Below are 57,650 nucleotides of genomic sequence, written 5' to 3'. Positions count from 1 at the left end.
GCCGAAATCCAAGGCCTGCCCGGCGCGTACCTGTCGTGTGAATGCGGGCGGGGTGACTGCTCGCGGGCGATCCCGTTGCCGGAAGAACCCAGTGGCCTGACCGACCGCGACATCGACCCCGACGCGGCTGATCTGTCTGTCGATGTCGATGCGGACGCCAATGCGGACGCCGACGTGACCGACGATCCCCAGTCGGACGTTGACGTCGCAGCCGCCGTGACCGATGATCCCGAGAGGATCACCGACGGCGACGCTGATTGTGCGGCAGCGGATACCGTCGAGGCGCAACCCAACACCGAATCTGACACCGACACCGAAAGTGATTCGCAGTTGTCGCTGTCGTTGATCACCGACCCGTCCGGACAGCGGGAAGCCCGGTTGGAGTACTTCGGCGTGGTGGACGACTCCCACGCCCGAACGCTGATCAATTCAGGACAGTTGGTCACCGTCAGCGAGTTTCCCACCCTGGACATACCCACCGTCAACACCGCCACCTCACTGGATCGGATACCGGCGGCGTGGCGTCGTCTCAACGATCCGTTCCCCGCAGCACCGATCGACCCGACCGGGCACGGCGGCTATCTGCTCCCGCCACCGGGTGCGTTGACATATCGGATACCGGCCTGGTTACGGGAGAAGATCATCGAATTGGATGGCACGTGCCGGTACCCGCAGTGCGGTCGGCCGGCCAGTGACTGCCAGATCGATCACGTGGTGAAGTTCGTGCACCAGGATCCGATCACCGGTGGCTGGACGGTGGAGTTCAACCTGATGCCGCTGTGCTCGCCGGACCACCAGCGAAAACACATGGGGCTGTTGATCCCCACCATGCTCGCCGATCGGGCGGTCATCTGGCGCGACCCTGTCACCGGGGAAACCATCACCACCTATCCGCGGTAGGTCTCGCGATCCCGGAGGTCGCGCAGTTCGCGTGCCTTGACCAATGCCGCGGACCGGCCATGCCGTCCGGCGATCGCGTCGAGTCCTGGCCACGTCACCGCCTCGATCGGTGCCAGGCCGCGTCGGTGAGCCTCGGCGAGAAGTGATGCGACGCCGAGAGATACGTCCAGAATCCCGTTCAGCCATCGTGGCGTCGGACCATCCATGGCGCCGGCGGCGCGCACCGATTCGGTGAGAACCGGCCACAGCGCATGCAACGTATCCGGCGACTTGTCGATGACCTTGGCGATCTTCGCCGGGCTCACGTCGGCTGAGGTGAGCATCGAGCGCATGGCCAACCGAACCGAATCCGCGCCAAAACGACCGAAGTTGATCATCCACCACACCGCGTAGGTGTCGGCGTAGGAATTGCACAGGTGGCTCAGGGCGATCGCCACCATCGACACCGTCAGCGGCGGTGCTGGATTCGGCATCATCGGCGGTGAGTCGGTCTCTGAGTCACGATTACGCCAGCGCGACAGCTCGATCCGATCGGAATCGGCATCCCAGTGCAGCCACGCCGGGCGAGACGTTGCCTCAGCGATCGGGTGCTCCACACCGGATGCCTGTCCCTCGTGCTCCAGCGGGTACAGCCAGGTGGTCGGCATCCGGAAGGTGCTGCCGGGAAACTGCGGATACGTGAGGAGCACCTTCATGGCCCGCCGGGTAGTGGTGGCGCCTTCCTCTCACACCACCGTGATGGTCGGCCGTCGTCGATGGCGGCCGGTGGCGCGATGTCGGGCGACCACACGTCGTCGACGGTATAACTGCCGAATCGATGCGGGTGCCGCAGGCTCTGGCGTTCGTGGCGAGGTGGTCACCTCCGGAAGCGTCCCGACGAGCGTTCGAGCCGCGGTCACCGCGACACCGGAACCTTTGCGAGCAGCCAACTTCCGCAATCCCGGCAGTGTGAGAGAACCGGCGGGGGCAGCACCGCCCTCGACAGCGACGCGCACCGACGGCAGCAGCGCGGCGAGGGTGTCGACGACGGCGTCGGTTCCGCTGAACACGCGTGTCGCCTCGGCGGCCACTGCGGCGAGATCGTCGAGGATCGGCCACACGACGCTGAGGACGCCGTCGTCGGCGAGATCCTTCAGGGCTCGTGCGAATGCGGCCACGTTCCGCGGCGTCTCGAACGAATCCAGGAATCGAACCTCGGCCACACCGGGCCGGAGGAGTCCCCGCGCGAACGCATCGAGAACCGCCTGGTGGGCTTCGGCTGCAGCGCGCGGATGCGGATCACGTTGTGCGCCGAGCATATTGATGGATGCGCCCGGTGGTAGAGGCGAACCACGACGGGCAAGCTGGCGCAGGATCTCACCTTGACCGGGGTCGGCCTCGTAGTCCCACCCGACCGAACCCATCGCCGCGTCGCCCCACGTCGGAAACTCCCAGAAGTTCCGTGAATAGCTGTATCGATCGCCGAAGCGCCCATAAAGATCGGTCAACGCGGCCGGTACATGTACATTGCCCGGATGCCAGCGGCCCTGCTGCATCACCATCGCGGGCTCGGGGATCGGCTCGTCGACGTACGCACCGACGATGTCGCCGGCAGACCGCGAGTTGCGTTTCCCGCGATGATCGACGACAGCAATGCCGCACCCCCGCAGGTCCGCCGCGAGCTCCGAGGTCACCGTCGCAAGATCCAGGCGAGTCAGCGCCAACGCCAGGTCTTCCTCGGACGCCGGAACACCATGCTGCGCATAGCTGTGCATTCGGTTCTGCCGCATCGATGCGGAGGTCATCCCAACTCGGTTGCGACAGGACGCATGAAATCTCGCCGAGCCGGCACACCACCGCATAGTCGCGGGCCTGGGTGAAGCCGTAGGGCTGGTAGGCCTTTCGCGGCAGTTGCCCCTGTCGCCACTCGCTGATCCACGCGAGACCGGAGCGTTCGGAATCCCGTACCCCGCGAACGGCGGTGCGTGTGGCAGCGATGTCGTCGCGTGCGCAGGAAACCGCCAACGAGAGGAACCGTTCCAGGTCGACACAGGCGAAATCATGCTCGGCCGAATCCATCAGTGGACGTATCGATTCGGTCAGATGATCCGGCGTCGCAGGTCCCGCATCGAAACGGGGGACCGCCCACACCTCGGGTGTCGGGGTCCACGCAACGATGTCGGCCGGAGCGTCGGCGACGCCGACCGACATCTCCCACGCCTGTGTTAGCGCCGCAAGGGATTTCACGTCGGCCGGCGAGGTGGCGACCTCGGCCAGTGTCGCGGATACCTCCGTGACCGTCGCGTCGGCGGGTCGGCTCCGGCACGCAAGGGCGTCGAAGATCCGGGTGCGAAGACGACGGGCCTTCACGCCGGGCACGGTGGCGGCCACGAGGTCGGCGAGTAGTTCGTCAGGCCCACCGGTGAACAGCGGCAGTCCGAGTCGCTCGATGACCTCCGGTGTTCCGGTCGCCAAGGCCGGTATCCACTGCTCGGCGCGGTCGGTGATCTCGTCGACGCTCATCGCAAGCTCGGTGGTGAGGAACTGTGCCCACGCCGCGCGATCACCGGGGCGACGCGCGGCATCGAGGCCGACGACGGCCAGATCGAGCATCTCGTCCCGGTCGACGAGACCGCGCGAGACTCCGGCGTGCAGGGCCGGACGCAACGGTCCCGTCATCGGTGCGCCGACCGCCACCGCCGCGCGGGCGTGTTCGGCGAAGCGGGTGACGATGTGATCGGCGGTGACGAGAGTCGCACCCGATCGGGTGAACCCCGCGGTGCCGCAGTCCAGCGCCGCGTCGGCGTAGGCCGCCCAATCGATGAGGTAATCGACGTTGTCCGGCACCGGAAGTTCGAGATCGAGGACCAGCCGCAGGGCGACGTCCGCGAACACGGTCGGCTGATGCGTCATGGCGCGCCGTGAGCTCGTGCAGACCCGGGCGATGAATTGTGTTGCGTAGGCCGTCCCACGTTCGGAGATCACCTGGAGCAGTGCGGCGCGCGGCGCCTCGATCGGCACGATGGACGCCGCCCGCCGGGCGTCGACCCCCACCCGGATGGCGAAGATCGAGAGGCGATTCAGGTCGGCATGGTCCACCTTGCTGATCCAGGTCCACACGCCGGAGTCGTCCTGGGCATACACCTGCAACGGCCCGGTCGCCAATCCGGTACGGGCACGGCGTCTCTGGTCGTCGGTACCGATATCGGCGGTGGCCAACCGGTCATACGGCAGGTCGGGCCAACCGAGTTCGGTGAAGATCGACACCGCGTCCTCACGGGATTGCGCGGTCACGGCCGGCCTCCTTGTGTCGGGTCATCGGGGCTCATTCCGGCGGCGATCCGCGCAGCAACCACATGTTTGCACGGACCTCGATCACCGCCGTGGCGCAGATACCAGGTACAGGTGCACCGAGATTGCGCGACAGCTGGGTTCAGGTGGACCCGGTACTCGGACACCGTCCACACATCGTCGTGTTCGTGGGTGACCGCATGCTCGGCGACGAGCTTCCGCGCCGCCCGCAACCGCGGATTGTCGCGCTCGATTCGGTTCGGATCGTCGGGCAGTTCACGATGAAACCACCTGTCTTCGTGGGCATCCCAACCGACACGCCCCGAAGCAGCAAGAACGGCGAGCGCGCCGGCTGTGCGATCGGCACCGATGTCGGCCTCACGTGCCAGGCGGGCGACGTCGATGACCGGGTCGAACGCCAGCAGAACCGAGAGCATTGCGGCATCGTCGAGTACCTGATCGCCGGACAATGCCGCCAGCAACGATCCCTCACCGGAGAACCCGCGCCACGGCTCACTGGTCAGCCCGAGCGTGAGCCGCGCACCGGGCAACGCCACCTCGAACACCGAGGGTGCACCGTCGCCACCGTCACTGACGATCGCTCGATAAGCCGTCAGTCCATCGACGTGAATCATCAAGCGCCGCAACACATCGAGCCGATTGATTCCATGGACGGAGACACCGTCGGACACCTCCCGGCGACTTAGACGGGCGCCGGTACGGTCGGCGACCACCCATCCCCGTTCGGCTCTTGCCGTCGCATGCGGCAGCGTTGCGATGAATCGTCGTGCCCGGGTGCGGTCGAGTGTGAACACCGGCTGCGCGCCGTGATGGAGGTGAGCGGCGTTGCCCAGGGCGCGGACCCACCGATCGGGCATGTCCACCGGACGTTCGACGGCCATGGCCGCCATCGTCGACGCGCGCAGCCCGCCCGCACCGACGTCGAGGTGCAGGAGGTCGGTGCGCCGTACACGGCCCAGGGCGGTGCGGGTCGGCAGGTTGATGTCGACGTTGGTGGTGCCGGTTCCGATCTCGCCGCCGTCGAGCCCCGAGCCCAGGACGTCGAGTCGGGCGTACACGCCGTTGCATGCGGAGAACACCTCGGCGCGCAGCCGGTCGCGATTCGCGGTGAGGACCGGATCGCGCTGACTGGCCGGGGTGAACTGGAAGTAGCGGGTGCCGGTGACGTCGGCGAGGGCCAGCAGTCCCTGGGCGACGACGACCGGATGGGTGGCGAATCCGTGGAAGAAGCTCGGGTCGGTGTCGAGGCCGCCGGGAACCCGGGCCGGTGCGAGGGCCAGCGCCAGCCGGTCCGCCTCGAGCGTGGACGCCCCCACGAACATGCGCTCACTCATCGCCCCGCACCATATCGGACCGGCGAGGGACCACCGCGCGGCGTCATTCACGGGAACGCCGAGCGACAGCTCCCCGCCGCGACTTTCACCCACCCCGAGCAAGAAACCCCATCGCCTCTGGTCCCGACGCCGCAACTGTGGCACACTTGTCGCCGTGATCAAGAGCTGTCAGGAGTGTTGTCAGGGCTGAGCCCGCGTCGTCGTTTCTTCACGACACAGCGGTGGCCCCTCGCCAACCCTCCCGCTCGTTTCGATCACTTTCGAGGTTTCCTCCCATGACCGCATCGGTCCAGCTTCTCGCACCGGTTTCTGCTCCCACCCCCAGCGCTCCGCTGTCGTTGCGCATCGCCGACTACCGCAACGCGCTCGCCGCCGGTGCCACCCCGATTGACGTGCGCAGTCAGCGCAAACGCCAGGCCGACGGCGCGCTGCTCGGCGCGATCGCCGTCGACGCCGCCGAGGCGATCGACCTGCTCACCCCCGGCTCGCCGACCGCCCTGCGTATCGCCGCCGGTGATGCCCGCTGGATTCTCGTCTCCGACGACGGCCACGAAGCCGAGTGGCTGGCGTGGCATCTGCAGGCCCGCGGCGTCACCGGGGCGGTGTTCGTGATCGGCGGATATCGCGGTCTGCGTCGCGCCGGGATCAACGGGCAGATCAGCCAGGGTGAGCTCGACGTTTTCTCCGCGCACTGATCGCGCACGCCGGCCGGCTGTGGCGCAGGCGACGCAACTTGGCCGACGCCCCGACCACCGAATACCCTCACGTGCGTGAGTGACGCCCAGACATCCCAGGCCCCCGCCTCGTCGGCCGACGACCAGACTCCCGAGCAGCTGCGTATCCGCCGGGAGAAGCGGGAGCGGATTCTCGGAGAAGGACGCGACGCCTACCCGGTGTCGATTCCGCGCACCCACAGCCTCGCCGAGATCCGCGCGACGTACCCCGACCTGGAGGCCGGCACCGAAACCGGTGCGATCGTCGGCGTGGCCGGGCGCATCATCTTCCTCCGCAACAAGGGCAAGCTGTGCTTCGCGACGCTGCAGGAGGGCGATGGGACGCAACTGCAGGCGATGATCTCCTTCAACGGTGTCGGCGAGGATTCGCTGGCCCGGTGGAAGGCCGAAACCGATCTCGGCGACATCGTCTTCGTCCACGGCGAGGTGATCAGCTCCCGCACCGGCGAGTTGTCGGTGATGGCCGACTCCTGGGAGATGGCGTCCAAGGCGCTGCGTCCGCTGCCCGTCGCGCACAAGGACATGAACGAGGAGACCCGCGTCCGGCAACGCTACGTCGACCTCATCATGCGTCCCGAGGCCCGGCAGATCGCCCGCACCCGCATCGCGGTGATCTCCGAACTGCGCAAGGCCCTCGACCGCCGTGACTTCCTCGAGGTCGAGACCCCGATGCTGCAGACCTTGCACGGCGGTGCCGCGGCGCGCCCGTTCACCACGCGCTCCAACGCCTTCGACATCGACCTGTTCCTGCGGATCGCGCCGGAACTGTTCCTCAAGCGTTGCATCGTCGGCGGAATCGAGCGGGTCTTCGAGATCAACCGCAACTTCCGCAATGAGGGCGCCGACTCCACCCACTCGCCGGAATTCGCGATGCTGGAGACCTATCAGGCCTACGGCACCTACGACGATGCCGCGGTGATGACCCGCGAACTCGTGCAGGAAGTGGCGCAGGGCGCGCTCGGCACGCTCACCCCGACGATGTCCGACGGCTCGGTCTACGACCTGTCCGGTGAGTGGACCTCACTGTCGATGTACCCATCGCTGTCGGAGGCCCTCGGCGAACAGATCGTGCCGATGAGTGACTCCGGCGGCACCACCGTCGATGAACTGCTCGCCATCGCCGCGCGTGTCGGCCTGGAGATCCCCAAGGACAAGGGCTACGGGCACGGCAAGCTCGTCGAAGAACTGTGGGAACACATGGTGGGCCAACATCTTTCGCGGCCTGTCTTCGTGCGGGACTTCCCGGTCGAGACCTCGCCGCTGGTGCGCGCCCACCGCAGCACCCCCGGCGTGGTGGAGAAGTGGGACCTCTACGTCCGCGGCTTCGAATTGGCCACCGGCTACTCCGAACTCGTCGACCCGATCATCCAGCGGGAACGTTTCGTCGACCAGGCCCGCCTCGCCGCTGCCGGCGACGACGAGGCGATGGTCCTCGACGAAGAGTTCTTGGCCGCAATGGAATACGGCATGCCGCCGACCGCCGGTACCGGCATGGGCATCGACCGGCTGCTGATGGCGCTCACCGGTCTCGGCATTCGCGAGACCATCCTGTTCCCGTTGGTGAAGCCGCTGCGGGACTGAGCCTGCGAGAGCAGTTCAGAATCTGCTCAGCAGCCGTCGGGCGGTGAACGCTGTTCCGCCGATGCCGAAGGCGATCCCGAACACCGACCCGATCGCGATCGCCGCCGATCGCAGCGTCCCCATCGAATCTGTCCGTTTCGACCCTGCCCGTCCGTTGCCCGACCCACCCGATTGGTTGTGTCACACCCATTCACCGCGACGCAAGTACGCCGCGTACCGCGTCGACCGAATCACCGACCGCGTCGACGCGGTGCCACCGCTCGTCCGGTGTCTCCAAGGTCCGGGTTTGTCGCCGCGCCACGTCGGCAGTGGCGTCGGATGCATCCGGACCGCGATGCTCGATGCGTGAGATACGTTCGCTTTCGGGGAGTTCCAGCCATACTCCGGTGAATGCGCAGCCCGCGTGCTCGGCCACATCGGCGATGACACCGGACTGCGAGCGCCGCCCGAACACCGCATCGGCGATGACGCTCATCCCGTTCGCCAGGTCAAGGCCCGCCAGCCGAAATACCTCGGTGTAGACGCCGGCCCGTGCCTCGTCGGTGTAGGCCGAGCGGGGCAGCGGCTCATCGACGGTCACCCCGGCGAGCCGTTTGCGGAGTACGTCGGTGCGCAGAATCCTCGCACCAGGGGCCGGTGCGAGGTCACCGCCGATGGCCCGCGCCACTGTCGACTTTCCGGTACCCGACCCGCCGCCGATCGCGACGAGCCGCGGCGCGACGGGCTCGGTAAAGCCCAGCGCCAGCGAAAGATACGAGTTGGCCCGATCGGCGGCACCCTCGGCCGCGGCGACATGCGCACGAACCGTCGCCCGCACGCCGAGGATCAACGGCAACAGTGCGAAGCCGACCTCATCGTCGGTGGAGAGATCGAGGTAGGCGTTGATGACGACGTTGGCCTCATGCCGTAACCCGCGGGCCCACAGGTCCATCACCAGGAAGCCGATGTCGTAGAGCACGTCGGTGGTGGCCATCTCGGCGTCGAACTCCAGGCAGTCGAACGGAATCGGCTCGCCGTCGACAACGGCGATGTTGCCCAGATGCAGATCACCATGACCGTGCCGGACGCGCCCGGCCCGTGCGCGAGCGTCCATCAGGTCGGCGTGCGCGGTGATCATGGCGGTCAAACGATCGGTGAGTTGTTGTGCCAGTGCGGGTTCGAGGATCTCAGGAAACGCCGACATACTCGCCAGATTCCCGTCCACGACCTCCTTCAATCGGGCCGCGCCGTGCGGATCGTCGGACACCTGTGCGTCGCGGTGCATGTCGACGACGCGTGCGGCGAGGTTCTGCAGCAGGCGGTCATCGAGGGCTCCGGCGTCGGCCTGCCGGCTGAGCAGGGCATCGTCTGCGAAACGCGTCATCTCGAGAACCCAGTCGACGGTCTCACCGGGCCCATCCAGTGACGCCGATCCGTCGTCGGCGCGCCGCAGTGCGTGCAGTCCGAGGTAGATGTCGGGAGCGGTGCGGCGATTGAGGTCGAGTTCGGCGGCGAGGGCGTCGTGTCGCAGGTCGGAGGTGGAGAAGTCGAAGTAGCGCAACCGAACCGGCCGCTTGAGCTTCCATGCGCGATCGCCGTTGAGCAGGATGGTCGCGCCGTGCGTGTCGATACGGGTGGTGGGCGCAGCGGGGTCGAGGGCACCGGTCTGGGCCAGCAGGTCGGTGCTCTGGGTCTCACGGGTCCGCGCGGAAGTCACGCGTCAAGCACATCACAGGTGGGGGAGGTCGGCTAGATGACGCGTAAGGGCTCGGCCAACGCTCATTGGTAGCGTCGCTACTCATGGGGACGTGGGCTGCTGGACCGTTCGGCAACGATAAGGCGCTCGACTTCGTCGGTGACGTGGTGGACCAGCTGACCGAGCCGATCGCCGAGTTCCTGGAGTCGCCGTCGATCGCCGAGACCTTCGACGAAGCGTTCGGTGCCCTGGCCCTGCTCAACGAGGTGATGGAACGCACGCCCGTTCGGCCGTGGGGTAGTGACGGTCCGTCGGCCGGTGATCTCCGCGTGGCGTTTCTGCGGTGCTATGACGACCAGATCGGTGAGATGGGTGCGGGCGAGGAGTTCCCGGCCGATCAGCGGGCTGCGCTGGTCGCCGAGCTCGACCGGTATGCCGGGCTGATTGGCGAATGACTGAAGTCGTCCCCGTCAGCGGTTCTCACCGGAAGTATCCGGTGAGGTCGCCTCACCGGGACGTTTGTGGGCATTCCTCGTCGGCACCCCCGCTCGCCGCAACTCCAGTGTGAGGCATGCGAGATACGCACGGGCATAAGGGATCAATCCCGGCTCCATCGAGCAACGCCTCGCTGTCCGACACGCCAAAAGTGGGGGAGGAATCTTCTTCCCCCACCCTTTGCTTCATTCCCCAACAGTTTCTTGCCGACGAAACGATCTTCGGGGGAGGAAACGTTCTTCCCCCACTTCCGGCCCGCTCACGTCAACTCCCGTTTGAGGATCTTTCCCGCGGCGTTCCGCGGAAACGCGTCGACGAACACCACCGAGCGCGGCACCTTGAAGTTCGCGAGATGCTCACGCGCATAGGCGATCACATGGTCCTCGTCGAGGTCGGCGTCATCGCCTACGGTGAGATAGGCCCGCCCCACCTCGCCGAGACGCTCGTCGGGCACCCCGATCACCGCGGATTCGGTCACCCCGTCGAGTCGGGCGAGGGTCTGCTCGATCTCGGCGGGATAGACGTTGAAGCCGCCGCAGATGTACATGTCCTTCAGGCGATCGGTGATCGTGAGGTTGCCGCGCCCATCGATGGTGCCGATGTCGCCGGTGTGCAACCAGCCGTCGGCGTCGATGGTCTCGGTAGTGGCCTGCTCGTCGTCGAGGTAGCCGCGCATCACCATCTTCCCGCGGGCGAGGACCTCGCCCTGATCCGATAGTGCGATCTCCATACCCGCAAACGCCCGGCCGCAGGTATTCGCAACCGTCTCGTCGTCGTCATCGGGGGTGCAGGTCGAGACGAATCCGCTGGCCTCGGTGAGGCCGTACGCGGTGATGACGGTGTCGACGCCGAGATCGGCCTGGATCCGTTCGATCAGGACGACCGGCACGATGGCCGCACCGGTCACCACCAGCCGCAGCGACGAGAGGTCGAGGCCGTCGCGGGCAGGATCATCGAGGATGGTCTGGAAGATCGTCGGTGCCCCGGGGAACACGGTGATGCGATGGGCGGCAATCCGGTTCATCGCCTCGCTCGGTGAGTAGACGGCCAGCGGATACATGGTCGAGCCGAACAGGGTGCACGGCAGGATGCCGGCCTTGTAGCCGAAGGTGTGGAAGTACGGGTTGACCATCAGATAGCGGTCATCGGGGGAGAGCCGGCCGTTGGCACCCCAGGCATGTGAGCCGGCGAGAGTCTGCTGATGTTCCGCCAGAACACCTTTCGACTTTCCGGTCGTACCCGAGGTGAACAGAACGTCGGAGATGTCGTCGGGCGCAACCGCTTCGGCCCGGTGTTGTGCCTCCGCCCGGGTCTCGTCGGTGGCGCGGGCCAGGAAGGCGTCCCAGTCCAGAACTCTGTCGAGGGGTTCAGCGCCGGCCGAGAGCGGAATCCGCACGACCACCTGGGGAAGCGCGGCAGCGTGGTCCCGGATCAGGTCCGCGGCGTGATCCGCCCCGAGGAACTCGCCGGACACGAAGACCGCCTGCGCATCGGACCGTTCGATGACGTCGATCGCCTCACCCGCGGTATAGCGCGTGTTCAACGGAACCAGCACCGCGCCCGCGTGATGGACGCCGAGTGCGGCGACCGGCCAGTGATGACTGTTGGGTGACCACAGTGCCACCCGGTCGCCGGGCCGGATGCGCGACGCGATCAGTGCGGCGGCGACGTCGATGACCCGCTCCCGCAATTGTGCCCACGTGAGCGCGACGGGCGTGCTCCACTGGGTGTCGACCAGGGCCGGACGATCCGGCCACGACGTGGCGGCCCGCGTCAGCGCGGCGGGGGTCGTCGAGACGCTCTCCATGCTCCCAACCTAGCACTTGCTTGGTGGGCTATGCTAGCGATCATGACCTCAATCAATCTGGCAGACAGATCTCTGGATCTGGGCGAATGGGCAGCTCAGACGCCCGACGCCACCAGGATCTTCGCCAAGGCGGTCCGCGACTGGCTGGCCGAGAACCTCGTCGGCGACTTCGCCGACCTCCGGGGCCGCGGCGGGCCGGGCAGCGAGCACGAGTTCTTCGCAGAGCGACTCGAATGGGACCGGCACCTCGCTCGCGCCGGCTGGACCTGCCTGGGCTGGCCGACCCGCCACGGCGGTCGCGGCGCCACCCTCGAGCAGCGGATCATCTTCCATCAGGAGTACGCCCGAGCCAACGCGCCCGCCCGCGTCAATCACCTCGGCGAGGAACTCCTCGGCCCGACACTGATCGAATACGGAACTCCCGAGCAGCAGCAGCGTCTCCTGCCTGGCATCGTCGACGTCACCGAGCTCTGGGCGCAGGGATACTCCGAGCCGGGCGCCGGATCGGACCTCGCGGGCGTGTCGACGTCGGCGCGACTCGACGACGACGGCCGCTGGCATCTCAACGGCCAGAAGATCTGGACCTCCCTCGCCCACGTCGCACAGTGGGTCTTCGTCATCGCGCGCAGCGAACCCGGCTCCAGTCGGCACCATGGACTGAGCTTCCTGCTGGTCCCCCTCGACCAACAGGGGATCACGGTCCGGCCCATCCAACAACTCACCGGCACATCGGAATTCAACGAGGTCTTCTTCGACGACGCCGTCACCGACGCCGATCTCATCGTCGGCGAGCCCGGCCAGGGTTGGTCGGTCGCGATGGGACTTCTGCAGTTCGAACGCGGCGTGTCCACGCTCGGTCAACAGGTGGGCTTCGCCCGCGAGCTCGACTCCATCACCGAGATCGCCCGCACCAACGGCGCCATCGATAATCCGGAGATCGCCACCCGAGTGGTCCGCGCCGACATCGGCCTGAAGGTGATGCGTGCCCACGCGCAACGCACCCTCGACGGTGACGTCGTCTCCCAGGCGGGTGCGGCGTCGGTGGCAAAACTGTTGTGGGCCAATTGGCATCGCGATCTCGGTGCACTCGGCATGGACGTTCTCGGTGCACCGTCGCTCATCGGACCCGGCGCCACCGTCGAAGGCCGACCCAACGACATCACCGACCCCGAACACGTCGAACTCGACGAATGGCAACGACTGTTCCTGTTCACCCGCGCCGACACCATCTACGGCGGGTCGAATGAGGTGCAGCGCAACATCATAGCCGAGCGAGTCCTCGGCCTACCGCGGGAGGCACGCGCATGACTGTATCCGACACCCAGGCCGACCAGACCGGCCGATCGTCACTGGCCGATCCGCCGGCGGAGACGCCCGGGCACGGACTCCTGTTGGGCCGCAAGGTGGTTGTCACCGCGGCCGCCGGAACCGGCATCGGTTTCGCCACCGCCCGCCGCGCACTACTCGAGGGTGCCGACGTCCTCATCTCCGACTGGCACGAACGTCGCCTCGCCGAGGCGCACGACGCACTCGCCGCGGAGTTCGCCGACCAGACCGTCACCCAAGCGCCGTGCGATGTCTCCGACACCGACCAGGTGGACGCGCTGATCACCCGCGCCGCAGACGAACTCGGCCGGGTCGACGTCCTGGTCAACAATGCCGGTCTCGGTGGTGAGACGCCGGTCGCCGACATGACCGACGACCAATGGGATCGTGTCCTCGACATCACCCTCAACGGCACCTTCCGTGCCACCCGCGCCGCACTGCGCTACTTCCGCGCCGTCGAACACGGCGGCGTGATCGTCAACAACGCCTCCGTCCTCGGGTGGCGCGCCCAGCGCGGCCAGGCCCACTACGCCGCGGCCAAGGCCGGGGTGATGGCACTGACCCGTTGTGCCGCAGTCGAAGCCGCCGACTTCGGGGTGCGCATCAACGCCGTCGCCCCGTCTATCGCCAAGCACCCGTTCCTGGCGAAGGTCACCAGTGACGACCTTCTCGACGAACTCGCCTCCCGCGAGGCCTACGGCCGCGCCGCGGAGGTCTGGGAGGTCGCGGCCACCATCGCGATGCTCGCCAGCGACTACACCACGTACCTGACCGGCGAGGTGGTCTCCATCTCCAGCCAACGCGCCTGAGCGCAACCAGAACCGAACCAGGAGAACAGATGTCCGCACCACAGGCCTACATCGTCGACGCCCTCCGCACCCCGGTCGGCAGACGCAATGGCGCCCTCGCCAAGACCCATCCCGCCGACCTCGGTGCGCATGTGATCACCGCGATCCTCGATCGCACCGGCATCGACCCGATGATCGTCGACGATGTGGTGTTCGGCTGCGTCGATGCGATCGGCCCGCAGGCCGGCAACATCGCGCGCACCGCATGGCTCGCCGCCGGTGGACCACTGGCCATTCCGGGGACAACCGTCGACCGCCAATGCGGTTCCAGCCAGCAGGCGATCCACTTCGCCGCGCAGGGCGTGATGAGCGGCACCCAGGACGTCGTCCTCGCCGGTGGTGTCCAGAACATGAGCGCCATCCCCATCAGCCAGGCCATGATCGCCGGGCAGGAGTTCGGATTCACCACGCCCACAGCCGAATCCGCGGGCTGGCGGGAGCGCTTCGGGGATGCCGAGATCTCCCAGTTCGCCGGCGCCGACGCGATCGCGTCCAAGTGGGACATCAGCCGCGAGGACATGGAGGCGTGGGCGCTGCAATCGCATCAGCGCGCCAAGACGGCCATCGCCGAAGGCCGTTTCGACAAGGAGAACGTGCCGCTCGGCGACTGTGTCGTCGACGAATGCCCGCGCGAGACCTCACTGGAGAAGATGGCCGGTCTGGCGCCCCTCGCCGAGGGGTCACGGCTCACCGCTGCCGTCGCGTCACAGATCTCCGACGGCGCGTCGGCGGCGCTCGTCGTCTCCGAACGGGCACTGAAAGAGTACGGACTCACCCCGCGGGCGCGGATCCATCACCTGTCGGTGCGCGGCGACGACCCGGTGATGATGCTCTCGGCTCCTATCCCGGCCACCGCCTACGCGCTGGCGAAGACCGGGCTGAGCATCGACGACATCGACGTCATCGAGATCAACGAGGCCTTCGCGTCGGTGGTGCTGGCCTGGCTCAAGGAGACCGGTGCCGATCCGGCGAAGGTCAATCCGAACGGCGGCGCCATCGCCCTGGGCCACCCGCTCGGCGCGACCGGCGCCAAGCTGTTCGCCACACTGCTCAACGAACTCGAACGCACCGGCGGTCGCTACGGACTGGAGACCATGTGCGAGGGCGGCGGCACGGCGAACGTCACGATCATCGAGAGGCTCGGCTGACACTGACAGCGTCGTCGTCAACGGGGAGGCGAGCGCTGTCAACGCTGGTGAGGGCGCCGTCGAACCATCTGAGAACATCTGTAGTCACATGCCTGTGATGTGTCGCATACTATGGTGGAACGAATGGGCGTGAACGTCTCAGCGGTGCCCGCCGCGAGCGTCGCCTGATGATCGACCAATCTGGAGGCGGCGATGACCAAACCTGCTGACGTGTCCACCAAGATCGAGGGGAACGTCTCCTCGGAGGCGCACTCGATGACCGAACTGCTGGAGATCCAGCGAGCCGCGTTCCTGCGCGACGGCATTCCGGATGCGAACACCCGCATCGATCGGATCACCCGACTGACCGCCCTGCTGCTCGACCACGGTGACGAGATCGCCGAGGCGCTGACCGTCGACTTCGGGTCGCGACCCAAGGAACTCAGCATCGCCTCCGATGTCGCGGGTTGCATGATCGACCTTGCCCATCAGCGTCGCGGGGTCAAGGAATGGATGGCCGAGTCGCCGTCGGCAAAGGTCCAGGGCCTGATGGGCTTCAAGCAGCGCGTCCGTCACGACCCGCTCGGTGTCGTCGGCATCATGGGGCCGTGGAACTTCCCGTTGCAGCTCACCTTCGTGCCCGCGGGATCGGCCTTCGCCGCCGGTAACCGCGTCCTGATGCGCCCGTCGTCGATCACCGCCCGCACCACCGCGGTGATCGCCAAGTACGCACCCGACTACTTCTCCATCGAGGAACTCGCCGTCATCACGCCCAAGCATGGGTCGGGTTCGGATTTCGCGAAGCTCACTGTCGACCACATGTTCTTCACCGGTTCGCCCGACGTCGGCAAGTCCGTCGCGCAGGAAGCCGCCAAGAACCTGGTGCCGGTCACCCTTGAACTCGGTGGCAAGAACCCGGCTGTCGTCGACGTCTCGGCCGACATCGACAAGGCCGCGAAGATGCTCGCCGATGCCCGCATGGTCAACGGCGGCCAGGTCTGCCTCTGCCCCGATTACGTCTTCGTCCCGGAGGCCAAACTCGGCGAGTTCACCGACAAGGTGATGGCCCGTTGGACCGCGAATTTCGCGACCATCTACGACAATCCGCAGTACACCTCCACGATCAACCAGAAGAACTACGACCGCATCGTCGACCTGATCGACGACGCCGTCTCGCTGGGCGCGGAAAAGCGTCAGGTGATCCCCGGTGGCGAGCCGCTGCCGTCGGCCGAGCGTCGCAAGATCCCGCCGACCCTGCTCACCGGGGTGAAGGCCGGCATGAAGATCGCCGACGACGAGGTCTTCGGTCCGGTCCTGTCGGTGTACCCGTACCGCGACCTGACCGAGGCCATCAACCACATCGCGAGCAACCCGCATCCGCTGACGATGTACTGGTGTGGCGACGACAACGACAACCTCAAGCGTCTCGCCGACAACACCCGCTCGGGGTCGATCAACGGCAACGACTTCGCCCTGCACATGTTCGGGGCGGAACTGCCGTTCGGTGGCGTCGGCCGCAGCGGCATGGGTGCCTACCACGGCAAGACCGGCTTCGACACGTTCAGTCACGCACGCGCCGTGGCATATTCGTCGATGCCGTTCACCGTGGCCGAGATGATGTCGCCGCCGTTCCTGCCGCGTGACACCAAGATGGGCAACGCACAGATGAAGCTGTGGGGCTTCTTCAACAAGCGTGCGCAGAAGAAGGTGCGTAAGTAGCGCCGGATCGCCGAAACCGACTGGGCCACCCCCATACCCAAGCGCTTGCTAGGGTATGGGGGTGGCGCCACGTAACGGTACTTCCCGTCGCGACGAACTGCTGACGACCGCGAGTGCGATGTTCGCCGAGCAGGGACTTCGCTCGACCACGGTTCGCGACATCGCCGACGCCGCCGGCATCCTGTCGGGCAGTCTGTATCACCATTTCGACTCCAAGGAATCGATGGTCGACGAGATCCTGCGCGGCTTCCTCGATTCGTTGTTCGGTCGGTACCAGCAGATCGCCGACGCCGGACTCTCGGCCGCCGACACCCTCCGGCAATTCGTGATCGCCTCCTTCGAGTCGATCGACGCCGACCACAACGCCGTCGCGATCTATCAGGACGAGGCCAAACGGCTTGCGCCACAAGATCGTTTCGCCTACATCCGAGAACGCAACACCGAGTTCCGGACCCTGTGGCATGCGGTGCTGACCCGTGGTGTCGCCGACGGCGAGTTCCGCTCCGACCTTGACGTCGAACTCGTCTACCGCTTCCTGCGTGACACCGTGTGGGTGGCGGTGCGGTGGTATCGCCCGGGCGGCAGCATGGGTGTCGAGCAGATCGCCGATCAGTACCTGTCGGTCGTGCTCGACGGGATCCTGCCGCGCACCTGAGCAAGGGAGACTTAGGCTACCCTTCCTTTTGTTGCGCGTAGGCGTTAACGTACGCGTATGACATCCACCGCGGAGGCCCCGCCGAGTCCGATCGCCACGGCACCGGACGCCGACACCGATGCCCACGCCAGAGCCCGGGAGAACTCCGGCGCGCTCCGGGAACTGCTGGCGCCGGTCCGATCCCGGGTCAGGCTGGGCCAGTCGCTGCAACTCCTCGCGTCCGCGGCGACGGTCGTGCCCTTCATCGGCGTCGTCGAACTCGGTCACACGCTGCTCGCGCCCCGACCGGTCGATGAGTCGCGCGTCTGGGTGATCGTGGTGATCGTCGTCGCCGGGCTCGTCGCGCGGGGCTTCTTCGGTGGCGCCGCGCTCGGGGTGACGCATTACGCGGACATCGACCTGCAGGCGGTTCTACGCCGACGCATCGTCGCCAAACTCGGACGCCTCCCGCTGGGCTGGTTCAGTGCCAACACCTCTGGAGTCGTCCGCAAGACGGTGCAGCACGATGTCGGTGAACTCCACTACCTCGTCGCGCATGCGGATGTGGAAACGACTGCGGCCGTAGCGACTCCACTCTTCGCGCTGATCTACTGCTTTGTTCTCGACTGGCGTCTGGGCCTGCTGGCCATCGCGACGCTGCCGCTGTACGCGATCGCCTACGCCTGGATGATTCGCGACAGCACCGCACAACAGGCGAAGATGAATGCGTCGCTGGAGAAGATCAGCGCCACCATCGTCGAGTTCGTGACCGGGGTGGCCGTCGTCAAGACCTTCGGACGCACCGGACGCGCACATCAGGCATTCATCGACGCCGCAGACGAATTCAACGACGACTTCGAGGCATACATCCGCCCGATGCTGCGCATCGAGGCGCTCGCCGGTGTGATGCTGTCGGCGCCGCTGATTCTGCTGGTGAACCTCGGCGGTGGATACTGGTTCGTCCGCGAGGGATGGGTCGCCCCGATCGACATGCTGGGGGCGACGCTGATCGCCATGGTGTTGCCGAGCACTCTGATGGCCGCAATGATGGCCATGCACAATCGGCAGCAGGCCGCCGCAGCGGCCGGACGCATCGTGGACCTGCTGACGTTGCCGGAACTGCCGATCACCGCACATCCCGTTGTCCCCGAGAATAACTCGGTGGTGATCGACGCCGTGAGCTACACCTATCCGGATACAGGGCAAGGTAACGGCGTGACGGCCCTGCGCGAGGTGAGCCTCACGCTGCCCGCCGGGAGTCTGACCGCGGTCGTCGGTCCCTCGGGCAGTGGGAAGTCCACTCTCGCGACACTCATCCCGCGCTTCGTCGATCCCGATGCCGGCCGGGTCACCATCGGTGGCGTCGACGTGCGCGACATCGACCCCGAGGTGCTCTACCGGCACGTGGGATTCGTGCTCCAGGATGTCGCATTGCTCGAACTGACTGTGGCGGAGAATATTCGGCTCGGGCGGCCCGATGCCTCGGATGCGGAGGTGGAGGCGGCGGCACGCGCCGGACGGATCCACTATCGAATCGTCGCCCTACCGCGCGGATATCACTCGGTGATCGGGGTCGACGCGCACCTGTCCGGCGGTGAGGCGCAGCGCGTCACGATCGCACGCGCGTTACTGTGTGATGCGCCGATCCTGATCCTGGACGAGGCCACGGCATTCGCCGACCCGGAGTCCGAAGCCGATATCCAGCAGGCGATTTCAACCCTGATCGCCGGTCGCACCGTCCTGGTGATCGCGCATCGTCTCGGCTCCATCACTCATGCCGACTCGATCGTCGTGCTCGAATCCGGGCGGATCGCCGAACGCGGCACTCATGATCAGTTGCTGGCCGCAGGCGGGCCGTACGCCGCGCTGTGGGCCGCCTGGCAACGGGGCGCCGTCCCGGAGAGTGCCGAATCGACCGAAGAGGCCGGGTCGACCGAAGATACCGGGGCGACCGAACAGAATGACGGAGAGACAGCATGATTCGCGGATACCTGACCATCCTCGGTGACGAGCGTCGCCGGTTGTATGTGGTCCTGGCCTGGGCCGTCGCCTACGGCGTGGCCCAGGGTGTGTCGATGCTGCTCTTGGTGCCGATCACCCGCGCACTCTTCGACGGCGACGTCCGCACCGCCGGAGGATGGTTGCTGCTCCTCATCCTGGTGGTCGCACTGTGCTGCGTAACGTTCTACCTGCAATCGTTGTCCGCCATGCAGATGGCCGTACACACGATGCGTGCTCTGCATCATCGCCTCGGTGACCATCTGGTCACGTTGCCACTCGGCTGGTTCACTCGAGACAAGACGGCGGCGGTCTCCCAAATAGCGGTCAAGGGAACGATGTTCGTCGGAAGCGCCGGAGCACACCTGATGACCCCGATCATCACCAACCTCGCCGGATCGGCCACCGTCGTGGTCGGATTGTTCTTCTTCGACTGGCGGATCGGACTCACCGCCGCCGTCGGAGCGATGGTGCTCTGGGGAGTGGGAGCGCGTGCCAGCGTACTGATCGCCGACGCGGAGTCGCACAACCATGACACCGCCGTGGCAGTGAACGGCCGGGTCCTCGAGGTGGCGCGACACCAGCCGACGCTGCGAGCCTTCGGGAGCGCCGGTGCCGACTACCGGCCACTGGAAGACGCACTCGAGCAACAGCATTCGATCGGTCGGGCGATGATTGGCGGATCGGTGACCGGTCTGCTGATCAACGGCCTCGCGGTGCAGGCGGTCTTCACCGCGATCCTCGTCGTCGGGGCAGCGCTCGCGGTCTCTGGTGACATCGAGGCGGCCGTGGTGATGGCGGTGTTCGGTCTTGCGGCCCGCTTCACCGACCCGATTTCCGAACTCGCCGAACTCGGTTCGGCGATGCGGATGTCCACCGCGGAGATCGATCGGATCACCGACATCCTGCACACCCCGGCGATGCCGCAACCCGCATCGCCGGTCGCCCCGACCGAACGCGGGTCGATCGAGTTGGTGGATGTGTCGTTCTCCTACAGCGGTGATCCCGACGGCAGTGATCCGGACGGCGGTGTTCCGGACGGCAGCGGTCCGGACGTCGCCGTCGCCACCGCGTCGACGCGATCACGGGTTGTCCTGCGCGACATCGGTTTCAGTGTTCCGAACGGGTCGATGACCGCCCTCGTCGGTCCGTCGGGCTCCGGGAAGACCACCGCCACCCGGCTGATCGCCCGTTTCTACGACGCCACGGCGGGAACGGTCCGCGTCGGCGGCGTGGACGTTCGCGATCAGGACACCGCGACACTGATGGCGCAGTTGTCGCTGGTGTTCCAGGACGTGTATCTCCTCGACGACACGCTGTGGGAGAACATCCGGATCGGTCGTCTCGACGCCACCGACGACGACATACGTCGGGCGGCCGCCACCGCGGGTGTCGACTCCATCGTGGAGCGACTGCCCGGCGGATGGGAGACGCGGGTGGGCGAAGGCGGTTCGGCGCTGTCCGGCGGGGAGCGGCAGCGCGTCTCGATTGCCCGCGCACTGGTGAAGAACGCGCCGATCGTGCTGTTCGACGAGGCGACGAGCGCGCTCGACCCGGAGAACGAGGCACATGTCGCGGCGTCGATCCGGGAACTGGCCCGAGAATCCACGGTGCTGGTGATCGCGCACAAGATCTCCACCGTCCTCGCCGCCGACCAGATCGTGGTGCTGACCTCTGACGGGCGCCTCGCGGACATCGGACGCCACGACGAATTGTTGGCCCGCGGCGGGACCTACGCCGACTTCTGGCGACAGCGCAACGCGGCGGCCGGATGGACGATGGGCGTCGCTCAACCCGCGGGTACCGCAGGTTGATGCGCCGTCGACGGTAGTGTTGCCGCCGGAGAAGTACCGGCGAGGCGGGGAGAAAAGCGGTGATCGAGCGATACTCCTGGGAAGCGCGACCGGGAGATGTCACACGGGCGGCGCGGATCGTCGCGCTGCGCGCCATGACTCGGCCCGTCACGGTCGGGATGCAAGTCCTCACCGTCGGAGCTGCGCTGCTCGCCGCAGCGATACTGGACGAGTGGGCCATCGCCATCGGGCTCTCGTGTACATCATCGCGCTGTGGGCGCTGGTGTACGTGCAGAAGTCGCGGGCCCTGCGCCAGTTGATGGCGCCCGGCATGCGGATCGACGTGGCCGTCGACGACGATGGCTTCGCGCTGACGACTGCCCTCGGGGACGGTCGCCAGAACTTCACTGCGATCGAGTCCATCTCGCGGATGGGTGGCGTCGTCTTCATTCGATCCGCCGGCGGCAGTGAGGCGGTGCTCGCGCTGCCGGCGGCGGTGATACCCGGCCACATCGACGAACTGTGGTCATTCGCCATCCAACGGGCCGGACTCATGGCGACGGGCCCGCGGCCCTCATTCGCCCCGACGCCGAGCGGATTGACACCGCAGTTGTGGTGGCAGGCCGCCGAGGATTCGGCCACGCAGATGACCATTGCGGCGCTGCGGTTTCAGTTCGTCCGGCCGAAAACCCTCGTCGTCACCTGCGTGTATGTCGCAGTGCTGATCGCTCTGGCGATATGGCTGCGGAGCTGGTTCGTCCTGGCCGCTCTACCGATGTGCGTGGCGCTCGTGATCGGGATCGCTTGGTCCCGCGCCCGGCGAATGGGTGCCGCGACGGCCGGTCCCGGGATGTGGATGGCCAGTGCATCCGGTGATGCGGAGTTCGCCATGTGGAGCGCTAGTGGCCAGTTCGCCGTGTCCACAACCGATCTGCATGACATTCGCGGCCTCGGTGAGTTCGCCGTCATCCGACGGCATCGGGGCATCCCGCTGCTCGTGCCGACCGCGCTCATTCCCGTCGGGCACCCACGCCTGAGGGTCCGGTGAGCCGTGCCCCTCTTGTCGTTTACTAGGACAACCTAGTAACTTGTGATGCCGGTAACAGCTGGCGACAAGGGAGTGCATGATGGCGGCGGATTTCAGTGAGACCGGCTTCAGTGAGGCCACCACCGCATCGATCGTCACCGCCCGTGAACACTCGATCGGCGCGCTCCTGCACCGCAGTGCCCGGCGCACTCCGGACAAGACCGCCATCATCAACGGCGAGGTCATCCTCACCTTCGCCGAACTCGACACCGCGGTGAACCGCTGCGCCAACGCCCTGACCGAACGCGGCCTGCGTCGCGGTGACCGGCTCGCCCTCGTCAGCCACAACTGCTGGCAGTTCGCCGTGCTGAACTTCGCCGCGGCGCGGATCGGCGCCATCCTGGTACCCGTCAACTTCGGCCTCGGCGCCGACGAGATCGCGTTCATCTTGTCCCACAGCGGTGCTCGCGGCGTCGTCGTCGAGGACGCGCTGGGTCAGACGGTCATCGACGCCATCGACCGGGCCGCCGCGGTCATCGACATCCAGGGCTGGATCGCGTTGTCCGGCATGCCGGCACCCGACGGCTTCCAGGACGCCACCGAATGGATGAGTTCCGGCGACGCCACCGCTGTCGGCGTGGTCATCGGCGACGACGAGCCGGTGCGGATGATGTACACCTCGGGCACCGAGTCACGGCCCAAAGGTGTTCTGCTGTCCAGCAAATCGCTCATCTCGCAGTACGTGTCGTGCATCATCGACGGCGGCATGACCGCCGACGACGTGGAGATCCACTCGCTGCCGCTGTACCACTGCGCGCAACTCGACTGCTTCCTGTCCACCGACATCTACCTCGGTGCCACGAGCATCATCCTGCCCGCACCCGACCCGGCAGCGATCCTCGCCACCATCGAGTCGGCGCGCGCCACCAAACTGTTCTGCCCACCGACGGTGTGGATCTCGCTGTTGCGGCACCCCGATTTCGACACCCGGGATCTGTCGTCGTTGCGCAAGGGTTATTACGGTGCGTCACCGATGCCGGTCGAGGTCCTGCGTGAACTGTCCCGCCGGCTGCCCGACGTGCAACTGTGGAACTTCTACGGACAGACCGAGATGTCGCCGCTGGCAACGATTCTGCAGCCACACGAACAGATCGACCGCGCCGGATCGGCCGGACGCGCCTCACTCAACGTCGAGACCCGGGTCGTCGACGACGACGGGAACCCGGTGCCCACCGGCGAGGTCGGCGAGATCGTGCACCGCAGTCCCCATGCGACACTGGGGTATTACCGCGACGAGGAGAAGACCGCGGCGGCGTTCGCGGGCGGCTGGTTCCACTCCGGTGACCTCGGCATCATCGACAAGGACGGCTATCTCAGCGTCGTCGACCGCAAGAAGGACTTGATCAAGACCGGCGGGGAGAACGTCGCCTCCCGCGAGGTCGAAGAGGCCATCTATCTGCTCGACGGGGTGGCCGAAGTGGCGGTTTTCGGTGTGCCGCACCCTAAGTGGATCGAGGCGGTCACCGCGGTCGTCGTGCCCAAGGAGGGTGCACAGCTGACCGAGGAGACCGTCGACGCGCACCTCGAGTCCATCCTCGCCGGGTATAAGCGCCCCAAGTACGTCGTCTTCGCCGACGCGCTGCCCAAGAATCCCAGCGGGAAGATCCTCAAGAGGGATCTGCGCAGCGAGCACAACGACATCGCCGGGCGCTGAGGTCTTTCGGCACCGCTCAGTAGCAAGGATTCCTCGCCGCCGGCACGCACCGTCACATCCGACAGGCGGATACTCCACGGCTGTGACGATGATGACCTTGTCGTGCAGGTGTTGCGTCCTGCAGGTGTTGCGACACTGACGTATTCCTCCGGCATCTCGACCGTCGACCCCCACCGGTCGATCGCCACGAGGGTCGATCGTATGACCGACAGTCAGCGCTGACCGCTCCGGTGTCATGCCAGGATGTCGGGTCGGCGGACTTTCACGAGCTCATTGAATCGGGGAAACCATGATCGGCATCGACAACTACGTGCGATTGCTGCGGCTGATGTCGGCGGCCGACCTCGGGGACTGGTCGGAGTTTCCGGTGCGCCGGTTCCTGGACAGCCAGGAGTGGTGGATCCCCGGTGACGATGCGTACCGCACGGCGGTCGAGACGACCCCGCCATGGCTCGGCGCGACGTTGACGTCGTCGAACCGCCGAGATGGGTACACGGCGTTGGCAGTGCGGGTTGCCGACAACGCGGACAACGGCGACCTCGAACGTTGCGTGCGCGCCACCGAAACCTTCTTCGGCGAGCCGGCCCAACTGCTCGGTGGCTACGACTCGATGTCCGGCGGCGTCTTCCGGCAGTGGCGCAGACCCGACCACGGGCCGACGGGAACCACCTACTCTGTCGAGTTTCTTTCGGGCCGAATCGAACTCGCGCTCTACCCGTCCAGGGAGTTTGAGTACGAGTGGTCCAAGAATGCCGACTTCGGTGACGGTGCCAATGATGCGCCGCTGTCGCCGCTGTGGCTGGTCACCGGGCCCGGACCGCAGGAGAACCTCGGCGGCATGATGTTCCCGGGTGTACGGGTCGTCACCAACTGGGCCGACCTCGTGGATTCGATCCGTTACTCGATTCGCACGCTGGCGCGGGATCTGCGGGTCCTCGGCGACGGCATGTCGATCATCTTCGCCCCCGAAGGCCACGGCGAACGCTACGTTCGGTTCCTCATCGACGACGAGGACGGCTTCCTGTTCGCCGAGGCGGCACGCGGATGGGGCGGCCCCGACGACGCGACGATGACTGCGCTCGGCTGGACCACCCTGAACAACTATCCGGACTCCGACTGGGCATCCATCCATCCCGATCCGCTGACCGATTCCCGGATGATCGCGGAGCGGGTGGCCGCGACGCTGAAAGCCTACGGCGCGGTGCTTCCCGAGTTCGGCGGTGACGAGTCGCCTGGTCTGCTGTTGTGCCGTACCAACTTCGTGTCTGAGGGCCCCTTCGGTGGTGGGCTGTTCACCATCTACGGCATGCATGTCTCGGAAGCCGGAGGCTGAACGGTCGGCTCCTCTGCCGCCGCTGGTCGTGTCGAGGTCAGACACCCCCCCGGGGGCGAGCAGTGAGCTGCCGGCACCGCCGACCACGCCGAGCGGGCACCGCCGGAGGTGACGGCCGTGGTGATCCCGCAACAAGCTCGGCCAGCCGATGTCCGCCGGGTGAGGTACTTGGCGTCATCGGATCTGCATCACGTTCGTAGTGCCGACAGTCTGCTCAAGAGGCGCGGGACTCCGGTCACCGCGCGAGGTGCTCCGGCGCCCACGTGTGACAGATCGACCGGACTCACGATTGTCAGGGGACAGTCGTGGTCGTACAGGACGTCGACGAGGTGCACGAATCGTTGTGCCGGTTCTCGTCCCGCGGAAGCCAGCGTCGGAACGCCGGTCACCATCCAGGTGTCGTGGCGTTGCACAAGTTCCAGATAATCGATCGCGCCGAACGGCCGGCCGCAGATCTCGCCGAAATCCGCGTTCACAGAACCGGATTCGGCGCTACCGATAGTCGCCAGGGCACGCCCACGCACCGTGACCCGGGCTCGTTCGTGCCGGTCCGGCGTCGACGATGCGACCAACCACCGACCCGAAGCGAACCCTGTGGCGTGGCGGGCGAACTGACGGTAGTCCACACCGGTGTCGAACTCGATTGTACGGCAGGTGGTATGGATGAGATCGATGGTCGGCAGGAACTCGTGATGAAACAGCGGATGCGGCATCAGGTCGTCGGGATGGGTGTTGGAGGTGAAGATCAACCGGACGCCGATGTCGCTCGCCTGCTGCATCAGACGGTGCAGGAAGATCCCGTCCGCTCGGTCATGGATGTGCACCTCGTCGAAACACAGTACGGCGACGCCGGCGAGCAGATGATGTATCGCACCGTCGATCCCGCCGTGATCGCGGATCAACACATGCAGCGTCGCGACGAACTCGTGCCAGTGGACGCGGCGTGGGGATTTCGGTGCAAGTGCGGTCACGTACGTGTCCATCAGCCAGGTCTTGCCCGATCCGGGAGGGCCGACCAGGTAGAGCCCGGCGTCGCCGGTCAGTTCCAGAGCGGCCCGGATCTGAGATGCGTCAAGTGCGAAACCGTCTCGGCGTGAGGCGAACTCGAACACCTCGAGGCCGATCCGGGGGATCGGGGCTCGTCGTCGACGGAGGTCGAACACGCCATAACTCTATCATCGTAGAGTTTGATTACACTGTGATCCATGCCTCGTCCCGACCGTCGATTGCTCATCTCCGACGCCGCTCTCGAACTCGCCGCGTCCGGCGGGACGCATGCGCTCACCCATCAGGCGATCGATCGTCACCTCGACCTGCCGAAGGGGTCGACGTCGTACTACTTCCGCACCAGGGACGCTCTCATCGGTGCCGCAGCGGACCGACTCGTCGCCGCATCACGCCGCGAGTTTCTCGAGAGTGTCGATTCCGGGAAGTCGGCACTCGATCTGATTGCCGACTACGCGGTCACCCTCGTCACCACGCGGCGTCGCGACGTTCTCGCTCGCCAGGCACTCCTGCTGGAACCCGGTCTGCCGACCGACGTCCGGTCACGGCTGGTCGGCTGTCTCTTCTCGATGGAGGCGGCCACCTCACTCACCACGACGCTCGGCGAGCCCGAGCCGGATGTGGCTGCGCGCGAGCTGATCACAGTGCTGGAAGGTGTTGTCTTCAGCCATACCCAGGGCGTGGATGCGCGCCGCGCCGCACGTTCGCGGCGGCGAATCATCCGGTCGTTGCTCGTCGACGTCTTCCCTCGGCTTGGTGCACGATGAAGACGCGTCGTGACGTGCCCGCGGTAGGCCGACCGCTCAGCCCAACGCGCCCAGCGCCTTCAACCGTTCATGCGCCTGACCCATGATCGACTGGATGAGTTGATCACAGCTGGGCAGGTCGTCGATCATGCCGACGACCTGTCCGGAGGCGAGCACTCCGGCATTGGTGTCCCCCTCGACCAGTCCGGCGCGCAGCAGCATCGGGGTGTTGCCGGCCATGATGATCTGTTGCCAGCTGCGTTCGCCGGACCTGCGCATCGCACGGCCGTCGCGCAGCATCGTCGTCCACTTCATCCCGGTCAGTTGCTTGAACTCGTTGGCGTTGCGTGCCGCTGCCACCAGGGCTCTGACGCTGCTGCCGCTCTCCAGGGCGTCGACCAGCGGTGTGCGCAGGACGCGGTGCGGCATCCCGTCGACCTTCACCGACACGACGGTGTCGCCGAGTCCGCGATGCAGATACTCCTGCTTGACCGCATCGGGCACCGCCGAATCCGAGGTGAGCAGGAAGCGGGTGCCCATGGCCACACCCTCGGCGCCGTAGGCGAGGGCCGCGGCCAGACCGCGGCCGTCGAAGAATCCGCCGGCCGCGACGACCGGCATGTCCGAACCGTTGGCGGCCAGCGCATCGAGCACGGACGGCAACAGCAGGGTGGTCGCGACCGGACCGGTATGTCCACCGCCCTCACCGCCCTGCACGATCACCGCGTCGGCACCCCAGGACGCCACCTTGACGGCGTGCTTGGCCGCGCCGATCGACGGGATGACCACCACCCCGTGGTCTTTGAGTTTGGCGATCAGTTCCTGCTTGGGCGCCAGCGCGAATGACGCCACCTTCACCTTCTCGCGGATCAGCAGATCGATGCGTGCCGGTGCGTCGGTGGCGTCGGCGCGGATGTTCACCCCGAAGGGCTTGTCGGTCAACGACCTCGTCTTGGCGATGGCCGCTTCGAGTTCGTCGTAGGTCATGGTGGCCGAGGCCAGGATACCCAACCCGCCGGCGTTGGAGGTCGCCGACGTCAGCGACGGCCCCGACACCCAGCCCATTCCGGTCTGCACGATCGGATATTCGATGCCGACGAGGTCGGTGAAGCGGGTCGACAATGCGGCGGCGCGTCCGGCGGCACTCATCTGGAGGGCACCTCCTTGTGGCGAACACCCTTGGGGTCGAGCACATCCCGGATCAGGGTGAGCTCGCTCTCCGACGGCTCGCGGGTCGGTGGGGCGTCGGCGAGACCAGTGATTTCGAATGACGTGTTCTCCGCGACCTCGTCGGCGCTCACCCCCGGATGCAGCGACAGGGCGCGCATCGTGTGATCGGGCCCGCCGAAGTCGAAGACCCCGAGATTGGTGACGACCCGGTGGATGTCGACGTCGTCGAAGGCAGGGTTGTCGGGATCGACTTTGTCGTAACCGATTCCGGCGACGATGTCGACGGAGTCGCCGAACACCCGCGCCGTGTGCCGGGGTACCCAGTAACTCGTCGGATGGTTGATCGTGTTACCGGGTGCCCCCCGCACCCCGAACATCTGCCGCGTGGGCTTCTGCAACGCCCCGAATGCGGACAGATTCTGGTTGCCGAAGCGGTCGATCTGGTTGGCACCCATGATCACATGACGCCGACCGGACGCGACGACGTCGAACACCTTGGAGAACGGCATCCAGCCCTCGATGGGACCGGTCTTCCCGATGGCCGGGGTGTCGGCGAAGATCAGTGCCTCACCGTCGGTGATCAACAAATCGGGCTCGAAGGTCAACCGCGCCAGGCGTGCGCCCAGAAGCGGGGTCGGAGCCATTGGGGAGGCCATGATCTCGCCCGCACCACGGAAGATCTCGGCACAGGCGACGACGCAGTACTCGGCGCGGGTCACCTCGATGACCTCGGTGGGAGCGGTGTTCGCGGTGGTCATTTCGATTCCTCCGGCTTCGCGTTCTCCTGTTCGGTGCGCCATGCGGTCACCTCACGCTGATATGTGGCCTCGTCGACGTCGAGGAAGCGACGATGAAACGCCGCCCACGCCTCGGGGTCCTTCGCCGATTCGACGTAGAACCGCTGGAACGACTCGTCGCGTCCGTAGTCACCGGCAAAGGTGAAATGTGCGCCGCTCGGTGCGTGCACCACGCGGTCGACATTCATCCGATTGAGCAACAACCTCTGGGTGGGAACCGATTTGACCAGCACCTCGGTGTCGACGAGTTGATCGGTCTCCAGGTAGCGGCGCGTGGCGGCCGCGCAGAACAGATCATCCATGTACGGATCGACACCGGTGTAGGCGGCGTTGCCGCGGGAGTCGGCGAGATCGAGATGGACGAACGCGGCGTCGAGTCGCAGCGCCGGCATGGCGATCAGGGTCTGGGTGCGGCCGTCGTCATCGGAGTAGGGCGATTCGACGGTCTTGAGTTCCCCCTCCCAGAAGGCGAGGACATCCGAACCGAGGCCGGCTCGGATCGGCAGGAACGGCAGCCGTGCGGCCGCGGCCTGCAGCCCGCACTTGACCATGCCCTCATCCATCTCACGGGCCTCGATGGCACCGGTGGTACGGGCGTGGGCGAACCACGGATCGTAGAACGGCGCCGAATCCAGCGAGACGAACCCGTAGTAGGCGCGGCGGACCTTGCCTGCGGCGCACAGCAATCCGAGGTCGGGTCCGCCGTAGGTGACCACGGTAAGGTCTTTCACGTCGGAGCGGGCGAGGGCCCGGACCAGTGCCATCGGTTTGCGTCGTGATCCCCATCCGCCGATGCCGATGGTCATCCCGTCACGCAATTCGCCGATGACGTCGTCGAGGGTGCTGGTCTTGTCGGTGGGTGTCGCAGTGGTGGGCGTCGCAGTGGTGGGTGTCGAATTCGCGGGTGCCGCCGTCATCTCAGGAATGTCCTGTCGTGTTGAGTGCTTTTCCGGTGGCCACGAACGCATCTCGATGCTCGTCGGCCACCCCGGCCAGGTTGAGCTCGAAGGTGTAGCCCTGCTCGAGCCGGTAGCTCGCCTTGACGTCGACCGGATCGATGTGGTTGATCGCCGACTTCGCGGCGCGGATCACCCGGGTGTCCTTCGCCGCGATCTTCTCGGCCACCTCGGTTGCGGCGGAATCGAGTTCGTCGGCGGGTACCACCCGGTACACCGAACCGAAGTGCAGCAACTGTTCGGCCGTGACGTTCTGCGCGGTGTAGTAGAGGGTGCGCATCATGTGCTGTGGTACCAGGCGGGCGAGATGTGTTGCGGCGCCGAGTGCTCCGCGGTCGACCTCGGGCAGCCCGAACACCGCCCCCTCGGATGCGACGATCACGTCGGCGTTGCCGACGAGGCCGATACCGCCACCGACGCAGAAACCGTTGACCGCGACGACCACTGGGACCGCGCAGTCATAGACGGCGCTGAAGGCGGCCGCACAACCATGATTCGCCGCGATCAGCGCATCGAAGCCGTCGGTCGCCTGCATCTCCTTGATGTCGACGCCGGCGTTGAAGCCGCGGCCCTCGGCGCGCAGGACGACGACGTGGGTCTCCGGGTGCTCACCGAGGGAGGTGATCTCCTCGGCGAGTTCGAACCAGGCCGCCGACGGCAGGGCGTTGACCGGCGGGAAGTCGACGGTGACGGTGACGACCCCGGTGGCGGTGCGTGTGGTGGTGATCGGCACGCGTGCTCCTCTCGGCAGAGCGGACTTGGGTCACCAGAACGATCTGGAGATCCAACCAAGCAAGTGCTTGGTTGTTTGGTAGGGTAGCACCCATGACGGCGACGGTGCGTGCGAGCAGCGGATTCGATCTGGGGCTGACCGGCAAGGTCGTCCTGGTCACCGGCGGTGTGCGCGGCGTGGGCCTGGGCATCGTGCGGGTCCTGGCCGAATTCGGGGCGATCCCGGTGGCATGCGCCCGGCATCGCAACGACGCCCTCGACGCGGTGGCCGGTGCCGGTTTCGCCGCCTGCGACGTGCGCGACGAGGATGCGGTGGCCGACACGCTCGCCGGGATCGTCGCCGAGCACGGTCGCGTCGACGGCGTCGTCAACAACGCGGGTGGGTCGCCGTTCGCTCTCGCCGCCGACGCGTCGCCACGATTCGCCACCAAGATCATCGAACTCAACCTCGTCGCGCCGCTGATCGTCGCGCGTGCCGCGCATGCGGTCATGCGTACGCAGGAGGGCGGCGGTGCCATCGTGAACATCTCGAGTGTGAGCGGGCACCGTCCGTCGCCGGGAACCTCCGCCTACGGGGCGGCCAAGGCGGGCCTGGACAACCTGACCGGATCGCTCGCCGTCGAATGGGCACCGCGGGTGCGCGTCAACTCGGTCGTCGCCGGTCCGGTGGAAACCGAACAGGCACACCTGCATTACGGCGACGACGACGGTGTCGCCGCGGTCGGGCGCACCATCCCGATGGGCCGGATGGCCCGGCCCGCCGACGTCGGGACCGCGGCCGCATTTCTGTTGTCGCCGTTGGCTGCTTACATCACCGGCTCCACCCTCACGGTGCACGGCGGCGGCGAGCGGCCGGCGTTCCTGGCCGCGTCCACCGCGGGTAACGACGGCTGAGGGTCGTCGGCACTCATACCTCGCGCGAAACATGCTCGAGCTTCAAGACTTTCCGGATGTCATCGAAAGGGAACAATCGTGGGTGATGCGGGATTGAACGCCGGACGGGTGGTCGTGGTGACCGGGGCCGGCCAGGGGATCGGCCGGGCGCACGCGCTGGCGTTCGCCGCCGACGGGGCGAAAGTCGTCGTCAACGACTTCGTGCCCGAGGCCGCCGAGGCCGTCGTCGCAGAGATCCGGGCGGCCGGCGGGTCTGCGGTGGCGGCACCGGGTGATGTGGCCGACTGGGAGACCGCGGCAGGCATCGTCGCGACGGCCGTCGACGAGTTCGGTGCGCTCGACATCCTGGTCAACAACGCCGGTTTCGTGCGCGACCGGATGCTGGTGTCGATGTCCGAGGACGAGTGGGACGCGGTGATCCGCGTGCATCTCAAGGGGCACTTCGTCATGCTGCGTCACGCCGCGGAATACTGGCGGGCGCAATCGAAGTCGGGTGCGCCGCGCGCCGCGCGGGTCGTCAACACCTCGTCCGGTGCGGGTTTGTTCGGGTCGGTCGGGCAGGGCAATTACGTTGCGGCCAAGGCGGGTATCGCCGCGCTCACCGTCCAGGCGGCCGCCGAGATGGGCGGGTACGGGGTGACGGTCAACGCGATCGCGCCGGCGGCGCGCACCCAGATGACGCTCGGGGCGGGCGAGGAGATGGCCGCGCAGATGGCGGCGCCGGCCGACGGCTCCTTCGACGCGATGGACCCGGCCAACATCTCGCCGCTCGTGCTGTGGCTGGCCTCGCCCGAATCCGGGTCGGTGACCGGCCGCGTATTCGAGGTCGAGGGCGGCAAGATCTCGGTCACCGACGGCTGGCAGCGTAGCGTCGAACGCGACAAGGGGGATCGGTGGTCGCCGTCGGAACTGGGGCCGGTGATCGCCGAGATCCTGGACAAGGCACCGGTGCCGATGCCGGTGTACGGCGCGCGCTGACCGGCAGGGCGCGCTGACGACGCAGGTAGCATCACCGAGTTACGTCCGGCCACAACAGATCTGGGGATCAATGACCGAGTCCGTCGAACAGTCACGGGTCGCGGCCGCCAAAGCCTACGTCGACGCGCTGGTGTCGCACGACGCATCCGGGGTGTCCCTGCACCCGGACTGCACCCGCGTCGAGTTCGGGATCAAGACCGGCCGCAACGGTCCGCACATCGCGAAGAGTCTGGAACGCGGGCCCCAGTTCCGGGTGATCATGAGGATCAGCGGATTCGAGGCCACCGTCGACGGGCACAGCGTCACCACGCGCTACTTCGTGCATGTGCGACCGAAGGTCGCGGGGCTTGCGGCGCCCGTCTCGGAGACGTTCGTCGTCGACGAGGATCTGCGCATCCGGGCCATCGTCGCCCGCTTCGGGGTGCCGCGGCGGGTGGACTGACTGCTCGCGGAGACGACGAACGCGGCCCGCGAAGGCGAGCCGCGTTCGTGACAAGAGTCGGGGTTCAGGCGCCCGGGGCGCGCACCACCATCGGGACACCCGGGAAGTAGGCGGCCATCTCCGAGCGGGACTTGCGCAGCGCCGCGGTGCCGTAGCCGTGCTTGCGGTGCTCCGGGTGAATCCAGATACGCACATCCACCTCGCCGGAGGTGAGCTCGCCGAAGACGAAGCCGACCTTCGCGTCGCCCTCGGTGGCGACCAGCCAGACGGCCTCCTCCTTCTCGACGCGGTCGGTGGCCTTGGTCAGCTCGTCGTCGAGATCACCCGCGGGGGCGCCCGAGCCGTCGCCGGCGACGCCGAGTTCCTCGGTGCGCACGGCGAAGAGATCGGCGTCGAGTTCGAGGGCGAACGGCCGCAGGTCCAGGGTGTCGCCGCTGCTGGCCGGGCGTTCGGCGAGGGTGAAGGTCAGCGCGTTGTTGAGGTCGTCGAGTTCGGCCTGATTCTTGCGGCGCTCGCTCTTGGTGAGCTGATCGAGTTTCATGTCGAGGATCGCCTCGGCGCCGAGCTGAGACTTGTCCAGCAGGGTGGCGAGGGCGGCGACCGCCTCGTCGTGATCGTCGGCCTCGACGATGGTGTCGAGGACCTCGTGGCGGCGTTCGAGCGCGGTCAGAAGGGCATCGGTGATGTCGCGGCGGGTGGTGGCCAGGTCCAGATCTGTCATGACGTCGATCCTAGTGAGCTACCGGTAAGTAGGATGTGTAACACGTTCTAGTGTGTATCTGACGCTACATGGGGTGTATTCATGCACGTCATACGGAATTCGTGGCGGCTTGCCCTTTCCCATTTCTGGAACACGTCCTAGTCTTGGGGTCATGACTGTGGACAGCTCAGCGACCGACTTCGACCCACTGCGCACCGGAGTGCACCTCGGCGATCTGATGGTCGCCGCCCTGCGTCGGCACCGCGACCACCAGGTTCTCGAGCTCGGCGACGTCGAATTGACCGGCGGTGAGATGGCCGACGCCGTCAGCCGATACGTCCAGGCCTTCGAATCTCTGGGAGCCGGATCCGGGTCGGCAGTCGGGTTGCTGGCGCTCAACCGCCCCGAGGTGCTGCTGGTGATCGGTGCCGGCCAGACGCAAGGGTGGCGACGCACCGCCCTGCATCCGTTGGGGTCGCTCGACGACCACGCCTACGTCCTCTCCGACGCCGGCGTCACCACCCTCGTCATCGACCCGGTGCCGATGTTCGTCGAACGGGCCGCCGCGCTGGTGGAACGCGTCGACAGTCTCAAGCAGGTGCTGACGCTCGGTCCGGTGCCGGAGGCGTTGTCGGCGTACGGCCGGGATGTGATCGCCGAGGCCGACACGTTCTCGCCGCGCCCGCTGACCGCGGCACCGCTGCCGCCGGATCACATCGTGTCCATCACCTACACCGGTGGCACCACCGGAAAACCCAAGGGCGTCATCGGTACCGCGTCGGCGATGGCCACCATGACGCAGATCCAGCTCGCCGAATGGGAGTGGCCCGAACGCCCCCGGTTCCTCATGTGCACGCCGTTGTCACATGCGGGCGCCGCCTTCTTCGTGCCGACGCTGATGAAGGGCGGCACCATGATCGTGCTGGCCAAGTTCGATCCGGCGGAGGTGCTGCGCACCATCGAGGAGAAGAAGATCACCGCAACCATGCTGGTGCCGTCGATGCTGTATGCACTGCTCGATCATCCGGATTCGAAGACCCGCGACCTGTCGTCTCTGGAAACCGTGTATTACGGTGCGTCGGCGATCAATCCGGTGCGGCTGGCCGAGGCGATCGAACGATTCGGGCCCATCTTCGCGCAGTACTACGGGCAGTCCGAGGCGCCGATGGTGATCAGCTACCTCGGCAAGCACGATCATCCGGGCCCGGGGGAGGACCCGCGTCGGCTCGCCAGTTGTGGTCGGCCGTCGGCCTTTCTGCGGACCGCGCTGCTCGGCCCCGACGATACCCCGGTCGCGCCGGGTGAACCCGGCGAGATCTGCGTCTCGGGACCGCTTCTCGCCGGAGGCTATTGGGGCCTGCCGGAACAAACCGCCGACACCTTCCGCGACGGCTGGCTGCGCACCGGCGACGTCGCCCGTGAGGACGAGGACGGCTTCTGGTACATCGTCGACCGCACCAAGGACATGATCGTCACGGGCGGTTTCAACGTCTTCCCGCGCGAGGTGGAAGATGTTGTCGCCGAACACCCCTCGGTCGCCCAGGTCGGTGTCATCGGAGTCCCCGACGAGAAGTGGGGTGAGGCGGTGACCGCGGTCGTCGTGCTGCGGTCCGACGCCGCCGCCGACGATGCGGCACGCGCGACTATCACCGCCGAGATCCAGGAGTCGGTGAAGGCGCGCAAGGGTGCGGTGCAATCACCCAAACAGGTCATCTTCGCCGAATCGCTGCCGCTGACCGCCCTCGGCAAGCCCGACAAGAAGGCGCTGCGCGCACGGTTCTGGGACGCCTCGGAGCGGGGTGTGGGCTGAGCGCAGCGTCCCGGTTGCGTTGAGTGGGCGTCCTTTTCCGTCGACTGTGCGCCGTTTCGCGTTGAGTGTGCGTGCTTTCGTGTCGACTGTGCGTTGAGAGGCTGATCCGACGAGCCTGCGGGTGCCCTCTAGACGAGGAACAGCGCCCACTCGACTGAAATCAGCGCCCACTCGACTGAAATCAGCGCCCACTCGACGGGGAACAGCGCCCACTCGACGGAAGCGTGCCGGGGACTACGCGGTGTCGTGCCCGCGATCCCCGAGGCGCAGGTGCTCGATGTGGTACACCGCTTCGTCGAGGAGCGACGCGACGTGTGAGTCGTAGAGGCTGTAGGTGACACTGCGGCCGTTTCGGGTGCCGACGACAAGGCCGAGTGCGCGTAACAGGCGTAGCTGGTGCGAGACCGCGGGTTGTTCCATCCCGACGGCCTCGGCCAGTTCGGTGACGGTGCACGGTTCGTTCCGCAACTGCGTGAGGATCAGTAGGCGATTGGGGGAGGCCAACGCCTGCAGGGTCTCGGCGACGGTGGCGGCCGACGCGGCATCCAGCGAGGCGCTCGGCGTCGATCTGCCCTGCACTCCGTGACCCATGGATCGAGTCAACCACATCCACAATATATGTACATATCTACATGTGTAGTCTTCTGCATATGTCGAGTGATGTGTGCGTGTTGTCGGTGCCGCGTTCCAGTGGAGTCCCGCGTCGTCGATGGTGGTCGGGGCTGTGGGCGGTGCCCTCGGTGCGGTGGGCCGTGGCGGCGACGATGCTGTTTCTGGGTGGCCTGGCCGTGCAACTCTCCGGCGGCCCGACGTGGTTGATGTGGGCGCTCTACCTGGCCTGCTACGTGACCGGGGGATGGGAACCGGCACTCGAGGGCTTGCTCGCGCTGCGTGGGCGTGCGCTCGACGTCGACCTGTTGATGATCGTCGCCGCCATCGGGGCCGCCGCGATCGGGCAGATCTTCGACGGTGCCCTGCTCATCGTCATCTTCGCCACCTCCGGCGCGTTGGAGGACGTCGCCACGCGACGCACCGAGGATTCGGTGCGCAGCCTCCTCGATCTCACCCCCGAACAGGCCACCCGCATCGACGCCGACGGCGCGGAAACCGTCGTCGACGCCACGGCGTTGCGGGTCGGTGACGTGATCGCGATCCGCCCCGGAGAACGCATCGCCGCTGACGCCACCGTGCTCGACGGGGCCAGTGACGTCGACCAGTCCTCGATCACCGGCGAACCCCTCCCGGTGGCCACCACCAGTGGCGGGACGGTCTACGCCGGAACGCTCAACGGCACCGGGGCATTACGGGCTCGCGTCGACACCCCGCCCGGACAGACGGTGGTGGCACGCATCGTTGCGATGGCCGAAGAGGCGAGCGCCACCAAGGCGTCGGCCCAACTGTTCATCGAGAAGGTCGAGCACGTGTACTCAGTCGTGGTGGTCGGCGCCACCCTGGCGCTCTTCGGAATTCCGCTGGCGTTCGGTGCCGACCTACAGCCAACCCTGTTGCGCGCCATGACCTTCATGATCGTCGCGTCGCCGTGCGCGGTGGTGCTGGCCACGATGCCTCCGCTGCTCTCGGCGATCGCGACCGCCGGGCGCCGCGGTGTGCTGGTGAAGTCCGCGGTGATCATGGAGAAACTCGCCGACATCGGTCGGGTCGCGCTGGACAAAACCGGGACGTTGACCACCGGTCGGCCGACCGTCACCGACGTCGTCGCGATCGGAAGCGCCGGCGCTACCGAGGTTCTCGGGTTGGCGGCCGCCGCGGAGCAACACAGCGAGCACCCGCTTGGCCGGGCCATCGTCGCCGCCGCACGCGAGCAAGGAGTCGCCGTCGCCGACGTCACCGACTTCGGATCGCGGCCCGGCGTCGGCGTCCACGCCACCCTCGATGGCCGCATCATCGAGGTTGTCGCCGCCGAGAAGGTCGCCGATGATCCACGAATCATGGTGCCCCGCTCCATGATCGATGAGCTCGGTGGAACCGGTGTCGGTGTCCGTGTCGGCGGCGAGGTCATCGGCGTGATCGGGCTGCATGACCGGCTCCGGTCCGGCGCACGCGACGTCGTCGGTGCGATCACGGTGGTGACGGGCACCATCCCGGTCCTGTTGACCGGTGACAATCACGCTGCGGCGCAGCATATTGCGGATTCGGTCGGCATCCGCGGGGTGGGTGCGCAGATGCTGCCGGAACAGAAGGTCGACGCGGTCAACAAGATGCGGGAGGACGGCGCCGTCCGGGTCGCGGTGGTCGGCGACGGCATCAACGATGCGCCCGCCCTCGCGACCGCCGACGTCGGAATCGCCATGGGCCGCATCGGTGCCGACCTCACACTGGCGACCGCTGACGTGGTGATCGTCCGCGACGACCTGGCCGCCGTACCGGCGGTGCTCTCGCTGGCGCGCCGCGTGAGACGGGTCGTCATCGCCAACCTCGTCATCGCGTCGACGTTCATCGCGGTGCTCGTGACCTGGGATCTCGTAGGGCATCTGCCGCTACCACTCGGGGTCGCCGGTCACGAGGGTTCCACTGTCATTGTGGCGCTGAACGGGCTTCGGCTGCTGTCGTCACGGGCGTGGCCGTCGGATCACTGACACCAGAGCGCAAGCGCGTGTCCTCAGGGGCAATCGCAGCAGTCGCAATCGCAGCAGTCGCAATCACAATCATCGCAGTCGCAGCACTCGTTCTTCCACTTGTCGCTGCAGTGATTCCAGTGGTCGGTGCAGCAGGCCTGGCCCGAGCAGGTGGTCCACACGAACGGTCCGAGGCGCTCGAGAAACCCGCGGTTGGGCAGGAAAGGTGGTGGGTACGGCCATGATTCGGGATAGTCCGGGGGCGGGAACGGCGGCCAGCCGGTGGGATTGGGGTAGGCGGACTCCGGGGAGTGGTTGTGGCACAGCGAAACAAGCCCGTGGCTACGTGAGCGTCGGGAGATGGCACGGTGTAGCCCGTCGAGGAGTACCGCGCGCAGCAGTCGGTCATCGTCGAGGTGGAGCAGGTCGTAGCGTCGGCGGATGGCCTTGGCCAGTCGTCGGCAGTCGGCCAGTGCCGACGCGACATCGGTATCGGTGGCGCGCAGCGGATTGAAGACGCCCTCGGTGAGGTCGGTGTCGTAGTCGTCGACGGCGTCCAGCAGATGGGCGATCGCACCGAAATCGGCGCCGATCGCCGCGAGGTGATCGCGATTGCCCGGAACCCCGGCGGCGTCGGCGGTCGCGGCAAAGACGTCGGCGCAGACCTGGGTGGCGGGCGACAGGATCTCGTGTAGGTCGGTGGAAGTGGATTCGATGTCGGCCTGGCGGGCCAGGGTGGCCATCATGTCGTCGATGGACAGGTCCGTCGACGACGACGCGGACCTGGTGGCGGCACGGTGCAGTCGCCGCGTCGCGACTCCGGCGGCGGCTGCGCGGACGCGGGAGCGTGGTGCCAGGCCGTGGGTCTGTTCGGCGGGGATGTCGGCGGCCTTGCCCGCGGCCAGGGTCAGGGAGGCGGTGGCGGCCAATCGAATTCCCGGCTCCGCGCCGACCATGACTTCGGCACGACGCATCCCCCGCAGCGGGCATCGTCCGGCGGTGGTCAGCTCGGCTGGGACGCTGCGCTGCGCAGCCGTGAGCACCGAGATCATCACCGCATCGGTGTTTGTGGTCAGCCGCGAGGCCTGCCCGTGGGAATCGCGCAGTTCCAGGCACAATCCACACAGATGTGCGCGCCACAGGTCGGCGAGTTCATCGTCGAGTGTGTGGCGGCATGGTTGCAGGACCCCGAACATGGCGACATCCAATCACTTCGCGTGAACGTCCACCAGCGGAGCGTGCCGACGGGTCCGTCGGATGGCGTACCCGGTCGGCCTCCCTACGCGGAGCCTCAGTGCGCCACCGGACAGGCGGAGTAGCGGACCGGTAGCTCCTTCACCCCGTTCAGCCAGCCCGAACGGACCCGACGCATCTCGCCGACGCGCGAGATGTCCGGCAGAACGTCGGCGATCGCATCGAAGATCAGGTTCAGTTCCAGCCGGGCCAGGTTCGCGCCGATGCAGAAGTGTGCACCGTTGCCACCGAAGGCCAAGTGCGGATTGGGATCTCGAAGGATGTTGAACGTGAATGGATCGTCGAAGACGTCCTCGTCGTAGTTGGCGGAACTATAGAACAGGCCGACGCGCTGGCCCTTGGCGATCGGTACCCCGCCGAGTTCGGTGTCGGCCAGGGCGGTGCGCTGGAACGCGTTGACCGGGGTCGACCAGCGTAGGATCTCGTCGACGGCCGTCCGGGGCCGGTTGTCACGGAACAACTTCCAGACGTCGGGGTGGTCGAGGAAGGCATTCATGCCGTGCGTCGTCGCGTTGCGGGTGGTCTCGTTGCCGGCGGTCATCAGCAGGATGACGAAGAACCCGAACTCCATCTCGTCGAGCGCCTCACCGTCGATGTCGGCCTGCACGAGGGTGGTGACGATGTCCTCGGCCGGATTCTTGCGGCGTTCCTCGGCCATCTGATAGGCGTAGCCGAGGAGTTCGGCGTTGGCGACGGTCGGTTCGATGGTCTGATCGGGATCGTCGGAGTTGATGATGGCGTCGACGAGTTCGTGGATCCGCGGGCGATCGGGGATCGGCACCCCGATGAGGTCCAGGATGGCCTGCAGCGGAAGGTGGATCGCGATGTCGTCGACGAAGTTTCCGGTATCGCGTGCCGCGGCCTCCTCGACGACCCGGCGGGCGGTGTCGTGCAGTCGCTCTTCCAGCGCGCCGACGGCCTTGGGCGTGAAGATCCGCGAGATGATCTTGCGCAAACGAGTGTGCTCCGGCGGATCATGGTTGATGAGAAGGGCTTTGGTGAACTCGATCTGATCGGCCGTGACGTACTCGGGTAGCCGGATGATCGCGCCGTTGGCGTTGGTGGACCACAGCGCGGAGTTCTTCGAGATCTCGCGGACGTGCTGATGCTTGGACACCACCCAGAAGCCGCCGTCATGGAATCCGCCGCCGGTGCCCGGCGCCTGGGCGTTCCACCACACCGGGGCGGTGCGACGTAGCTGTGCGAACTCGTCGAGGGGTAGGCCCCGCTCGAGCAGGTCGGGATCGGTGAAGTCGAAGCCCGGACCGAAGGGGCAGGTGGTGGCTGCGGTCATGGTTGTCCTCCCGGCGCGGATCGCGAGCCGTGCATAAATCCGCCAAATGATGTGTCGTGAGTCACTTCACCATACACCTATTCAAGTCCGTATGGTCAACAGATCCGAGACCCGATCAAGGACCGACGCGCTAGGGTGAGCATCCATGGGGCGGACGGGACACGAGGGACGCTGATGCGCACACATGGATGGTCTGGTCGCCCTCCGGCCACCGACGACGAAGCCGTGGCCCGGATCCTCTCGGCCACGCGGGAGGTCATCGACGAACGCGGCGAGGCGACCAAACTCGCCGACGTCGCACGCCTGCTCGGCGTCACCCGGCAAACCGTGTACCGCTACTTCCCCAGCACCGAAGCCCTTCTCGCCGCGACCGCCATCGACGCCGTCGGCGGCTTCCTCGACGGAATCGCCGCCCGACTGGCGGGCGTCACCGAACCGGACGTCGCCATCATCGAAGGTGTGCTCGCCGTCCTCGACTCCGTCGCGCAGGACCGATACATGGGCATCCTGCTGCGGCCCGGACATCAGAGTCTCCCGGTGATCGGGGAGATCACCTCCGGCGGCGCACGAGTGTTCGCGCACACCATGGTCGATCGGATGGACGTCGACTGGGCCGGCCGCGGCTACACCGACGCCGACAAGGAACTCATCGTCGAAATCGTGCTACGCACACTGCAGTCACTCATCATCGACCCCGGCGACGACAAGCGCTCCGAGACCGGCCGTCGCGAGCTGCTCGACCGGTGGCTCGGTGCCGCGGTCCGGGCGATGCCTACGACAGTTCCGGCCGAGATCGGCGAGATGCGTTCTCGCTGAGTGTGGTTGGCGGTGGTGAGCTGTCCAGCGCCGGTGTGGGAGGTCTCGACGCGGACTCAGCTTCGCTTCGCCCGGCTCGACCATCGGACGGGGCTCGCTTGACCGGTCGCCCTCAGCGCGGTTCGCAGATGACCACCGGAATGGTCCGCTCCGGCGGTGACATTCGTTGGACGGGAGCGGACCTCAGCGCGGTTCGCAGATGACCACCGGAATGGTCCGCTCCGTCCAGGCATCGTAGGTGTCGAAGTCCGGATACAGCTCCACGAGCTGCGGCCACAACTCATCCCGCTCGGCGGCGTCGGCGGTCCGCGCGGTGAGTTCGTGACGATCGCGTCCCACCTCGATCGTCACCTCGGGGTTGTCCCGCAGATTCAGATACCACGCCGGATTCTTCGCCAGGCCGCCCTGGGACGCCACGACGACGAAATCCTTTCCGCGGCGCAGATAGAGGAGTGGGGCGGTACGCGGCTTGCCGGACTTGCGGCCCGTGGTCGTCAACAGGCACACCGACACCGGCTTGCGAAAACCGGCACCGATGCGCCACTTGTTGCCGAGCCGGCCACCGCTGATCCGATAGATCGCGGTGTTGAACCGCGAACCCACCTTGATCAGCTTCGCTACGACCGGCGAATCCAGTTGGTCGGGACGGTTGTTGGCGTCCACGGATCAGATGCGTTCGAGGATCGTGCCGGTCGCCATGGCGCCGCCGGCACACATGGTGATCAGCGCTGTCTGCTTGTCGGTCCGTTCCAGTTCGTGCAGGGCCGTCGTGATCAGGCGAGAACCGGTGCTGCCCACCGGATGTCCGAGGGCGATGGCACCGCCGTTGACGTTCACCTTGTCCATGTCGGCGCCGTGTACCTGTGCCCAACTCAACACCACCGATGCGAACGCCTCGTTGATCTCCACGAGATCGAGGTCGGACAACGACATTCCGGCCTTGGCCAGCACCCGTTCGGTCGCCTGCACCGGACCGTCGAGATGGAAATGCGGTTCCGCACCGACCAGCGCCTGCGCGCGAAGCCGGGCCCGCGGGGTCAGGCCGAGGTCCCGCGCCTTCGCCTCGTCCATCAGCAGGATGGCCGCGGCACCGTCGGAGATCTGCGATGACGTTCCCGCGGTGTGGATTCCCCCGTCGATCACCGGCTTCAGTGCGCCGAGTGTCTCCAGTGTGGTGTCGCGCAGTCCCTGATCGCGCGTCACGTCGAGAACGTTGCCGGTGAACTCGCCGTCCTTGGTACGTTCAGGTGCCTTGAGGCTCAACACCTCTCGATTGAAGCGGCCTTCGTCCCAGGCCTTCCGCGCATTCTGCTGACTGCGCAGGCCGAGGGCATCGATGTCGTCCCGGGTGATCCCGCGTCGCCGGGCGATCCGCTCGGCCGCCTCGAACTGGTTGGGCATGTCGACGTTCCACGAATCGGCGTGGTAGGGGCCGGCCGACGTGCCGACGTTGGCGCCGAGGGGCACCGTCGTCATCGTCTCCACCCCGCAGGCGACACCGACCTCGATGGTGCCGGTGGCGATGAGGCCCGCGATGAGGTGATTGGCCTGCTGCGCCGACCCGCACTGGCAATCGATGGTCGTCGCCCCGGTCTGCTCGGGAAGGCCCGCCGACAGCCACGCCTTCCGGGTGATGTTCCCGGCCTGGGCGCCGGCCTGCGTCACACATCCGCCGATGGTCTGCTCGACGAGGGCGGGGTCGATCCCGGCCCGCTCGAGCAGGCCGCGTTGGGTGAGGCCGAGTAACTCCTCGGCATGCAGGCCCGACAACCAGCCGGCTCGCTTACCGATCGGTGTCCGCACCGCTTCGACGATCACCGGGACGCCCATGGTCAAGTCCTTTCGAGGTTACCGACTTCTCCGCCCAAACTAGAACATGTTTCAGTTTGAGTCCAGGTCCTGCGGATGCGGAGGAAGCCGCCGGTGGCGATATCTCGATCATCCCTGGACATCAGTCCTGTAATCACGGACTGGGACGGTCGCCCAAATCACAAAAGGGACGCTCGTCTGGGGCGATCGTCCAGAAAAAAGTAGAACGAGTTCTCGTCTTGGCCGGTGTACGTGTGTACCGTGGGTCACACATGAGACCGAAACCGGATCTCATCTCACGCAGGAAACGACAGGTGGTGTGACAGTGGTCAAGACCGTCAACGTTTCCGCAGAGGAATCGTCAGCAGGCGCTTCATCTGCGGAGGGGGCGAACAGCCTCGCCTTCACGCAGCAGGAGGGATGGGATTTCACCAACCCTGAGCTGCTCGAACAAGGGCTGCCGCTGCAGGAGTTCGCGGCGTTGCGCAAGACGGCGCCGGTCTGGTGGAATGCGCAACGGCCGGGCAAGGGGGGTGGCTTCCACGACGGCGGCTACTGGGTGGTCTCCAAGCACGCGCACATCCGCGAGATCTCCAAGAACAACGCCGACTGGTCCACGGCGAGCAACGGCGTCATCATGCGCTTCGACGACGACATGCCGCAGGACCAACTCGACGTCACCAAGGCGCTGCTGATCAACCACGATCCGCCGGATCACACCCGGCTGCGCAAGCTGGTCTCCAAGGCCTTCACCCCGCGCGCGGTCCAGGCCCTCGAGGACAAGCTCGACGACGCGGCACGGACCATCGTCAAGCAGGCCGCGGATCGGGGAACCGGCGACTTCGTGCACGACGTCGCCGTCGACCTCCCCCTGCTGGCGATCGCCGATCTGCTCGGCGTGCCCGAGGCCGACCGCGTCAAGCTGTTCGACTGGTCGAACAACATGATGAATTACGACGATCCCGACTTCGCCGAGGATCCGCAGATGGCGTCGGCCGAGATTCTCGGCTACGGCTACACGATGGCCGAGGAGCGTCGCCGCAATCCCGTCGACGACATCGTCTCGGTGCTGGTCAATGCCGACATCGACGGCCAGAGCCTCGACGAGACCGAGTTCGGGTTCTTCTTCATCCTGCTCACCGTCGCCGGCAACGAGACCACCCGCAACGCGATCAGTCACGGCATGAACGCCTTCCTCGAACATCCCGATCAGTGGGAGCTGTTCAAGCGGGATCGTCCGGCCACCGCCGTCGACGAGATCGTCCGATGGGCGACACCGGTGAACTGCTTCCAGCGCACCGCCAAGCGGGACACCCAGATCGGTGGCGTCGACATCGCCGAAGGGGAGCGCGTCGGCCTGTTCTACGGATCGGCCAACTACGACGAGGACGTCTTCGAGGACCCGTACTCGTTCAACATCCTGCGAGATCCCAACCCGCACGTCGGATTCGGCGGCAACGGAGCGCATTTCTGCGTGGGCGCCAACCTCGCACGCATGGAGATCAACCTGATGTTCAACGCGCTGGCCGATCTCGTTCCCGACATCACCCGCCTCGAGGTGCCCCGCCGGCTGCGGCACGGCTGGATCAACGGTGTCAAGGAACTGCAGGTCGACTACGGGACGAAGTGACAGCCGTTCCATGACAACAGCCAAAGAGGTTGGGGCCCAGCAGGGCCCGGCGTACCTGAACATCGACCGGGAGAATCACCCGGCGGTCGTCGCCGGACAGCGGTCACGCGAGTTCGTCGAAACCCGGGACAAGCAGGCCTGGGTGGACAACTTCGCCGCCGACGCCACGGTCGAGGACCCGGTCGGACCGTCGATGTTCGACGCCGAGGGAGTGGGATTCACCGGGCATCAACGGATCTCGGAGTTCTGGGATCTGTCGATCGGAACGACGGAGAAGATCGAGTTCGTCTTCGACGAGGAGATCATCTGTGGCAACGAGGTGGCCTACATCGGAAAGATCGTGACGCACATCGCCGGTCACATCTCCGAGGCACGAGGGGTGTTCACCTACCGGGCCGGCGATGACGGCAAACTGTCTGCGCTGCGGGCCTTCTGGGAGGTCGAGAAGACCATCAACTCGGTTCGTCCGGCCTGAGCGGTACCTCTCACAGGCTTGGGGTGGACGGCTGAGTTTGGCTCGGCTCGGTTCCGCTGAAAGTGGGGGAAGAATCTTCTTCCCCCACTTTTCGTTTCGTCGGCCGGCAGTTTCTGGCCGACGACGCGATTTCCGGGGGAGGAACGTTCCTCCCCCAGGAATCGACTCGCTCTTCGGGAGTTCCCGGCGGAGGACAGAGAAAGTGGGGGAAGAACGTTCTTCCCCCACTTCTCGTCGACGACGATCAACCGAGCCGAGGGGACTAGTGCACCGGCTTCTCCGCGCCCACCAGCCACATCGAAAAGTACTGCGATCCACCGCCATACGCGTGGCCGAGGGCCTTGCGGGCGTCGGGGACCTGATGGGCCCCGGCCTTGCCCATCACCTGGATGGCGGCTTCGGCGAAGCGGATCATGCCGGAGGCACCGATCGGATTCGACGACAGCACGCCGCCGGACGCGTTGAGCGGGATGCGCCCGCCGATCTCCGTCTCATGTGCCTCGGTGAGTTTCCAGCCCTCGTTCTCGGGGGCAAATCCCAGGTTCTCCAACCACATCGGCTCGAACCAGGAGAAGGGGACGTAGATCTCGGCGACGTCGATCTCCTCGATCGGGTTGTCGATGCCGCCGGCCTTCCACAGTGCCGCCGCGGCGTCCCGACCGGCCTGCGGACTCACCACATTGCGGTGTGCGAAGCTCAACGGCTCGGTGCGCATCGCGGTCGCGTGAATCCAGGCGACCGGATTACCCTGGGCAACAGCGGAATCTGCGACGTCCTCGGCGCCGATCACCACCGCACAGGCACCGTCCGACGATGGGCAGGTCTCGTCGTAGCGGATCGGATCCCACAGCATCTGCGATTCCATCACGCTCTCGGCGGTGATGTCGGGCTGATGCAGATGCGCCAGCGGATTCAGTGCACCGTTGCGGCGATCCTTGGCGGCCACCATCGCACCGATGTGTTCGGGTGCTCCCGACTGCCGGATGTAGGCACGCACGTGCGGGGCGAAGAATCCGCCGGCGCCTGCGCCCACCGGCTTGGTGAAGGGCACCGGAATCGACAACGCCCACATGGCATTCGATTCCGACTGCTTCTCCCAGGCGACGGCGAGCACCCGCTGATGCACCCCGGCGAACACCAGTGACGCGGCGACATTGGCCGTCGAACCGCCGACCGAGCCGGCGGTGTGCACCCGGATCATCCGCTTGCCGACGGCGCCGATGGCCTCGGCCATGGCGAGTTCGGGCATCATCGAACCCTCGAAGAGGTCGGGGGCCTTGCCGATGACGATGGCGTCGATGTCGTCGATGCTCACCTGGGCGTCGGCGAGGGCGGCGTCGATGGCCTCGCGGCACATGCCGGCCATCGTCACATCGTGACGTTTGGCGACGTAGCGGGTCTGCCCCGTCCCGAGGACGGCCGCGCGATTGTTGTGTGCCATCAGTTCGATTCTCCTGAGTTCGCGTCGGATGCCAGGGTGACCACCATGTTCTGCTGCAGCAGTGGACCGCTCGTCGCGTGGGCAACCGCCGTTCCGACGTTGCCGCCGATGATCTCGTGCGCGGCATAGCCGATACGCTGCAGGCCGGCGGAGAACAGTGAGTTGCCGGCCAGGGTGCCGCCCGACGGATTGATGCGGACCGAATCGGGCAGACCGAGCGCGTTGCGCACGATCAGTTCCTGATGGGTGTACGGCGCGCCGATCTCGGCGATGTCGACGGCGCGACTGCGGTTTCCGAAGGCGGTGTCACCGGCGAGCGTCGTCGACGGTGACACGGTGAGATCTCGTGCGCCGAAGTTGGGGGTGTCGATCCGGTGATCCCAGCCGGTGATGAACGCCGGGTTGGCGACGAGTTCCCGGGCCCGCCGTTCGGAGGCGATGATCACTGCGGCGGCGGCGTCGGTGTAGGGCGCGATGTCATGGGCGCGAAGCGGATTCGCGACGTACTCGGCGGCGAGGAGTTCGCCGACGGAGGCGCCGGAGGTGCGGGCGGCGACGGCGGCCATGTCGGCCTCGGTCCAGGTCCCGGCGTCGATGCCGGCGCGGGCCTGCAGCGCGGCCAGCGATCGGGCCTCGGGCCACAGCGGCGCAACGGTATACGGGTCGGTCTGCAGGGCCAGGGTGAGGTCGGCGTTGCCGGCGGTGGCCTTGCCGAAGCCGTAGGCCAGCGCCAGATCGACCTCGCCGGTGGCGATCTTGACCCACGCCTCATACAGCGCCCAGGCGCCGTCCATCTCCACATGCGACTCGTTGATCGGCGGCATGGCACCGATGGAGTCGATCGCCGAGATGAACGAGAAAGCGCGCCCGGCAAGGTAATCCGACGATCCACTGCACCAGAACTCGATGTCGGTGCGGGTGATGCCGAGTTCGGCGTAGAGCTTGGCGAAGCACGGGATCAACATCTCCACGCCGTTGGTGGTGCCGTGCGTCCCGACGACGTTCGGGCTGTGCGCGAACCCGACGATCGCTATCCGGGGGAGGGTCACAGGGTGCTCCTAGATCGAGAGGTGTGCGTGTCCGAAAGGTGGTGCGGGGTCACAGGAATGCCCGATACGACTCGTACTCGGCGTCGGGCTCCCCGGTGGGCCGGAAGTGACTGATGCTGCCCAGTGACAGTTCGCGTTCGCCCTCGGGCACCCAGACCGCCTCGACACGCATACCCATCCGGACCTCGTCGGCCGGGCAATCGAGGATCAGGTGCAGGAACGGGATGTCGGTGCCGTCGAGCAGGACATAGGCGGCGACGTAGGGCGGCTTGATCCGCTGTCCCTGGAACGGGACGTTGACGATGCAGAAGGTGGTGACGATGCCCTTGTCGGACAACTCAACTCGCTCGACAGACGGTGCGCCGTCGGACGGGCTGACCTTGCGCGGCGGGAAGTACACACGGCCGGCGTCGACCCCGGAGCCGATGCGGGTGCCGTAGAGCTTGCCCGCCTTCAGGCCCTGGAGATACCAGGTCTCCTCCTCGGTGGCCGAATGCGTGATGGCGGTGGTGATGGGTGTCGTGATCACCACGTTGCCGTTGTGGGGGAGGTCGTCGTCGGAGGTGTTGGGCGCCGCGACGGCCGGGGTGTCACCCGGTGCGAAGTGGCTGATGTCGTCGATGCGGCCGGTGCGCGCGGCACGCCACACCGCGTGCACGCGCATGCCGGTGCTCAGGTCGTCGGGGGAGTCGACGCGCAGGGCGTGCAGCAGCGCGGTGTCGGCGCCGTCGAGCCGGATCAGCGCCCACGCGAAGGGGGTGTCGAACGGTTGCGGTTCGGCGGGCACCGGATTCCACGTCCACGTCGTCACGGTGCCGACGGCGGCGACGTCGACGAGGTCGGTGGTGGCCTTGCCGGTGGAGGGGTCGAATTCCACCGGCGGGACCGACACGGTGCCGTCGGAGTTCTTCGAGCCGACGATCCGGCCGTCGCGCAACCCGAGCGCGAACTGTGACAGGACCGGCCCGAGCGACCGGGTGTAGCCGAAGGTGTTGGTCAACGGCGCGGTGAGGATGGTCGTCTCCGGTTCGGGAACCGTGGCGACGGGACTCGATGGGCCGTCGTGGGTGTCAGTTGCGATGCTGCTCACACAATCGAGTAGAACACGTTCTAGTATTGGGCACAAGGCGCATGTCATCGCGCTTCTGATCGGTGCCACGAGAGGACGGCGACCATCGTGAAACTGTCGTTACAACTGGGCTATTGGGGAGCGGAACCGATCACGCACGCGCCCGCGCTCATCGCCGCGGCCGAGGAGAACGGGTTCGACTCCGTGTTCACCGCCGAGTCCTGGGGATCGGATGCCTACACGCCACTGGCGTGGTGGGGTGCGTCGACGTCACGGGTTCGGCTCGGTACCGCGGTCGCCCAACTCTCCGCCCGGCCGCCGACCTCCTTGGCGATGGCGGCGCTGACGCTGGATCACCTCTCGGGAGGGCGCCACATCATCGGACTGGGGGTGTCCGGGCCGCAGGTGGTCGAGGGCTGGTACGGGCAGCCGTTCGCAAAGCCGTTGGCGCGCACCAGGGAATACGTGGAGATCGTGCGGTCGGTGCTCGGACGGGAGGCGCCGGTGACCAGCGGCGGTCCGCACTACCCCTTGCCCTATCCCGCCGATGCGCCCGGCGCGACCGGTCTGGGGAAGGCGCTCAAGCCGATCACCCATCCGTTGCGCGCCGACATCCCCATCTGGCTCGGCGCCGAGGGGCCGAAGAACGTTGCGCAGACCGCGGAGATCGCCGACGGGTGGCTGGCCATCTTCTACAGCCTGTCACTGGCCGATCAGTACGAGGAATGGCTGGCCGACGGATTCGCCCAGCCGGGTGCGCGTCATACGCGTGAGGACTTCGAGGTGGCGGCGACCGTGCAGATGGCGATCACCGACGACGTCGCGTCGGTCATCGATCGGTACCGGCCGTCGACGGCGCTCTACGTCGGCGGAATGGGCGCCAAGGAGAAGAACTTTCACGCCGAACTGTATCGGCGGATGGGTTACGGCGACGTCGTCGACGAGATCGGGAGGCTGTTCCGGGCGGGGCGCAAGGCCGAGGCGATCGCCGTCGTGCCGGACGAGATGGTGCGCGAAACGTTGATCGCCGGAACCGCCGACGAGGTGCGTGACCAGATCAAGCAGTGGGAGGCCGCGGGCGTCGGCATGCTGATGGTGACCGCCCGCGATGTGGCGACCATCGAGCAGGTGGCGGGGTTGGTGTAGGCATGGCCGGTGGCCACCCGCCCAGGCCGCACCCCACCCCACGCCGCACCCACGCGCGGTCCGTGTTCGCCGACGCGGCACCCGCGCGATGTCGAGTCAGACCCCGGTGGTCGCGCCGGTCGTCGCCGGGATCGTCCGCTTCGTCAGGGTCAGGTGGAAGTCCTTGGGCACCATGGTGAGTCGCTCGTCGACAGCCAGCTGGTAGCTCGGGTCGGCGGCCAGCTCGTAACGATGCAGGAGCCCGGCCAGAACCAGAACCGCCTCGTGCAGCGCGAACTGGCGACCGATGCACGCCCGCAGGCCTGCTCCGAACGGCTTGTAGCTGTGGGCGGGTCGCTTCTTCACCTTCTCGGCGAGGAAGCGGTCCGGATCGTAGACATCCGGACGGTCCCAGACCTCGGGGTCGCGGTGTACCAGACCGAGCATGATGACGGCCCAGTCCTGCGGCCGCATCCGGTACCGGCCGGCGATCTCGGTGTCGACGCGGGGGCTGCGGGCGAAGGCGGGCACCGTCGGCCAGATCCGCAACGCCTCATCGAGGCAGCGTCGGATGTAGCGGAACTTGGGGACCTGCTCGAAGGTCGGCATCGCGGTGGGATCGTCGCCGAGGATGTCGTCGGCCTCCACCCGTGCCCGTGCCAGGCACTCCGGGTTCTGTGAAAGGTAGTACAGGGTGAATGACAGTGCACCGGAGGTGGTTTCGTGTCCGGCGACGAGGAAGGTGAGGATCTGATACCGGATGTTGAGCATCGACAGTTTCTCGCCGGTCTCGGGGTGGGCCACGTTGAGCATGATGCCGAGCAGGTCGTCCTGGCGGTGGTCGTCGGCGCGCTCGGCGATCACGTTGTCGAGCAGGGAGTCGATGTAGGCCTGGTACCCGGCGTTGCGGTGGTCGAGATAGCGAGTCAGGAACCGGCCGCCAGGGGCGGTGCCGAGTCCGCCCTTGCGGCGCCCGGTTTCGAGCGCGCGGATCATCGCGGCCACAAACGGATGCGGCTCCGACGGGGTGAACGACCCGAAGTCCCGACTGAACGCGGTGCGCGTCAGCGTCTCCATCGTCAGCTTCGTCATATCCTGAGTGACGTCGGAATCGGTGGTGACCCCCGGTTCGGTGGTGACGCCGGCATCCGCGGCGCCGACGGCGCGACGATCCCAGTAGTCGAACAGTTCGCCTGCCGTGGCCGTCATCGTGGAGTGATACGACCGCATCGCGGCTTTGGTGAAGGCCGGCATCAGCAATTCGTGGGCGAGTTGCCAATTGGGCTCATCGTTGAAGGCGGTGAACAGGCCGTCGCCGGCGTACTGGCGCAGGGCGGTGATGGCCGGCGGTAGGGCCTTGCAGAAACGAGTCTCGTCGCACAGCTCCGAGGTCAGCTCCGCCGACGCGACGAACACGAACTTCTGGCGGAAGACCTGCAGTTCGAAGATCGGGCCGAGTTTGGCGCCCCATTGGAGAACGCTGAGGATCGGATTGCGCGGATCGGACGCGCCGAGCTCGCCGATGATCGGCCGCCGCTTGGTGGGGTGCGGGAACCGCTGGCCGGACCAGTCGTTGTTCACGGGACGTCGGAGCATGTCCTAGACCCTGCCGTCGCCCAATGGCAGTGTCAATCTCGCCGGGGTCGACGTCAGTGTGCCGGCAGGGCGTCGAGCACCTCGCCGAGCGTGTCGGAGGCGAGGGGGAAGGGCTGGTAGAGCGCCACCTCGTCGGCGATGCCGTCGACGCGCGCGTGAACCCGCTCGGCGACCTGCGCGGGTGTTCCGCGGGCGACGATCGTATCGAGGAGGCCGTCGTCGATGAGTTCGGGCATCTCGTCCCACCGGCCGCTCTTGGAGAGCCGATTGAGTTCCGGTTGCAGGTCGCCGTACCCGTGCAGGTCGAGGACCGGACGGTAGGCGGGGGTGGAGCCGTAGAACGACAGGAGGCGCCGGGCGGCGGTAACGGCGGTGTCGTACTCGTTCTCGTCTCGGCCGGTTGCGACGATGATCTCGGGGAGAACGGTGAACCCGGCGGCGGTGCGGCCGGCGTCGGCGAGACCGGCGGCGACCCTGGGGAGGATTGATTCGCGGACGAATCGGTCGCTGGTGAACGGCATGATCAGCAGGCCGTCGCAATGCCTCGCGACCGCGCGGGTCAGTTGCGGGCCGAGGGCACCGACCAGGATCGGGGGCCTGCCGTGCGGATTGGGTGGCGGGCTGAAGGTGGGCGTCATCAGGCGGTGACGATAGAAGTCGCCGTCGAAGTCGAGGCGGGTGCCGGTCTCCCAGCTGTCGAAGATCGCGTGGAGTGCGGCGACGAACTCGACCATCCGCCCGACCGGACGATCGAAGTCGGCGCCGAACCGTTTCTCGATCTGTGGCCGGATCTGGGTGCCGAGACCGAGGCGGAAACGTCCGTCGCTCAACAGTTGCAGATCGTTGGCCTGATGGGCGACGTGAATGGGGTTGCGGGGGAATGCGATCGCGACATTCGTCATCAGATCGACATCGTCGACCCGGGAGGCGAGTACCAAGGGGGTGAACACGTCGTGCGGACCCTCGAAGGTGAACACGCCGCTCACGCCCGCGTCGCGCAGTGCGGTGGCCTGTGCGGCGGCACCGATCGGCGAGAAGAGCGCGGTCCAGACACGGATGGCCGAGTCGCCCACGATGTGTCCTATTCGCCGGTGAACACCGGTTTCTGTTTGGTGGCAAAGGATTTGGGCCCGACCTTGGCATCCTTGCTCTGGAACACCGAGATCCCGATCGGTGCCTCGACCTGGAAGGCATCGAGTTCGTGCATTCCTTCGGTTTCTCGGATGGTGCGCAGAATGGCCTGCACGGCGAGCGGACCGTTGGCGGCGACGGCCTCGGCGAGTTCGAGTGCTTTGTCCAACGCGGTGCCGTCGGGGACGACATGGCCGATCAGTCCGTACTCCTTGGCCTCGGCGGCGCTGATGTGGCGCCCGGTGAGGAGGATGTCGCAGGCGACCGTGTAGGGGATCTGCCGGACCAGCCGAACCGCGCTCCCGCCGAGCGGGAAGAGTCCCCAACGGGCCTCGGACACACCGAATTTTGCACTCTCGCCGGCGACCCGGATGTCGGTGCCCTGCAGGATCTCGGTGCCACCGGCGATGGCGGGTCCCTCGACAGCGGCGATCAGCGGTTTGGTCAGCCGTCGTCCCTTCAGGAGGGCGGGCAGCGACGCGGGGTCCCACGACCCGGACTTGACGGTGTCGCCAGGAGCGTTGCGCGACATGGCCTTGAGGTCCATCCCCGCGCAGAAGGCGCCACCCGCGCCGGTCAGGATCGCCACCCGGATCTCCGGATCGGAATCGACCCGATCCCAGGCCTCGGTCATGATCGCCATCATCTCCGACGAAAGGGCGTTGCGGGCCTCGGGCCGGTTCATCGTGACGATGAGGACATGCCCCCGCTGCTCGACGAGGCAGTGGGGGATGTGGTCGGTGGCGGACTCGGGCTGCGACAACGCGGTCATCTCGACCCCCAGATCGATCGATGTGGAAGATTCTCTTGCCGGAAACAGTAACACGTTCTAATTTTGACTCATGGCTTTCACCATCGGCGACCTCATCGAGCATGCGGTCGACCTCATGCCCGACCGCACCGCACTCGAGTCCGGCGACCGCGCCCGTACCTATGCCGAACTCGAGGAGCGCAGTAACGCGCTGGCCCACAAGCTTCAGGAACTCGGCGTCGCGCCGGGCGACGCCGTGGGGCTGTACAGCAGAAACACCATTGAATCCGTCGAGGCGATGGTCGCGATCTTCAAGGCCCGGGCGGTGATGGTCAACGTCAACTACCGCTACGTCGAGGCCGAACTCGATCACATCTTCAGTGACTCCGGGATGAAAGTGCTCATCCATGAGCGGCAGTACTCGCCACGCGTCTGCAACGTGTTATCGAATCGGGCCGACTATGGCGGAGCAGACCTGGCGGTCGAACATCGGATCGTGATCGAGGATGGCAGCGACGTCGACGTGACATGCGCGGACGCGGTGGCGCCGGCGATCGCCTACGAGGACGCGATTGCCGAATCGTCGACCGCGCGCGACTTCGGGGACCGCTCCAACGACGATCTGTACATGCTCTACACCGGCGGCACCACCGGGAAGCCGAAGGGCGTGGTGTGGCGGCAGGAGGACGTCTGGCGGGTACTCGGCGGCGGCATCGAGTGGTACACCGGTGAGCCGGTCACCGACGAATGGGAACACGCCAAGACCGGCGCCGCCGGCGGGCAGCTGGTGCGGTTCCCGATCCCGCCCTTCATCCACGGCGGTTCGCAGTGGGCGGTCTTCCAGGCGCTCTTCGGCGGTGGAAAAGCTGTGGTGTACCCGGACTTTGACGCTCACTCCGTGTGGGAGGCGGTCGGTCGGCACGGTGTGAACGTCATCTTCATCACCGGAGATGCCATGGGGCGCCCCATGATCGAGGCGCTCGAACAGCGTGACCACGACACCTCGACGGTGGTGTCGGTGGCCAGTTCGGCGTGCCTGTTCTCGCCGAGCGTCAAGGAACAGTTCCTCGCCAAGTTCCCGAACGCCGTCATCATCGACGCCATTGGTTCGTCGGAGACCGGATTCGGTGGGCTGGGCGTCGTTGCCAAGGGTCAATCGCACGTCGGGGCGCCACGGGTCAACGCCGACAAGCAGACTCACGTGTTGCGCGAGGACGGCACCCGCGTGGAACCCGGCAGCGGCGAGGTCGGTGTGCTGGCGCGCACCGGCCACATCCCGCTGCGCTATCACAACGATCCGGAGAAGTCGGCGAAGACGTTCAAGGTGTTCCACGGGGTTCGCTACTCGATCCCCGGCGACTTCGCGCAGGTCGAGGCCGACGGCAGCATCACCATGCTCGGCCGCGGATCGGTGTCGATCAACACCGGCGGGGAGAAGGTGTTCCCCGAGGAAGTGGAAGCGGCGCTGAAGGCGCATCCCGACGTCTTCGACACCGTCGTGGTCGGCGTGGCCGACCCCCGCTTCGGTCAGCGGGTCGGGGCGGTGATCGCGGTCCGCGACGATGCCCGACCGTCGGTGACCGAGCTCTCCGACGTCGTCCGAAAAGAGTTGGCCGGCTACAAATCCCCACGCAGTGTCTGGTTCGTCGACGCGATCAAACGGTCACCGGCGGGTAAGCCCGACTACCGGTGGGCGGTCTCGGTTGCCGAGGGCCGACCTGCCGACACCACCATCGAGGATGCCCGCGCGGCGGTTGCGGAGACCACGAAATGAAAACCGATCTGGCGACACGCTTCGGCATCGACTATCCGATCTTCGGCTTCACGCCCAGTCAGCATGTGGCGGCGGCGATCAGCCGGGCCGGTGGTCTCGGCGTGCTGGGCTGCGTGCGGTTCAACGATCCGGACGAACTCGACGAGGTCCTCGAGTGGATGCACGAGAACACCGACGGCAAGCCGTTTGGCGTCGACGTGGTGATGCCGGCCAAGATTCCCACCGAGGGAAGCCATGTGGATCTCGACGCGATGATCCCGCCGGAGCACCGCGCCTTCGTCGAGCGCACCCTCGACGATCTCGGCGTCCCACCGCTGCCCGACGGCGATCGAGTCAATGCCGGTGTCCTCGGATGGCTGCATTCGGTGGCCCGGTCGCATGTCGATGTTGCGATGACCCATGCCGACAAGTACGGGCAGATCAAGCTCATCGCGAACGCCTTGGGCTCACCGCCGGCCGACGTGATCCAGACGTCCCATGATCATGGTGTGCTGGTGGCTGCCCTCGCGGGTGCGAAAGACCATGCGCTGCATCATGTCGACGCAGGTGTCGACATCGTCATCGCCCAGGGTTACGAGGGTGGTGGGCATACCGGCGAGGTCACCTCGATGATCCTGTGGCCCGAACTCGTCGACGCCGTCGGCGACCGCGCCCCGGTCCTCGCCGCCGGTGGAGTGGGAAGTGGCCGACAGATCGCCGCGGCCATCGCCCTTGGCGCACAGGGTGTCTGGATGGGCACCTACTGGCTGACCGCCGCCGAGTACAAACTCGGTATGGCTGAGGGTCAGGAGGGTCCGTCGACGGTGCAGCAGGCGCTGCTGGATGCGACCTCGCGTGACACGGTGCGGCGACGGATATACTCCGGCAAGCCTGCCCGGCTGCTCAAGACCCGCTGGACCGACGCGTGGGACGCCGACAACGCTCCCGACCCGCTGCCCATGCCGCTGCAGAACATCCTGGTTTCCGAAGCGCACGCAAGGATTTCGGCGTCGGACGACCCCGGCGTCGTCGCGATGCCGGCGGGTCAGATCGTGGGACGGCTCAACGCCATCACACCGGTCGCCGAGCTCATCGCTGACATGGTCAGCGAGTACGAAGAGGCAGTCGGTCGGATGACGAAGACGTTGGAGGGGTAGGGAAGTCGCAGCACGACGCGACGGTAGACCGAAGCCTCAGACCTACCGGGGATAGGTGGTGATGGTTTCCCCGGTGACCGGGTCGCGCCAGATGACCGCCCGATCGGCGAGCATGGTGGGCAGCAACAATCCCATGTGTTTTCGCTGGTGGTCCGGCGAGCACAACGGCATCAGGTTGAACTCCACCGTCCAGCCACCGGTGATCGGATCGCGGTGCACGAACTTCACCACGTGATCGATCTGGCAGTCACCGGCCGGCCGACCGCACTGCGGATACCGGCAGGTGCCATCCAACTCGATGATCTTCTCCCGCAACCACGCCGGTATCCGATACGTCAACGCACCCGGCGGCGGGAGGAAATAGCCGCCGTGCCCGGACGGGTCGACCGGGGTTGCGGGGAACGGGTCGTCGAGACGACGCCACGCCGCCGGTATCCGATCCAGCGAGGTGGCGGTGTCGATGGTGGGTATGTCCAGGGTGGGAAACTCGGTGACGGTGACCAACTGTCCCGAACTGATCAGCGTTCGGGCGTGAGCTTCGTCAATCACGCCGAAGTATTCCAACCGGGCTTCCCGCTGCCCGGACGGATCGGTGATCAACGACAGCGACAACTGCGAATCACTGCCGCCGGTGTCGGCGACGGTGTCGGTGTCGGGGTGCGCCTCGACGGTATCCGTTGCCGCACAATCAGCGTCGTCGTCGGCGACGTCAGCGTCCGACTGGGGAGCGTCGGTCGTCTCGGGTTCGGTGATCTCGTCAGCCTCACCACGCTCGGTTTCGACATCGTCAGACAGATCAGTCGCGTTGCCGTCTACATCGATGTCGAGGTCGGTCAGGCCACTGGGTTCTTCCGGCAGCGGGATCGCCCGCGAGCAGTCACCCCGCCCGCATTCACACGACAGGTACGCGCCGGGTAGTCCTTGGATTTCGGCGAATGCCGCGACCTGCATCTGACCGCGGCGACGTGGATCACGTGGGCAGATCCGCTCACTGATCATCTGTGCGATCCGCGCCGCCAGATGCGCACCCACCTCACCCGGTGCGTACACCGAGATGCTGCAGTGCCCGTTGGTGTCCCGACGAACCCGCACATTCTGAACCCGAGCAGCGGCCTCCTCGCGACGGTCGGCAGCACCGTCGGGATCCAGCGCGATCAC

At 66.6% G+C, this 57,650-nt stretch carries 50 protein-coding genes; 26 read left to right on the top strand and 24 right to left on the bottom strand.

Features of this window, described 5'->3' with window-relative positions:
- Positions 1 to 900 (top strand): HNH endonuclease signature motif containing protein (locus tag ACWETB_RS21890; protein WP_452213627.1); only part of this gene is annotated, 900 nt, incomplete at its 5' end.
- Here ACWETB_RS21890 and ACWETB_RS21885 read toward each other — a convergent pair.
- Genes ACWETB_RS21885 through ACWETB_RS21870 form a run of 4 tightly spaced genes read right to left on the bottom strand, consistent with a single transcriptional unit; the run spans position 888 to position 5,525 of the window.
- Entirely contained in the window at positions 888 to 1,595 is a 708-nt protein-coding gene (locus ACWETB_RS21885; RefSeq protein WP_452213625.1) for a hypothetical protein, read from the bottom strand. The genes ACWETB_RS21890 and ACWETB_RS21885 overlap by 13 nt on opposite strands.
- A gap of 30 nt (positions 1,596 to 1,625) precedes the next feature.
- Positions 1,626 to 2,303 (bottom strand): hypothetical protein, encoded by a 678-nt coding sequence (locus ACWETB_RS21880; RefSeq protein WP_452213623.1) that lies wholly within the window; start codon positions 2,301 to 2,303, stop codon positions 1,626 to 1,628.
- Positions 2,257 to 4,173, bottom strand: a complete 1,917-nt coding sequence (locus ACWETB_RS21875; RefSeq protein ID WP_452213622.1) for a hypothetical protein — start codon at positions 4,171 to 4,173, stop codon at positions 2,257 to 2,259. The genes ACWETB_RS21880 and ACWETB_RS21875 overlap by 47 nt, the downstream gene beginning before the upstream one ends.
- On the bottom strand, positions 4,170 to 5,525 hold the full coding sequence (locus ACWETB_RS21870) for an SWIM zinc finger family protein (protein ID WP_452213620.1): 1,356 nt from the start codon (positions 5,523 to 5,525) through the stop codon (positions 4,170 to 4,172). The genes ACWETB_RS21875 and ACWETB_RS21870 overlap by 4 nt, the downstream gene beginning before the upstream one ends.
- 275 nt (positions 5,526 to 5,800) lie before the next feature.
- Between ACWETB_RS21870 and ACWETB_RS21865 the strand changes: the two genes are divergently transcribed.
- Both ACWETB_RS21865 and lysS read left to right on the top strand, forming a co-directional pair.
- On the top strand, positions 5,801 to 6,220 hold the full coding sequence (locus ACWETB_RS21865; protein WP_449741654.1) for a rhodanese-like domain-containing protein: 420 nt from the start codon (positions 5,801 to 5,803) through the stop codon (positions 6,218 to 6,220).
- A 75-nt stretch (positions 6,221 to 6,295) separates the two neighbouring features.
- Positions 6,296 to 7,840 carry a lysine--tRNA ligase gene (gene lysS, locus ACWETB_RS21860; RefSeq protein WP_452213618.1) on the top strand — a complete coding sequence of 515 codons (1,545 nt, stop codon included), beginning with the start codon at positions 6,296 to 6,298 and terminating at the stop codon, positions 7,838 to 7,840.
- Between the two features lie 190 nt (positions 7,841 to 8,030).
- On the opposite strand, the gene ACWETB_RS21855 is transcribed toward lysS, so the two are convergent.
- Entirely contained in the window at positions 8,031 to 9,536 is a 1,506-nt protein-coding gene (locus ACWETB_RS21855; protein WP_449741652.1) for a bifunctional aminoglycoside phosphotransferase/ATP-binding protein, read from the bottom strand.
- A gap of 83 nt (positions 9,537 to 9,619) precedes the next feature.
- Here ACWETB_RS21855 and ACWETB_RS21850 point away from each other — a divergent pair, with 83 nt between their 5' ends.
- Positions 9,620 to 9,970 carry a DUF4259 domain-containing protein gene (locus ACWETB_RS21850; protein WP_449741651.1) on the top strand — a complete coding sequence of 117 codons (351 nt, stop codon included), beginning with the start codon at positions 9,620 to 9,622 and terminating at the stop codon, positions 9,968 to 9,970.
- Between the two features lie 299 nt (positions 9,971 to 10,269).
- Here ACWETB_RS21850 and ACWETB_RS21845 read toward each other — a convergent pair whose 3' ends face one another.
- A complete protein-coding gene (locus ACWETB_RS21845) occupies positions 10,270 to 11,817 on the bottom strand; it encodes a FadD3 family acyl-CoA ligase (RefSeq protein WP_452213615.1) in 1,548 nt (515 codons plus the stop codon).
- Positions 11,818 to 11,859: 42 nt separating this feature from the next.
- On the opposite strand from ACWETB_RS21845, the gene ACWETB_RS21840 reads away from it, so the two are divergent.
- The 10 genes from ACWETB_RS21840 (at position 11,860) to ACWETB_RS21795 (ending at position 25,336) form a co-directional block, all read left to right on the top strand.
- Positions 11,860 to 13,125 (top strand): acyl-CoA dehydrogenase family protein, encoded by a 1,266-nt coding sequence (locus tag ACWETB_RS21840; protein WP_452213613.1) that lies wholly within the window; start codon positions 11,860 to 11,862, stop codon positions 13,123 to 13,125.
- The gene (locus ACWETB_RS21835; protein ID WP_348806565.1) at positions 13,122 to 13,952 is read left to right on the top strand and encodes an SDR family oxidoreductase; all 831 of its coding nucleotides are present in this window, start codon (positions 13,122 to 13,124) and stop codon (positions 13,950 to 13,952) included. The genes ACWETB_RS21840 and ACWETB_RS21835 overlap by 4 nt, the downstream gene beginning before the upstream one ends.
- 29 nt (positions 13,953 to 13,981) lie before the next feature.
- A complete protein-coding gene (locus ACWETB_RS21830; protein WP_348806566.1) occupies positions 13,982 to 15,139 on the top strand; it encodes an acetyl-CoA C-acetyltransferase in 1,158 nt (385 codons plus the stop codon).
- A gap of 192 nt (positions 15,140 to 15,331) precedes the next feature.
- The gene (locus ACWETB_RS21825) at positions 15,332 to 16,837 is read left to right on the top strand and encodes an aldehyde dehydrogenase family protein (RefSeq protein WP_348806567.1); all 1,506 of its coding nucleotides are present in this window, start codon (positions 15,332 to 15,334) and stop codon (positions 16,835 to 16,837) included.
- Between the two features lie 61 nt (positions 16,838 to 16,898).
- Positions 16,899 to 17,492, top strand: coding sequence for a TetR/AcrR family transcriptional regulator (locus tag ACWETB_RS21820; RefSeq protein ID WP_449741648.1), 594 nt, complete (start codon positions 16,899 to 16,901; stop codon positions 17,490 to 17,492).
- Positions 17,493 to 17,549: 57 nt separating this feature from the next.
- The gene (locus ACWETB_RS21815; protein ID WP_452213610.1) at positions 17,550 to 19,451 is read left to right on the top strand and encodes an ABC transporter ATP-binding protein; all 1,902 of its coding nucleotides are present in this window, start codon (positions 17,550 to 17,552) and stop codon (positions 19,449 to 19,451) included.
- Entirely contained in the window at positions 19,448 to 21,283 is a 1,836-nt protein-coding gene (locus ACWETB_RS21810) for an ABC transporter ATP-binding protein (protein WP_452213608.1), read from the top strand. The genes ACWETB_RS21815 and ACWETB_RS21810 overlap by 4 nt, the downstream gene beginning before the upstream one ends.
- 211 nt (positions 21,284 to 21,494) lie before the next feature.
- Positions 21,495 to 22,310: a hypothetical protein gene (locus ACWETB_RS21805; RefSeq protein ID WP_452213606.1), complete on the top strand. Its 816-nt coding sequence runs from the start codon at positions 21,495 to 21,497 to the stop codon at positions 22,308 to 22,310.
- Between the two features lie 76 nt (positions 22,311 to 22,386).
- A complete protein-coding gene (locus ACWETB_RS21800; RefSeq protein ID WP_452213604.1) occupies positions 22,387 to 24,003 on the top strand; it encodes an acyl-CoA synthetase in 1,617 nt (538 codons plus the stop codon).
- Positions 24,004 to 24,292: 289 nt separating this feature from the next.
- A complete protein-coding gene (locus tag ACWETB_RS21795) occupies positions 24,293 to 25,336 on the top strand; it encodes a TY-Chap domain-containing protein (RefSeq protein WP_452213602.1) in 1,044 nt (347 codons plus the stop codon).
- Between the two features lie 188 nt (positions 25,337 to 25,524).
- Here ACWETB_RS21795 and zapE read toward each other — a convergent pair whose 3' ends face one another.
- Positions 25,525 to 26,499, bottom strand: a complete 975-nt coding sequence (gene zapE / locus ACWETB_RS21790) for a cell division protein ZapE (protein WP_452213600.1) — start codon at positions 26,497 to 26,499, stop codon at positions 25,525 to 25,527.
- 42 nt (positions 26,500 to 26,541) lie between these two features.
- Here zapE and ACWETB_RS21785 point away from each other — a divergent pair, with 42 nt between their 5' ends.
- On the top strand, positions 26,542 to 27,108 hold the full coding sequence (locus ACWETB_RS21785) for a TetR/AcrR family transcriptional regulator (protein ID WP_348810100.1): 567 nt from the start codon (positions 26,542 to 26,544) through the stop codon (positions 27,106 to 27,108).
- Positions 27,109 to 27,144: 36 nt separating this feature from the next.
- Here the strand turns inward: ACWETB_RS21785 and ACWETB_RS21780 are convergent, their stop codons facing one another.
- The 4 genes from ACWETB_RS21780 to echA20 are packed head-to-tail and all read right to left on the bottom strand — an operon-like array spanning position 27,145 to position 30,743.
- Positions 27,145 to 28,236: an NAD(P)H-dependent flavin oxidoreductase gene (locus tag ACWETB_RS21780; protein ID WP_452213598.1), complete on the bottom strand. Its 1,092-nt coding sequence runs from the start codon at positions 28,234 to 28,236 to the stop codon at positions 27,145 to 27,147.
- Positions 28,233 to 29,015 (bottom strand): CoA-transferase subunit beta, encoded by a 783-nt coding sequence (locus ACWETB_RS21775; protein WP_452213596.1) that lies wholly within the window; start codon positions 29,013 to 29,015, stop codon positions 28,233 to 28,235. The genes ACWETB_RS21780 and ACWETB_RS21775 overlap by 4 nt, the downstream gene beginning before the upstream one ends.
- The gene (locus ACWETB_RS21770) at positions 29,012 to 29,971 is read right to left on the bottom strand and encodes a CoA transferase subunit A (RefSeq protein ID WP_452213594.1); all 960 of its coding nucleotides are present in this window, start codon (positions 29,969 to 29,971) and stop codon (positions 29,012 to 29,014) included. Before ACWETB_RS21770 ends, ACWETB_RS21775 begins: the two co-directional genes overlap by 4 nt.
- Before the next feature lies 1 nt (position 29,972).
- Positions 29,973 to 30,743, bottom strand: coding sequence for a (7aS)-7a-methyl-1,5-dioxo-2,3,5,6,7,7a-hexahydro-1H-indene-carboxyl-CoA hydrolase (gene echA20 / locus ACWETB_RS21765; protein WP_348806578.1), 771 nt, complete (start codon positions 30,741 to 30,743; stop codon positions 29,973 to 29,975).
- A 92-nt stretch (positions 30,744 to 30,835) separates the two neighbouring features.
- Here echA20 and ACWETB_RS21760 point away from each other — a divergent pair, with 92 nt between their 5' ends.
- The 3 genes from ACWETB_RS21760 (at position 30,836) to ACWETB_RS21750 (ending at position 33,056) form a co-directional block, all read left to right on the top strand.
- The gene (locus tag ACWETB_RS21760) at positions 30,836 to 31,636 is read left to right on the top strand and encodes an SDR family oxidoreductase (RefSeq protein ID WP_348806579.1); all 801 of its coding nucleotides are present in this window, start codon (positions 30,836 to 30,838) and stop codon (positions 31,634 to 31,636) included.
- Positions 31,637 to 31,714: 78 nt separating this feature from the next.
- A complete protein-coding gene (locus tag ACWETB_RS21755) occupies positions 31,715 to 32,614 on the top strand; it encodes an SDR family oxidoreductase (protein WP_348806580.1) in 900 nt (299 codons plus the stop codon).
- A gap of 70 nt (positions 32,615 to 32,684) precedes the next feature.
- Complete coding sequence (locus ACWETB_RS21750) at positions 32,685 to 33,056, top strand: hypothetical protein (protein WP_348806581.1); 372 nt, start codon at positions 32,685 to 32,687, stop codon at positions 33,054 to 33,056.
- Between the two features lie 64 nt (positions 33,057 to 33,120).
- Here the strand turns inward: ACWETB_RS21750 and ACWETB_RS21745 are convergent, their stop codons facing one another.
- The gene (locus ACWETB_RS21745) at positions 33,121 to 33,777 is read right to left on the bottom strand and encodes a GNAT family N-acetyltransferase (protein ID WP_348806582.1); all 657 of its coding nucleotides are present in this window, start codon (positions 33,775 to 33,777) and stop codon (positions 33,121 to 33,123) included.
- Between the two features lie 151 nt (positions 33,778 to 33,928).
- Between ACWETB_RS21745 and fadD8 the strand changes: the two genes are divergently transcribed.
- Positions 33,929 to 35,566: a fatty-acid--CoA ligase FadD8 gene (gene fadD8, locus ACWETB_RS21740; RefSeq protein ID WP_452213590.1), complete on the top strand. Its 1,638-nt coding sequence runs from the start codon at positions 33,929 to 33,931 to the stop codon at positions 35,564 to 35,566.
- Positions 35,567 to 35,800: 234 nt separating this feature from the next.
- On the opposite strand, the gene ACWETB_RS21735 is transcribed toward fadD8, so the two are convergent.
- Complete coding sequence (locus tag ACWETB_RS21735; RefSeq protein ID WP_348806584.1) at positions 35,801 to 36,157, bottom strand: ArsR/SmtB family transcription factor; 357 nt, start codon at positions 36,155 to 36,157, stop codon at positions 35,801 to 35,803.
- 59 nt (positions 36,158 to 36,216) lie between these two features.
- Between ACWETB_RS21735 and ACWETB_RS21730 the strand changes: the two genes are divergently transcribed.
- Positions 36,217 to 38,163, top strand: coding sequence for a heavy metal translocating P-type ATPase (locus ACWETB_RS21730; protein WP_348806585.1), 1,947 nt, complete (start codon positions 36,217 to 36,219; stop codon positions 38,161 to 38,163).
- 23 nt (positions 38,164 to 38,186) lie between these two features.
- Here the strand turns inward: ACWETB_RS21730 and ACWETB_RS21725 are convergent, their stop codons facing one another.
- Together ACWETB_RS21725 and ACWETB_RS21720 are read right to left on the bottom strand one after the other, a co-directional pair.
- Entirely contained in the window at positions 38,187 to 39,338 is a 1,152-nt protein-coding gene (locus tag ACWETB_RS21725) for a DUF5685 family protein (protein ID WP_452213587.1), read from the bottom strand.
- 95 nt (positions 39,339 to 39,433) lie between these two features.
- The gene (locus ACWETB_RS21720; protein ID WP_348806587.1) at positions 39,434 to 40,690 is read right to left on the bottom strand and encodes a cytochrome P450; all 1,257 of its coding nucleotides are present in this window, start codon (positions 40,688 to 40,690) and stop codon (positions 39,434 to 39,436) included.
- 174 nt (positions 40,691 to 40,864) lie between these two features.
- Between ACWETB_RS21720 and ACWETB_RS21715 the strand changes: the two genes are divergently transcribed.
- A complete protein-coding gene (locus ACWETB_RS21715; RefSeq protein ID WP_452213585.1) occupies positions 40,865 to 41,506 on the top strand; it encodes a TetR/AcrR family transcriptional regulator in 642 nt (213 codons plus the stop codon).
- A 183-nt stretch (positions 41,507 to 41,689) separates the two neighbouring features.
- Here ACWETB_RS21715 and ACWETB_RS21710 read toward each other — a convergent pair whose 3' ends face one another.
- Positions 41,690 to 42,169 carry a nitroreductase family deazaflavin-dependent oxidoreductase gene (locus tag ACWETB_RS21710; RefSeq protein ID WP_348806589.1) on the bottom strand — a complete coding sequence of 160 codons (480 nt, stop codon included), beginning with the start codon at positions 42,167 to 42,169 and terminating at the stop codon, positions 41,690 to 41,692.
- A 3-nt stretch (positions 42,170 to 42,172) separates the two neighbouring features.
- Positions 42,173 to 43,336, bottom strand: a complete 1,164-nt coding sequence (locus ACWETB_RS21705) for a steroid 3-ketoacyl-CoA thiolase (RefSeq protein WP_452213583.1) — start codon at positions 43,334 to 43,336, stop codon at positions 42,173 to 42,175.
- Between the two features lie 421 nt (positions 43,337 to 43,757).
- Here ACWETB_RS21705 and ACWETB_RS21700 point away from each other — a divergent pair, with 421 nt between their 5' ends.
- Positions 43,758 to 44,945, top strand: coding sequence for a cytochrome P450 (locus ACWETB_RS21700; protein WP_452213629.1), 1,188 nt, complete (start codon positions 43,758 to 43,760; stop codon positions 44,943 to 44,945).
- A gap of 10 nt (positions 44,946 to 44,955) precedes the next feature.
- Complete coding sequence (locus tag ACWETB_RS21695) at positions 44,956 to 45,420, top strand: nuclear transport factor 2 family protein (RefSeq protein ID WP_348806592.1); 465 nt, start codon at positions 44,956 to 44,958, stop codon at positions 45,418 to 45,420.
- A gap of 262 nt (positions 45,421 to 45,682) precedes the next feature.
- Here the strand turns inward: ACWETB_RS21695 and ACWETB_RS21690 are convergent, their stop codons facing one another.
- Genes ACWETB_RS21690 through ACWETB_RS21680 form a run of 3 tightly spaced genes read right to left on the bottom strand, consistent with a single transcriptional unit; the run spans position 45,683 to position 49,000 of the window.
- Positions 45,683 to 46,861, bottom strand: coding sequence for a thiolase domain-containing protein (locus ACWETB_RS21690; RefSeq protein ID WP_348806593.1), 1,179 nt, complete (start codon positions 46,859 to 46,861; stop codon positions 45,683 to 45,685).
- Positions 46,861 to 47,910 (bottom strand): thiolase domain-containing protein, encoded by a 1,050-nt coding sequence (locus ACWETB_RS21685; RefSeq protein ID WP_348806594.1) that lies wholly within the window; start codon positions 47,908 to 47,910, stop codon positions 46,861 to 46,863. Before ACWETB_RS21685 ends, ACWETB_RS21690 begins: the two co-directional genes overlap by 1 nt.
- Positions 47,911 to 47,959: 49 nt before the next feature.
- Positions 47,960 to 49,000 carry a Zn-ribbon domain-containing OB-fold protein gene (locus tag ACWETB_RS21680; protein WP_348806595.1) on the bottom strand — a complete coding sequence of 347 codons (1,041 nt, stop codon included), beginning with the start codon at positions 48,998 to 49,000 and terminating at the stop codon, positions 47,960 to 47,962.
- 87 nt (positions 49,001 to 49,087) lie between these two features.
- Here ACWETB_RS21680 and ACWETB_RS21675 point away from each other — a divergent pair, with 87 nt between their 5' ends.
- Complete coding sequence (locus tag ACWETB_RS21675) at positions 49,088 to 50,125, top strand: LLM class F420-dependent oxidoreductase (RefSeq protein ID WP_452213581.1); 1,038 nt, start codon at positions 49,088 to 49,090, stop codon at positions 50,123 to 50,125.
- A 96-nt stretch (positions 50,126 to 50,221) separates the two neighbouring features.
- Here the strand turns inward: ACWETB_RS21675 and ACWETB_RS21670 are convergent, their stop codons facing one another.
- From ACWETB_RS21670 to ACWETB_RS21660, 3 genes are read right to left on the bottom strand one after another with little or no spacing between them, the layout of a single operon-like run.
- Positions 50,222 to 51,700: a cytochrome P450 gene (locus ACWETB_RS21670; RefSeq protein WP_452213580.1), complete on the bottom strand. Its 1,479-nt coding sequence runs from the start codon at positions 51,698 to 51,700 to the stop codon at positions 50,222 to 50,224.
- Positions 51,701 to 51,753: 53 nt separating this feature from the next.
- Positions 51,754 to 52,758, bottom strand: coding sequence for a TIGR03617 family F420-dependent LLM class oxidoreductase (locus ACWETB_RS21665; protein ID WP_449741884.1), 1,005 nt, complete (start codon positions 52,756 to 52,758; stop codon positions 51,754 to 51,756).
- Positions 52,759 to 52,781: 23 nt separating this feature from the next.
- Positions 52,782 to 53,603 carry a crotonase/enoyl-CoA hydratase family protein gene (locus ACWETB_RS21660; protein WP_348810086.1) on the bottom strand — a complete coding sequence of 274 codons (822 nt, stop codon included), beginning with the start codon at positions 53,601 to 53,603 and terminating at the stop codon, positions 52,782 to 52,784.
- Positions 53,604 to 53,673: 70 nt separating this feature from the next.
- Between ACWETB_RS21660 and ACWETB_RS21655 the strand changes: the two genes are divergently transcribed.
- A complete protein-coding gene (locus tag ACWETB_RS21655) occupies positions 53,674 to 55,356 on the top strand; it encodes an acyl-CoA synthetase (protein WP_452213577.1) in 1,683 nt (560 codons plus the stop codon).
- Positions 55,353 to 56,492 carry an NAD(P)H-dependent flavin oxidoreductase gene (locus ACWETB_RS21650; RefSeq protein WP_348806600.1) on the top strand — a complete coding sequence of 380 codons (1,140 nt, stop codon included), beginning with the start codon at positions 55,353 to 55,355 and terminating at the stop codon, positions 56,490 to 56,492. Before ACWETB_RS21655 ends, ACWETB_RS21650 begins: the two co-directional genes overlap by 4 nt.
- Positions 56,493 to 56,534: 42 nt before the next feature.
- Here ACWETB_RS21650 and ACWETB_RS21645 read toward each other — a convergent pair.
- Positions 56,535 to 57,650, bottom strand: a 1,116-nt coding sequence (locus ACWETB_RS21645) for an HNH endonuclease signature motif containing protein (RefSeq protein ID WP_452213575.1), incomplete at its 5' end; no start/stop codon positions are given.

Source organism: Gordonia sp. NPDC003950, assembly GCF_053605205.1.
Note: the sequence above shows the minus strand (reverse complement) of the source record. Positions and strands in the feature narration are given on the sequence as shown.

Coding starts and splice junctions, on each gene's coding strand:
- ACWETB_RS21695 (WP_348806592.1), top strand. CDS start 44,956: ATGACAACAGCCAAAGAGGTTGGGGCCCAGCAGGGCCCGGCGTACCTG.
- ACWETB_RS21780 (WP_452213598.1), bottom strand. CDS start 28,236: ATGAGTGCCGCCGGACGCGCCGCCGCATTGTCGACCCGCTTCACCGAC.
- ACWETB_RS21730 (WP_348806585.1), top strand. CDS start 36,217: ATGTCGAGTGATGTGTGCGTGTTGTCGGTGCCGCGTTCCAGTGGAGTC.
- ACWETB_RS21655 (WP_452213577.1), top strand. CDS start 53,674: ATGGCTTTCACCATCGGCGACCTCATCGAGCATGCGGTCGACCTCATG.
- ACWETB_RS21810 (WP_452213608.1), top strand. CDS start 19,448: ATGATTCGCGGATACCTGACCATCCTCGGTGACGAGCGTCGCCGGTTG.
- ACWETB_RS21720 (WP_348806587.1), bottom strand. CDS start 40,690: ATGACCGCAGCCACCACCTGCCCCTTCGGTCCGGGCTTCGACTTCACC.
- ACWETB_RS21745 (WP_348806582.1), bottom strand. CDS start 33,777: ATGACAGATCTGGACCTGGCCACCACCCGCCGCGACATCACCGATGCC.
- ACWETB_RS21830 (WP_348806566.1), top strand. CDS start 13,982: ATGTCCGCACCACAGGCCTACATCGTCGACGCCCTCCGCACCCCGGTC.
- fadD8 (WP_452213590.1), top strand. CDS start 33,929: ATGACTGTGGACAGCTCAGCGACCGACTTCGACCCACTGCGCACCGGA.
- ACWETB_RS21845 (WP_452213615.1), bottom strand. CDS start 11,817: ATGGAGAGCGTCTCGACGACCCCCGCCGCGCTGACGCGGGCCGCCACG.
- ACWETB_RS21850 (WP_449741651.1), top strand. CDS start 9,620: ATGGGGACGTGGGCTGCTGGACCGTTCGGCAACGATAAGGCGCTCGAC.
- ACWETB_RS21800 (WP_452213604.1), top strand. CDS start 22,387: ATGATGGCGGCGGATTTCAGTGAGACCGGCTTCAGTGAGGCCACCACC.
- ACWETB_RS21725 (WP_452213587.1), bottom strand. CDS start 39,338: ATGTTCGGGGTCCTGCAACCATGCCGCCACACACTCGACGATGAACTC.
- ACWETB_RS21865 (WP_449741654.1), top strand. CDS start 5,801: ATGACCGCATCGGTCCAGCTTCTCGCACCGGTTTCTGCTCCCACCCCC.
- ACWETB_RS21735 (WP_348806584.1), bottom strand. CDS start 36,157: ATGGGTCACGGAGTGCAGGGCAGATCGACGCCGAGCGCCTCGCTGGAT.
- ACWETB_RS21715 (WP_452213585.1), top strand. CDS start 40,865: ATGCGCACACATGGATGGTCTGGTCGCCCTCCGGCCACCGACGACGAA.
- ACWETB_RS21750 (WP_348806581.1), top strand. CDS start 32,685: ATGACCGAGTCCGTCGAACAGTCACGGGTCGCGGCCGCCAAAGCCTAC.
- ACWETB_RS21760 (WP_348806579.1), top strand. CDS start 30,836: ATGACGGCGACGGTGCGTGCGAGCAGCGGATTCGATCTGGGGCTGACC.
- ACWETB_RS21785 (WP_348810100.1), top strand. CDS start 26,542: ATGCCTCGTCCCGACCGTCGATTGCTCATCTCCGACGCCGCTCTCGAA.
- ACWETB_RS21835 (WP_348806565.1), top strand. CDS start 13,122: ATGACTGTATCCGACACCCAGGCCGACCAGACCGGCCGATCGTCACTG.
- ACWETB_RS21885 (WP_452213625.1), bottom strand. CDS start 1,595: ATGAAGGTGCTCCTCACGTATCCGCAGTTTCCCGGCAGCACCTTCCGG.
- ACWETB_RS21770 (WP_452213594.1), bottom strand. CDS start 29,971: ATGACGGCGGCACCCGCGAATTCGACACCCACCACTGCGACGCCCACC.
- ACWETB_RS21670 (WP_452213580.1), bottom strand. CDS start 51,700: ATGCTCCGACGTCCCGTGAACAACGACTGGTCCGGCCAGCGGTTCCCG.
- ACWETB_RS21650 (WP_348806600.1), top strand. CDS start 55,353: ATGAAAACCGATCTGGCGACACGCTTCGGCATCGACTATCCGATCTTC.
- ACWETB_RS21880 (WP_452213623.1), bottom strand. CDS start 2,303: ATGGGTTCGGTCGGGTGGGACTACGAGGCCGACCCCGGTCAAGGTGAG.
- ACWETB_RS21840 (WP_452213613.1), top strand. CDS start 11,860: ATGACCTCAATCAATCTGGCAGACAGATCTCTGGATCTGGGCGAATGG.
- ACWETB_RS21815 (WP_452213610.1), top strand. CDS start 17,550: ATGACATCCACCGCGGAGGCCCCGCCGAGTCCGATCGCCACGGCACCG.
- ACWETB_RS21870 (WP_452213620.1), bottom strand. CDS start 5,525: ATGAGTGAGCGCATGTTCGTGGGGGCGTCCACGCTCGAGGCGGACCGG.
- ACWETB_RS21690 (WP_348806593.1), bottom strand. CDS start 46,861: ATGGCACACAACAATCGCGCGGCCGTCCTCGGGACGGGGCAGACCCGC.
- ACWETB_RS21795 (WP_452213602.1), top strand. CDS start 24,293: ATGATCGGCATCGACAACTACGTGCGATTGCTGCGGCTGATGTCGGCG.
- ACWETB_RS21660 (WP_348810086.1), bottom strand. CDS start 53,603: ATGACCGCGTTGTCGCAGCCCGAGTCCGCCACCGACCACATCCCCCAC.
- ACWETB_RS21705 (WP_452213583.1), bottom strand. CDS start 43,336: ATGGGCGTCCCGGTGATCGTCGAAGCGGTGCGGACACCGATCGGTAAG.
- ACWETB_RS21775 (WP_452213596.1), bottom strand. CDS start 29,015: ATGACCACCGCGAACACCGCTCCCACCGAGGTCATCGAGGTGACCCGC.
- ACWETB_RS21825 (WP_348806567.1), top strand. CDS start 15,332: ATGACCAAACCTGCTGACGTGTCCACCAAGATCGAGGGGAACGTCTCC.